Genomic DNA, 55,401 nt, shown 5'->3' with positions numbered 1-55,401 from the left:
TCGCGGCGGCCGCCCTCCACCCTCTTGCACGGGTTTTCGAACCGGCAACCAATGGAGGGCAAAGGACCGCATGGAAAGCGTCATCGGGACTGCCCTCGCCGGCTCCTTGTCGCCCACAGTTCCCTGCCCGATGCCCGATGCCCGATGCCCGGAGACCACCGGAGAGGTGGATCACATGATCCAGCGCAGGGATCCCGCGATCGATGTGCACAGTCGCTCCATGGGACCGACGACGCCGGTGAGGGGTACGACGAACCCGAGAACCAGATATCCCGTTGTTCCCGGCATACGGACGTACAGATCCAGGGTGGTCCGCGTGCGGATCCGGACGGTCTCACCGGCCGGGAGAGCGACGATCGAGACCTCGGCACCGCGCCCGCTCCGCTGCTCCATCTCCTCGAACGAGGCCAAGAGATCCCTGGGCGTCGGAGAGCCGGGACGGGGAATCAGCGACACGATGAGCGAGACGGGCATGATGCTGCCGTCGTCCAACTCCGGCCGCAGAAAGAATTCCAGGGCCCCGTTCGCCACCGCGGATTCAGCAGTGTTGCGCAGACCGGCCCAGGCCTCCTGCTTGGCCTCCGCCGGTACGTTCTTGCCCTCTGCCTGCAGGTCTATGAACGTCTTCAGCTGTCTACGCCAGCGGTCCTGGCCCAGATCGATCCTGAACCATTCCCGCGGTACGAGCAGTCGGTAATCCTTGGGCGGAGCCGACACATCCGGTCCGGTCGTCATCCCGGCATCACGACCGGCTCACCCTCGGTGTCGAACAGGCGCACGCTCTTCACGACGCCGGCGAACATGGACGAGAACACCTCCCACCCCTCGGGGGTGGGGGTGCCCATCTCGAGGACCACAGCAGTCCCGTTCGTCAACGGCACCTGGACCTGGATGAAGGACGTCCGGACCGTCTCGTCCTCCCCCGACGCGGTGAGGCTGCCGTCCAGGCTTCCCTTCCGGTCTCCGATGCAGCAGACAGCCGGGCCGCAGGGCAGCTCGATCTCACTGACCTGCCCGATGCCGAGGTGGCGCAGCGAAGAACCCATGAACCCGACAGGGTTGGGCCCTGCCTGAGGGTCGAGGTCGATCATGCTCACGGTCACCGTGGCCGTGCACCGTGTGCCCTCCACTTCGGTGAGAACGAACCCCGCGTACTGAACTCCGGCTTCCACGAAGGAGTCGTAGTGAGCGGCGCACATGACGGCCCACTGCAGTTGTACGTCGAAGTCGGCTTCCGGCATCGCGCTCCGCGCGAGTTCCATCAACTGCTCGGCGGTCTCGTCCAGATCTTCCGCGTCCAGCGGAATCTCGAAGAAGCCGTCCGGCATGATCCAGCGGACGTCTACGCCGTTCCCGTCGGCCGAACCCCGAAGTTCGCCCTCAACTGATATCGCGGTCATGACCGGTCTTCTCCATCAGGAATTCTCACTTCGCCTGCGTCGGGGCGGTACGTGGCGGCGAAGGGGTACGGACCGTAGTGCGGATAGTGCGCCGGAATGTCCGCTCCCCCTCTACGGGCGGCATGTGCCACGTCACGGTACTTCCGAGCCCTCGCCCGCAGATTCTGCCGGACCGGGTCCCCCCAATGTGCCACCGCGGCTCGAATCCACAGACCCAGCAGAACCACAACGGCCGCTCCGGTCACGGAGAGATAGATCAACTGAGATCTGCTCGACTCCCAGTACTGCGCCACACCGCCCCAGTACACCGCCGATCCGAAACCGACGAGCGCAAGCGGAACCCCGGTCCGGAAGCCGGCGTTGAACATCTCCTGTTCGTCCTGATGCCGAAGCCGCAGCATCCGGAGAACAGCCCCGTCGTCCAGGAAGTCGAAGCCGACTTCCCGGCTCGCGTCCTCGGCCAGCCTCCGCGCGTCGGGAACCGCGGCGATCACCTCGCCGGGCACCAGCCGGACCGGCTCCCCGCCCCTGCGGCCGATGAACTCCCACTCCCCCAGGTCGCTTGACTCACTCATGTGCGCCCTTCTCCTCTCGTACGGTGTCCACCGCGGACACCGGGCTATGCGGCCAACGCGGCGTGGAAGGGCTTCGGCGAGGCACCGGGGGAAGGACTCGGTGTGGGCATCGGCGTCGGTGAGGGCTTCTGGGCGGGTGGCTGATACCCGGTCGTCCCCCCGTTCTCCCCGCTGAACATCCTGTGGAGGGCGCTCGCGAGGCCGGTTCCCTTGATGGCGGCCGTGATCTCCTTGCCGCCCATGGGGACGAATTTTTCCGGAAGGCCGGAAATCCCGAGCTTCTGGCCCAGCTTGAGCCCTCCGGCCAAGGTCTTGTTCGTCAACGTCACGCTCAGGCCATTGAGGAAGTTGTGGCCGATACCGTCCACAGCGGCGATGCCTCTGAACGATCCAAAAGTGCCGAGCTTCCCGAACGCCCGCAATTTCGCGGCGCCCTTGAGGCCCACCAACGCCCGGAAGCCCTTGAGGGACCCCAGCCCAGGAAGAATGCCCAGAGCGTCGGTGCCCAACTTCATCCAGTTGACCTTCCCGCCCCGCACCGACATGTCATATGCGTGACCGGCCAGAGCCGCGGCGCTGGAGAGGACGGCGAGGGTCGCGAAGATGGGTACCAGGAACTCCAGGGGCGGGACGAACGCGCAGACGACCGCCAGCACCGAGAGAATCGCCGAAAGATTGGAGAACGTGTCCGCCCAGTCGGCAAGCCAGTTCATGAATCCGCCGGGGTCCCGGACGGCATCGTGGTGGACGACGTTCCTGATGTGCCGCGCCGCACGGTCTCCGGCATCGTCGAAGATGTCCCGGGCGTCCTTCACCTCCTTGCGCGCCTGGCCGATCCTGCCCAGCGCTTCGTTCTGCTTCTTCTTCCAGCGTTCGTACTCCGGCCTGTCCGCCTCCGAGATCTCGGTGACAAGGTGCTTGTCCGTGAATTTCTTCACCTCCCGCTCCGCCAGGTCGTGGTCGTCCTTGGCTTCGCGGTAGTCGGCCAGCGCCTTGTCGGCCTTCTGCTGCGCCCGGTGCAGTTCTCCGGCGAACTCCGTCGACTCTCCGTCGACGACCTTTTCGCCGAGCGCGTTCGCCGCCTCGTCGTACCGCTCGAACGCCTTCTTCAGCCGGTCACCCGCGCCGTCGGCCACTTCGTTGAAGGCACGCCCGGCATCGCTGTCCCACCCGTCCACGGACGACAACGCCTTGATGACTCTGGCCTGTTCATCGATCATCTCGGCCGTCTTGCGCAACTTGCGTCCAAGTGCCGCCACTTCGTGGGGGTCGCCCGGTGTCGGATCTTCGTCCCACAGGGGCGGCCAGTCGCTGGATCGCCTGCTCACTGCTCGCCCTTCCCCTTCGCTCCCGAAATGGCCTTCGCCAATTCGTGGTCGATCTCCTCATACTTCTGAGCCGCGACCGACGTGGCTTCGGCCAGCTTCTTTATTTCCTTCATGAGTTTCTTGCGTGTCTTCTTCCACGTGCTGCCGAAATCGTCGAAGGCGTCCTTCAAACCACCGTGTCCGAGTGCGTCGTTGTAGCCGTCCGCTGGATTTCCGTGCTGCTCGAACTCGCGGTGGATCTTGCCCAGCGAACGCGAACAGTCCTTGATCAGATCCAGGTCGTAAGCGGTCTTGTCACCCATTGACGAATTCCCTCCATCGTGAACATGAGACACTGCTGCGATACTTCGCCCCGCAGTCAGCGAGGAAGGTGGGACGCGTTGTCCAGGAGCAGCGACCGCACAGCACGCAACCGCCTCGGCGTAGTTCCGGACGCCGGTGCGTGGTGCGCGATAGGCCGGATTCCAGAGCCTCCCCCGGGCGTTCACCAGGCGGCCGGAGCGGGTCCCTTGCGGCCGGCGTTCCTGCCACCGCTCGCCATGCTCGGCGCCGTACTCGTCGCGCCGCTCATGCCCATCGCCATGTTGTTCAGCCTTCTCTCCTCCGGCGAGGAAGCGCTCAAACGCCTCCTGTCGACGAAGGAGGAGCACGACCGTGCCCGCGCCGAGGACCTGGACATCGACAGGCGGGACAAGGCCATCGCCGAGCAGGGCCTCGACGCCACCTTCGACGGCGACTGGAACAAGGCCGCCGGCCAGTTCTTGTTGCACTGGTACGGACATTCCTCCCACCACCAGCGTTTCGTGCTGCTGACGGAGGGCCGCATCGTGCTGGCGGCCCCGCCCAAGCGCGTATCCGTTCGCAGGGAGGACCGCATGCGCGTCGTCGCCGAGATCCCCGCGGGTACGGCGGTCATCGAGGACCCCCTGCCCGCGTACGACAACCGCAAGTTGCGTGTCCGCTTCATGGACGACTCCTGGCTGATGCTGACCACGGAAGACCAGCGCAGCGAACTCCACATGCATTTGATGCGGCAATCGCGGGCCGAGGGTTCCAGCGTCTCCGACGTCTGAAACGGCGGTGCGATGGGACACGGCATGTGCCCCATCGCACTCAAGCGGCACGCGGACCGCCAACTGTCCTAGCCCTTGACACCCTTGGCCAGCTGATCGTCAAGGTCCTCGTACGCCTTCGCGGCGTCCTCGAGGAACTTGGCCATGCCCTTGAGGCCCTCAAGGGTGTCCTTCATGCCCTTGGTGAACTCCTTGAAGGAGTCGTCGAAGGCCTGGGAGCCCTTGGACGTCGTGTAGCCGTCGGCGACGAGGCCGTCGATGTAGGTGTCGAGGCCGTGGAGCTTGTCCTCCATCTTCTCCTTCTCGTGGCCGAGTCGCTTAGCAGCGTGCCGCATCTTCTCGTAAGTGATGTCTGCGTCTTTGCCGCCGGCCATGTGGCGTCCTCCATGCTTCAACTCGCCGCAGGGCCAACCCCCGTGGCTCCTGATGCGGATGGTGCGATCGTCCGCATTGAGCAAGCAGCTTACTTACGACGCTTGCAGCAGCACACCCCGGTTCTGTCACGAGCCCGCACCAAGGGCGGTGTGCGGCCCGGGCCTTCGTGGTTCCCTCACACGGCCCGTTGCCTGCGGGAAGCGGCGAGCGGCTATCGTCGAGAGCACTGTGGCCCGCGTTCCGGAAGCGGCCTTCGGTGTCTGGGGGAGGACGAGCGTGCGGCTGACTCTGACCGTCGTCGACCCGCTCGGCGGCGCCACCGCCGACGTGGTTCTTGATGCGGATCCCGAGTCCTCGGTGGGGGACATCGCCAAGGAGCTTGCGGAGCACGTCGGTTACGGCGGCGGCGCGCAGATCATTCCCTTCGGGCATCACCAGGGGGCCGCGGGCGGCGGTGCGCCGGTCGCGTACGTCGACGGGTATCCCGTCGATCCGGCCGCGACCATCGGTACCTCGCCGCTGCGCGAAGGTGCCGTCGTCAGCCTGCACGACCCCGCCGGATGTCTGCCCGGCGAGCCGACCGGCCTGGTCGAACTGCGGGTGGCCGGCGGTCCGGCCGCCGGTGCCGTGCACCGGCTCGGGATCGGCCGGTACGACATCGGTTCCGGAGCGGGCTCGTACATCCGCATCGACGATCCCGAACTTCCGCAAAGGGCACTGACGTTGTCAGTTGCAACGGACGGAACGTGCCGTGTCGCCGTGCACGGAGAGAAGGCGGCGAAGGCGGAGAACGGGAAGAAGGGGGAAAAGGAGGGCGTCACCCTCGACGGTGAGTCATTTGATGGGCGCGAGGACGACGAGTGGCCGCTCGGCAGTCAGGTCGCGGTCGGCAACACCCTTCTGCAGCTGGACCGTTACACGCCGCCCGACGCCGCGCTCAAGTGGTCGGACGACGGCGCCGGGCTGGACTACAACCGGCCGCCGCGGCTGCATCCGCCGGAGCGTGAGACGAAGTTCCGGCTGCCGAATCCCGTACGGGACTACGAAGCCCGGCCGCTGCCCTGGCTGATGGCGCTGACGCCGCTGGTCAGTGCCGTCGTCATGGCGCTGGTGTTCGGGCGCTGGTACTACATGATCATGGCTCTGCTGAGCCCGCTCATCATGTTCGGCAACTTCTTCATGGACAAGAAGCAGGGGCGCAAGTCCCATGCCAAGCAGGTGAAGGAGTACAACGAGCACAAGGAGCGGATCGAGAAGGACGCCCAGGAGGCGCTGCTCGCCGAGCGGCTCGACCGGCGTCGGGCGATCCCCGATCCGGCGACCGTGCTGTCGCTGGGCACCGGACCGCGCACCCGGCTCTGGGAGCGGCGGCGCACCGACGCGGACCATCTTCTGCTGCGGGTCGGCACGGGACAGCTGCCCTCCGAGGTCGTGCTCGACGACCCGGAGCAGGACGACCACAAGCGCCAGGTCACCTGGACCATCGAGGACGCGCCGGTCGCCCTGCCACTCGGCGAGCGCGGTGTCATCGGCATCGCCGGACCCGGCGACTCGGCCCAGGCGCTGGGCCGTTGGGCCGTCGCACAGACCGCGGTGCTGCACAGCCCGCTGGACGTGCAGTTCTACGTCCTGACGGAGAACAGCGGCGAGGACAGCTGGGACTGGGTGCGCTGGCTGCCGCACAGCAGGCCCGCCGGTGCCCAGGACGCCAACGTCCTCATCGGCACGGACGCCGAGACGGTCGGTGCTCGCATCGGTGAACTGACCCAACTCCTCGAAGCCCGGCAGAAGGCCGCCAAGCAGAACGGCAACAAGGCCTCGTTCAGCGATCCGGACATCATCGTCGTCTGGGACGGTTCGCGGCGGCTGCGGTCCATGCCGGGGGTGGTGCGGCTGCTGCGCGAGGGTCCGGCCATGTCGATGTACGCGATCTGTCTGGACGCCGAGGAGCGGTTCCTGCCCGGCGAGTGCCAGGCCATCGTCATCGCGGAGCCGAAGCCCGAGGAACACGCGACCGAGCAGCGGGCCGCCAGGACCGCGCCGGCCGCCCCGGGCGGCTTCCCCTCCTTCCACGCCTGGCACGCCACCGAGGCCGACGACTCCGCCACCGGTGCGCAGAAGGCGCTCGAACTGCGGCTGCGGGTCCAGCAGACGGGCATCGCACGGGTACGGGACGTACGGCCGGACTTCGTGTCGGCTGCCTGGTGCTCTCGGCTCGCGCGTGCGCTGTCCGCGCTGCGCGACATCAGCGGCGAGACCGAGGACTCGGCCCTCCCGGGTGCCAGCCGGCTGCTCGACGTGCTGCAACTGGAACCGCCGTCCGGCGACGCGATCAGCGCGCGCTGGCGGATGGGCGGGCAGTCGACGACGGCGGTCATCGGTGAGTCGTACGACGGTCCGTTCGGCATCGACATGCGGCGCGACGGCCCGCACGGTCTGATCGCCGGTACGACGGGTTCCGGCAAGTCGGAGCTGCTCCAGACCATCGTGGCGTCGCTGGCCGTGGCCAACACTCCCGAGAACATGACGTTCGTCCTCGTCGACTACAAGGGCGGCTCGGCGTTCAAGGACTGCGTCAAACTCCCGCACACCGTCGGCATGGTGACCGACCTGGACGCCCATCTCGTGGAGCGCGCCCTGGAGTCGCTGGGCGCGGAGCTCAAGCGGCGCGAGCACATCCTCGCCGCCGCCGACGCCAAGGACATCGAGGACTACCAGGACCTCGTACGCCGTGACCCCTCGCACGCTCCCGTGCCCCGACTCCTCATCGTCATCGACGAGTTCGCGTCCATGGTGCGCGACCTGCCCGACTTCGTGACGGGCCTGGTCAACATCGCCCAGCGGGGCCGTTCGCTCGGCATCCATCTGCTGCTCGCCACCCAGCGCCCGAGCGGTGTCGTCTCGCCCGAGATCCGGGCCAACACCAACCTCCGCATAGCGCTGCGGGTGACCGACGGCGGCGAGTCGAGCGATGTCATCGACTCCCCCGAGGCCGGGCACATCTCCAAGAACACGCCGGGTCGCGCGTACGTGCGTCTCGGGCACGCCTCGCTCGTACCGTTCCAGTCGGGTCGCGTCGGTGGCCGCCGGCCCGGTGCCGCCGATCCGGCGGCGCTCGCGCCCTGGGCGGGACCGCTCGGCTGGGCGGACCTCGGGCGGGCCGCGCTGGTCAAGCCGAAGGCCGAGCAGCGCGAGGAGGAGGAGATCACCGACCTCAAGGTGCTGGTCGACGCGGTGCGCGAGGCCAACCAGGCCCTCGGTATCCCACCCCAGCACAGCCCCTGGCTGCCCGCGCTCTCCGAGACGCTGCTGCTCGACGAGATCCGGGTGCCCGCGTTCGCGGGCGGTCCCGGCAAGCTGCCGCCCGCCCCGTACGGCGTCGAGGACCTGCCCGCCGACCAGGCCCGCCGGCCCGTCGTGGTGGACTTCGCCTCCTTCGGGCATCTGCTCATCGGCGGCGCTCCGCGCAGCGGCCGCTCGCAGGTCCTGCGGACGATCGCGGGCTCACTGGCCCGTACCCACTCGGCGGCCGACGTCCATCTGTACGGCATCGACTGCGGCAACGGCGCGCTCAACGCGCTGACCCGGCTGCCGCACTGCGGCGCCGTCGTCGGCCGCAACCAGACCGAGCGCGCGGTCCGCCTCATCGCCCGCCTCAAGGCCGAACTCACGCGCAGACAGGACCTGTTGGCGGACAAGGGCTACGCGGACATCGGCGAGCAGCGGGCCGCGGAGCCGGAGGGCGAGCGGCTCCCGCACATCGTGGTGCTGCTCGACCGGTGGGAAGGCTGGCTGCCGACGCTCGGCGAGTACGACCACGGCGATCTGACCGACCAGCTGACCGCGATGATGCGGGAGGGCGCGAGCGTCGGTCTGCACATGGTGATGACGGGTGACCGGCAGATTCTCTCCACCCGGATCGGCTCGCTCACCGAGGACAAGTACGCTCTGCGGCTCGCCGACCGCTCCGACTTCTCGCTGATCGGCGTCAACGCCCGCAAGATCCCCGAGGAGATCCCGCCGGGCCGCGGCTACCGCAACGAGCACGGCACGGAGACCCAGTTCGCCCTGCTCACCGAGGACTCCACCGGCCAGGGCCAGGCCGCCGCGCTCACCGCGATCGGCGAGACGGCCGCCGTCCGCGACGCCGAACTCCCGCGCGCCCGGCGCCCGTTCCGGGTCGACGTGCTGCCGACCCGGATCGGCTTCACCGACGCCTGGGAGATGCGCGACCCGGACGCCTCCCGCTCCAGGCTGTGGAGCCTGGTGGGCATCGGCGGCGACGACATCATGGGCTTCGGTCCGGACCTCTCCCGGGGCGTGCCGACGTTCGTCGTCGCGGGCCCGGCCAAGTCCGGCCGCAGTACGACGCTGATGAACATGGCCCGGTCGTATCTTGCCCAGGGCGTACGCCTGGTCGTCGCCGCGCCGCGTCCGTCGCCGTTGCGTGAACTGGACGGTCAGGACGGCGTGTTGAAGGTCTTCGACGAGGACGACATCGAGAGCGACGATCTGCGCGAGGCCATCGACTCGGCGACGCCCGAGGAGCCGATCGTGGTGCTGGTCGACGACGGCGAGGTCCTGGAGGACTGCGACGCCGAGACGGTCTTCAAGCGGATCGTGCAGCGCGGCACCGAACGCGGTCTCGGCCTGGTCATCGCCGGCGACGAGGAAGACGTGTGCAGCGGGTTCTCCGGCTGGCAGGTCGAGATGAAGAAGGGCCGCCGCGGCATCCTGCTGTCTCCGCAGGACTCCTCCGCGGGCGAGCTGATCGGCATCCGTACGAACCGGAGCATGGTCGGCGGACCGGTCGCCCCCGGCAAGGGCCTGCTGCACCTCGGCGACGGCGAGCCGCTGACCGTGACGACACCGATGTGACCCGACGAGCCGGGCAACCAAGAGCAGGAGCAACACGAGGCAGAAGAGGGCGGGAAGGGATGAGGGGGCGGCTCCGGTGAGCGGATCGGCGAAGCCGAAGCGGCGGAGGGCCGCGGGGGCCGCGTTGCGCTATGAGCATGTGCGGCGGCGGCCGTCCGCGTGGCAGGAGGCGAAGGAGAAGACGTCCTGGAGGGACGCGGGTTCGGGCTGCCTGATCCTGCTGGTCGGCCTGATGGCGGTCGCCGGTTTCGGCATGACCGCACAGGCGTGGGGGCCGGAGCTCTGGGGCAGGGTCGCCCCCGCCTCACCCGGCGGCGGGTATGGCTTCGCGGCCGTCGTCGGCGCCCTCCTGCCGATCGGGGCGGCCGCCGTGATCGCGACGCTGACACGTATGAAGTGGAAGACGAGCCCGCTCCGTTCGCTCGGCTGGGTGGCCGCCTCCCTGCCCGGCGTGGCCGCTTGTTCCTTCTGTGCGCTGGTCGTGTTCACGACCTCGCGCCCCAAGTACCACCGCGACTGGGACACCGAGTGCTACAGCCGGGGCAACCCCTGCTGGGTCCACGTGGAGTACCCCTGGGTCTGGGCCGTCGGCCTGCTCTCGACCGTGCTCGCCGCCGCCGCGCTGATCACCGTGCTCATCAGGGTCGCGAACGCCCGCGAGAAGACCCCGACCGCCTGAGCCCCGCGCCCCCGCGTCTCCCTTCTCGGCTCTGAGCCCGTCCCCTGCCCGGCGTCCGGTGGCTGGACGACACCTGTGTCGCCTCGTGTGACGCGGATCACGGGAACCCGGGGTGCGCGGATCGTCAGTTAATGAAGGTGAGCACAGACATGCGTACCCGAATACGGGCCGGGGATCCGAGCGCGTTCGCCGAGCTGTACGACAGCTACGCACGCGCCGTGTACAACCACGCCTTCCGCCTCACCGCCGACTGGTCCGCGGCGGAGGACGTGATGGCCGAGACCTTCATGGAAGCGTGGCGGCTGCGTGACCGGGTCGACGCCGAGGGTGGCAGCCTGCGGCCGTGGCTGCTGGGCGTGGCGATCAACGTCGCCCGGGGCCACCATCGCAGCAACCGGCGCTACCGGGCCGCGGCGAACGCCGCCGCGGAGGCCGAGACGGCGCTGCCCGACCACGCCGACGAGGTGGCGGGCCGGCTCGACGACCGACGGCGTATCGCCGCCGCCCTGCGCGCGCTTGCCGCACTGCGCAGACCCGAGCGCGAGGTCCTGACGCTGTGCCTCTGGGAGGGGCTGGAGTACACGGCCGCGGCCGAGGCGCTGGGTATCGCCGTCGGAACGGTGCGCTCTCGCCTCTCCCGCGCACGCGCCAAGCTGCGCAAACTCACCGAGGCCGAACTCGGCGGCCGACCTGCCCCCCGGGCGGCGCCGGTCCCGTACTCGGACTACCGCGCCGAAGAACGCGCGGGAAAACCCGTACGAGGAAATCGGGAACTCGGCCCGCCGGATCGACAGACAAGAGGAGAACACATCCACTCGATCCGGCCCGTATCGGAAGGAAATCGATGAAAGCGACCCAGTCCCGGCAGAGTCCGGCCGAGTGGGAGGAGAGCGCGCCTCTCCTCCCACCGACTGCGCGCGATCTCCCGGCGGGCCGTCACCAGTTCCACAAGGAGCGTTTGATGGCCCACATCCAGCAGGACACCCAGCGGGACACGAGCACCACGACGGCCGCCCCCACCCTTCCGAAGCCCCGAGGGCTCCGCCTGCTGCGTCCGGCGTTCGCGCTGCCCGCGATGGCGCTGACCGTGGCCGGCGCGGTCGTCGCCGGGATGGTGCTGCTCGACAGCGGCGTGCACAACGACGGTCTCGCCACCGGGCCCGCAGCGATCATCCCCGTCGGCGCCACGACCACCAAGGGCCTGCCGCAGCTGATCGACCAGGTCTCACTGGCGGCGGCCGAGGAGACCCACCCCACGGTCAAGCCCGGTCAGTACGTCTACGTCGAGTCCCAGACGTCCGGCACCTTCGTGAAGACCGTCGACGGCGAGGGCAGCCTCGCCAGCTACGTGCTGCACCGGCGCCAGATCTGGCGGTCCGCCGACGGCACCAAGGGCTGGCTGATCGACGCGGCCGTCAACGACAGCTCCGAGGGCGAGACGCTGAGCCTGCCCGACGAGCAGGGCAACACCCCGGAGGCCGGTCTGAACCACCCGTCGTACGACTTCCAGGCCCGGCTGACCACCGACCCCGACGAACTGCTGAAGCTGATCTACAAGGAGACCGCGGGGCACGGCAACACCCCCGACCAGGAGGCGTTCACCACGATCGGTGACCTGCTCGGCGAGAGCTACCCGCCCGCGAAGCTCTACTCGGCCCTGTTCAAGGCCGCCGCGAAGATCCCGGGCGTGGTCGTGGTGAACGACGCCAAGGACGCGCTCGGCCGCTCGGGCGTCGCGGTGGCGCGGCTGGACGAGACCAGCGGCGAGCGCGAGGAGTGGATCTTCGACAAGAAGACCCACGGCTTCCTCGGCGAGCGGACCGTGCAGGTCAAGTCGGTCACCCAGGACGGCGTCGTCATCAAGCCCGGCACCGTCCGCGGCATCAGCGCCATCACCAAGCGCGCGATCGTCGACGGCATGAAGCAGACCCCTGAGCAGAAGGGCTGAGGTCCCGCCGCCACAGGCTGAGGCCCACCGCTGCCACCGCTGCCCGCCGGCCCCGTGGCCCCCGTCCCAGGACGGCGGCCACGGGGCTGTGCGGGCCTCGGCGGTTGTCGTACGCCGCCACCACTCTTGCTCGCGCGGTGCACTGCACCGGAACCGGCGAGGCAGAGCCCTAGCCGACCTTCGTCATCCGGGCCACCGGGTCCCCCGCCTCGGCGTTGTCCGTGTCGTAGGTGAGGTCGCTGCCGACGGGAGTCAGCCGGACCTCGTGCCGGCCTTTGGTGCAGACGTCGCGGTTGGACTCCGCGGCCACGCTCGTGGCGACGAGCTGTTTCTTCGTGACCTTCTTGAGGATGAGGACGTCGTCGCAGATGCCGCCGATCTGGTCGGTCTGCCGGAAGGTGCCCAACTCCTGTCCCACGGCTGCCTGGTGGACCGTGACCCGGAAGGTGCCCATGGGGAGGGTGCCGTTGAGGGCGAGCCCGTCGCCCTCCCAGGTGCCGAAATAGGAGGCCGGGATCCTGGACGGCTGCCCGCCCGGACCGGGGACACTCGCCGACGGCCCCGGTTCAGTGGCGCTCGCGCTCGTCGACGGACGCGTGTCGGGGAAGGTCTGACTCGCCCTGGCGGACGGGCTGTCGCCCGACGCGCTGCTCCGGTCGTCGCCGCCCGGCAGCAGGTCGAACAGGAACGCCGAGCCCACGGTGGCCGCCGCCAGCGCTCCCGCGACCGCCAGCGCGACCGTGCAACTCATCCTGCGGCCACGCCCGTCGGTGCCGGGCGCGGAGGTCGCCGCCACACTGACGGAGACCTTGCCCGGACGGTCGTACGGCTGCTGTTCCGGCGCCCCCTCGCGGTGTACGGCGTCCTGGGGCCCGGCCGACCGGCTCTCGCGCTGTCCGGGTACGTACGGCGGCATCGGGGGCGGTGGCCCGAAGCCCGGCGGGGGCGGCCCGAACTCCCCGCCCGTCCCCGGCACCCGGGCCACCTCGCCGGACGCCACCCCACCGGACGCCACCTCTCCGGACCCGGCGCCGCTCCCGGTCGCCCGGCCGGCCTCCACCGAGGGATTGCTGAACCCCACCGGCCCGGAGGGCGGGGCCTCCCCGGCCCCCGTCGCCTCAAGGTTCAGCAGTTGTACGGCACTTCGACTCACCCGCTCGACCAGGGAGCCCGGCAGCCAGCCCGCCGACACCAGCCGGGCGGCGCCCTGCGGTGCGAGCCGGACGGCCACCTCGCCCGGAGTGGGCCGCGCCGCAGGCGACTTGGCCAGGCAGGCCGCCACCAGCTCGCGCAACTCGCCTTCCAGGGAGTCGAGTCGCGGCTCCTCGTGCACCACCTTGTAGAGGAGGGAGGCGGAGGAGTCGCCGGGGAAGGGGGGTTCGCCGGTGGCGGCGAACGCGAGGACCGCGCCGAGCGAGAAGACGTCCGCGGCTCCTGTGACGCCCTTGCCGAGGATCTGCTCGGGGGACATGTAACCGGGGGAGCCGACGGAGACCCCCGTCGAGGTCAGGGAGGCGGTGCCGTCCGTGGCCCGCGCGATGCCGAAGTCGATCAGGAGCGGGCCGTCGAGGGTGAGCAGCACGTTGGAGGGTTTGACGTCGCGGTGGACGAGGCCCAGCGCGTGGACCGCCGTGAGCGCCTCGGCCAGACCGGCTCCGAGGACGTGCGAGGAGTGGACCGGAAGCGGTCCGCCGTCCGCTACGGCGGCCGTCAGTGAGGGACCGGCCGCGTAGCCGGTGGCGACCCAGGGAACCGGAGCCTCCGGGTCCGCGTCCAGGACGGGGGCCGTCCAGGCGCCGCCCACCCGCCGCGCGGCCTCGACCTCGCGGCGGAACCGGGCGCGGAACTCCTCGTCGAGCGCGAAGTGCGGATGCACGATCTTGACCGCGACCGTACGCCCGCCCGCGCTGCGGCCCAGATACACGCGCCCCATGCCGCCGGAACCCAGCCGGCCGAGCAGCCGGTAGGGCCCCACGACCGTGGGTTCGTCGACTCCGAGCGGCTGCATGGCACTCACGGCTCACCCCTCCCCCGTACACACTGCCCAGCAGCGTAGTGCCGTGCGCGCCCGGAGCCGCGTCACTGTCGCCCGGTATCTGTCGGCTCGTACCCGTCAGCCTCGTGCCGATCGGCGCCTCACGGCTGGAGGAGCCGTACGTTCACGTCCGCCGGGAACCCGGTGGTCGAGCCGACCCGGCGGGCGAACTCCCGTACGGCCGCCAGTTGCGGACCGCCGAAGCGGAAGTCGAGCGTCGTGAAGTACTGCTCCAGGACGGCCTCGTCGAAGGCCTCCCACCGGGCCGCCTGCTCGGCGACCTTGGAGACCTCGTCGAGGGAGAGGTCCCTGGAGGCGAGGAAGGCCTGGTGCACCTTGCGGGTGACGAGCGGTTCGCGCTCCAGGTAGTCGCGGCGGGCCGCCCACACGGCGAAGACGAACGGCAGGCCCGTCCACTCCTTCCACAGAGCGCCGAGGTCGTGCACCTGGAGACCGAACTTCGGCCCGTCGAGCAGGTTGGCGCGCAGCGCCGCGTCACCGATGAGGACGGCGGCGTCCGCCTCCTGCATCATCAGGCTCAGATCGGGCGGGCACGTGTAGTACGAGGGCTGGACCCCGACCTTCTCGGCCAGCAGCAGCTGCGCGAGCCGCACCGAGGTGCGCGAGGTCGAGCCGAGGGCGACGCGGGCGCCGTCCAACTGGTCGAGGGGAACCTGCGAGACGATCACGCAGGACATCACGGGGCCGTCGCAGCCGACCGCGATGTCCGGGAAGGCGACAAGGTCGTCGGCGTGCTTGAGGAACTCGACGAGCGTGATGGGCCCGATGTCGAGATCCCCCCGCACCAGCTGCTCGCTGAGCTTCTCCGGGGTGTCCTTGGTGAGCTCGAAGTCGAGGAGCGTGCCCGTTCTCGCGAGCCCCCAGTACAGGGGCAGGCAGTTCAGGAACTGGATGTGGCCGACGCGCGGCCGGGTGCGAGAATTGTCCACATCGCGAGGCTAGCCCTCAGGCGATACGGAGCAGGCTTCAGGGTCGGCGTGTGCTGGTGGAAACCATCCGGACCCCTCATGTCAACTGTTGTGACACCACGAAGTCAACGCACGTCAGACCCCTCGCCCGCACGGGCCACCCTTCCGGATGACGTGATCTTTGCCTCTATTGCTTTCGGCTGCCTGCGTGCTAGGCTCGCCGCAAGTTGCAGTTTGGTTTCCCTTGCAGTACAGAGCCTGCGGAGCATGTGACCGCGGGCTCTCGTCGTTTTCAGACGTATGCAGTTGTTTACACAATCGCAGGTTCTGGAGCAGGGCAACCCTTTGGGCCCAAGGAGGGCTTATGGCTACCGGAACCGTGAAGTGGTTCAACGCCGAAAAGGGCTTTGGTTTCATTGCCCAGGAAGGCGGCGGCCCGGACGTCTTCGTCCACTACTCCGCGATCAACGCGAGCGGATTCCGCTCTCTCGAAGAGAACCAGTCGGTTTCCTTCGACGTCACGCAGGGTCCGAAGGGCCCGCAGGCGGAGAACGTCACCCCGCTCTAAGCCTTTGGCTCCATGAGCCCAATGCTTTGATCCGGAACGGATAGCAGTACCCAAGGAGCCCCGCGCCAGCCGGTCGCGGGGCTCCTGCCTTTCCCCCGCGCCCGCCCGCCTTCACGCTCCCGCCCCCACCACCGGTGCTTCACACGTGTTGCATCACGAGCACGAACGCCGTCCCCGGTTCCAGCGCCTCGTACGCGTGCGGCACATCGCCCCGGTACGCCATGTAGTCACCCGGGCCGAGCTCGACCGCCTCGCCGCGCGGGCCCGCCTTCAGCCGCCCCGCGCCCACGATCAGATGCTCCACGCTCCCGGGAATGTGCGCGTCGGATTCACGCGCCGCGCCCGGTTCCACCCGCAGGTGGTAGATGTCGCGCCGGGCTCCCGGCGGACTCGCGGAGAGCAGCGTCGCCGCGTAGGCCGCCTGCTCCGAGTGGACCGTCGGCCCCTCTCCCGCGCGGATCACCTGGACGGCCGGGGTCGGCGGCTCGACCAGGGCGCTGAACGGTACGCCCAGCGCGACGCCCAGCGCCCACAGCGTCTCCATGCTCGGATTGCCGCTCGCCGCCTCCAGCTGGGACAGCGTGGACTTCGCGATCCCGGCACGTTTGGCCAGTTCGGACAGGGAGAGGCCGGCCCGCGTGCGTTCGCGGCGCAACGAGGCGGCGATCCAGTCGAGGGGGAGGCGCGCCGGGGGGACACCGGAGCCGTCATCGGTCATGTCGTTCTCTCCATCGGTCCGAACGTTCGGCTTGACGAACAGAGTGCTTGCTGTTCATTGTAGAAAACATGCGTTCGCTGTTCCGAACACCACTCCCGGCCGCTGACACACGTCTGCTGCGGGACGTGGCCCTCGTCTGTCTCGCCGGCGGGGTCGTCGGCGTCTCCTTCGGGGCCATCGCCGTCGCGGGCGGGCTCCCGCTGTGGTTGCCGGTGGTGATGTCGCTGCTGGTGTACGCGGGCTCCGCCCAGTTCAGCGCGGTCGGGATACTCCTGGCCGGGGGCGGACCGTTCGCCGCGGCGGCCACCGGACTGCTGCTCAACACCCGCACGGCGGCCTACAGTCTCGCGGTCGCCGAGGTCATCGGACGGGGCCGCGTCACCCGCTGGTTCGGCGCCCACCTCGTGACCGACGAGACGGTCGCCTTCACCCTCGCCCAACCGGACCCCGCCCGCCGCCGGGCGGCTTTCTGGATCTCGGGGCTCGGCCTCTACGCGTCCTGGAACCTGTGCGTCCTGCTCGGCGCCCTCGCCGGGAGCGCGCTGGGCGACACCGGACGCTACGGACTCGACGCCGCGTTTCCCGCGGTGCTCGTGGCGCTGGTCCTGCCCGCACTGCGCAAGGACGCCGACGTACGACGCGCAGCACTCGCCGGAGCCGCCGCGGCACTGGCGCTGACGCCCTTCGTCCCGGTCGGCGTGCCCGTGCTGATGGCCCTCACCGGACTGCTGCTCCTGGGCGGGAGGACGGCATGAGCGCCACGGCACCGGCCCTGACCGCCGTCCTCGCCCTCGCCGTCGGGACGTACGTCTTCCGGCTGACCGGGCCGCTGCTGCACGGGCGGGTCGAACTCTCCTCCCGGGTGCGGAGGTTGCTGTCCGCGGGAGCGGTGGTCCTGCTCGTCGCGCTGCTCGCCACGGGCGCGCTCACCGAGGCCCACGGATTCGCGGGGTGGGCCCGGCCGACCGGAGTGCTGACGGGCGGAGCACTGGCCTGGCGAAGGGCCCCGTTCGTGGTCGTGGTGCTGGGAGCCGCGGCCACGACGGCGGCACTGCGCATGGCCGGGGTCAGCTAGGACGGGACAAGACACAAGACAGGCCAGGCCAGCTCAGGCCAGCCCAGGTGAGCTCAGGTCAGGCCAGGTCAAAGGTGCCGCCCCTTTCGGCTACGCGTACAGAGCCTCTATCTCCTCGCTGAAGTCCTTCTCGATCGCCGCGCGCCTCAGCTTCATCGAGGGCGTCAGATGACCGGACTCCTCGGTGAAGTCGACGGGCAGGACGGTGAAGCGGCGGATGGATTCGGGGCGCGAGACGAAGCTGTTGGCTTCGTCGACGGCGCGTTGCAGGATGGCCAGCAACTCGGGGTCGTCCATGACGAGTTCGGCGGGAACCGGGTGCTTGCCGTTCATCCGGCGCCAGTGGGTGATGCCCTCGGGGTCGAGGGTGAAGAGGGCGGAGATGAACGGGCGGCCGTCGCCCAGGACCATGCACTGGGCGATCAGCGGATGGGAGCGGAGCCAGTCCTGCAGAGGTGCCGGGGCGACGTTCTTGCCGCCCGCGGTGATCAGGATCTCCTTCTTGCGGCCGGTGATGGCGAGGTAGCCGTCGGCGTCCAGTTCACCGATGTCGCCGGTCGCGAACCAGCCGTCCGGCGCCGCGTCGACGACACCGCCCGCGTGCGGGTCCCAGTAGCCGCGGAAGACCTGCCCACCGCACAGCAGCACCTCTCCGTCGGCGGCGATCCGCACCCGGGTGCCGGGCAGAGGCCGGCCCACCGTGCCGAGGCGCGGTTTCTGCGGGGGCGTGACGGTCGCGGCGGCCGTGGTCTCCGTCAGGCCGTACCCCTCGAAGATCTCGATTCCGGCTCCCGCGTAGAAGGCGGCCAGCCGGCGGCCGAGCGGGGATCCACCGCAGATGGCGTGCCGGACCCTGCCGCCGAGGGCGTTGCGGATACGCCGGTAGACCAGGGGATCGTAGAGGGCGCGGGCCGCGCGCAGGCCCCGGCTCGGACCGGGACCGGTGCCGTGCTGCTTGGCCTCGACCGCCTCGCCGTACTTCTGGGCGATCCGCGCCGCCCGGTCGAAGGACGAACCGCGGCCCATCCGTTCCGCCGTGGCCCGGCCGGTGTTGAAGACCTTCTCCAGGACGTACGGGATGGCGAGCAGGAAGGTCGGTTTGAACGAGGCCAGGTCCGCGAGGAGTTCCTCGGTCTGGAGGCTCGGGGCGTGGCCGAGTTTCACCCGCGCGCGCAGACAGGCCACGGCCACCATGCGGCCGAAGACGTGCGAGAGGGGGAGGAAGAGAAGGGTGGAGGCGGGCTCCCGGGTGCGGGCCTTGAAGATCGGGTAGAGCAGTTCCACGGCGTTGTCGACCTCGGCGAAGAAGTTGCCGTGGGTCAGGACGCAACCCTTGGGACGGCCGGTGGTGCCCGAGGTGTAGATGAGGGTGGCGAGCGTGGCCGGGCCCAGCACTCCGCGCCGTACGGCCACTTCCTGGTCCGGGACATCGCGGCCGAGTTCCGCGAGGCGCTCCACATGACCCTTCTCGAAGACCCACATGTGCCGCAGATCGGGGATGTGCTCGCGCTCGGGGCCGAGCGTCGCGGCCTGCGCCACGGTCTCCACGGCGAGCGCGACGGCCCCCGAGTCCTGGAGGATCCAGCGGGTCTGGAAGACGGACGAGGTCGGATAGACGGGCACGGTGACCAGGCCCGCGGCCCAGGCGGCGAAGTCGAGGAGGGTCCACTCGTACGTCGTCCGGGCCATGATGGCGATCCGGTCGCCCGGCACGAGTCCCTCCGCGATCAGTCCCTTGGCCACCGCCAGGACCTGGTCGGCGAACTCGGCGGCGGTCACGTCGGTCCAGCCGTCGCCGTCCGGGGTCTTCCGGCTGAGGACCGGCTCCAGCGGGGCGACGGCCGCGTTGTCGAACGGGATGTCAGCGAGGGAGCCGTGCGTCACCTGGCCCGCGATCGGCGGCACCGAGACCTCGCGCACGACACCGTCCAGCCGCCTGATCTCGGGCTCCGGGAGCGGAGGGGCGGAGTCGGGGGAGTACGGGCTGGACACGGGGCGGCTCCTTGTCGGCCGGAGGCCGGGGCGGGTGCAAGGCGTGTGCGGGCTCGGAGGAGCGCGGGGGCGCGAATCCTCATACGGCCCTGGGGAGTGGGGGGTTCAGGGTTCTCGGCAACCCGGTGAGACGGGGATCCTACGGCGCCGAAGTGTGGAGTTTGTGTCGCTTTGCGGCAGGCAAGGTGCGGGTTACCCGGGGTAGCTGTGGCTTCTTCCGGACCTTCACCACCCCGCCCCCACGACTTCGACGACCCCGGCACCGGAACGCCCCGGCGCCGGTGCGCCGGAGTCCCACACAGCCCCTCACCGGGGGCCCGCCTTCGGGAGATTGCCGCGACTCATCTCGACCCGCCCCTCACTCCGACGTACCCTTACCCCGGGTAACTTACTCCAGAGTAAATGCGCGTCCGAGCCGAGAGTCGGACAATCCCCCGCCGCGAGACGCACCCTCCCCCCTCCGAGAGCAGCACCTTCCCCACCGCCGAGAGCCGCAGCTTCCCCACCCGCCTGGAGACCTCGATGCGCACTCAGCCTCCCGTCCGCCCCGAGCCCCGGACCCTCACCGCTCCCCCCTCCCTCGTTCCGCTGCTGGCCCGCGGCGCCCTGCTCTCCCCCCTCAAGCGCCCCCGCCCGGACGCCCCCGTCCCTGCAACCCGGCTCGTCCTCTCCGGCGTGCGGGTCGACCTCGCCCACCTCGCCGCCTACGAGCGGGTGTGCGGGTTCGCGACCGGCGCGGACGCCCTGCCGGTCACCTATCCGCATGTGCTCGCCTTTCCGCTGGCGATGCGGATCATGGCGGGGCGCGCGTTCCCGCTGCCGCTGCTCGGGCTGGTGCACACATCGATCGAGATCACCCGGTACCAGGAGTCCGCCGCGACCGCGGAGTACGAACTCGGCGTACTGGTAGAGAAGTTGGCGCCGCACCGACGGGGTACGGAGGCGACCGTGCTGACCGAGGCAAGGGCCGACGGCAGGCTCGTATGGGAGTCGAGAAGCACCTACCTCGCCCGGCACCGGCCTCGGGACCGGGCGCAAGACCGAGACCGGGCGCAAGACCGAGACCGGGCGCAAGACCGAGACCGGGCGCAAGACCGAGACCCGGACCAGAGCCAGGACCCGGACCAGAGCCGGGACCAGAGCCGGGACCAAGGCCGGGACCGCCCCCGCGACCGGACCGCGCGGAACGCCGCGCAAGAGGCCCCGCCAGGAACCCCGCGCCACGCCTCGCGACGGGCCCCTCAGGTCCCCTCGCAGGGAGCCCTGCCGGAAACCCCCCAGGGCGTCACGCCGTTCCCGCCGGCCGAGGGGCCGGAGCCGCTGCCCGTCGTCGCCGAGTGGTGCCTCGCCGAGGACGTCGGCCGCCGCTACGGCGCCGTCTCCGGGGACCGCAACCCCATCCATCTGCACCCCCTCACCGCCCGCCTCTTCGGCTTCCCGCGTGCCATCGCGCACGGCATGTGGACCGTCGCCCGCTGCCTCGCCGCGTACGGGCCGCAGCAAGCGGTGGGAGTGCGGGCCGAGTTCAGGGCGCCGGTGCTGCTGCCCGGGGCGGTGACGTACGCCGCGCGGGGCCCGTCGTTCGAGCTCCGCTCGGGCGACCGGGTCCATCTGACCGGCGCCGTACGGCCGCTCGGCGCGTGAAGCGAGTGAACGCCGCAGGGCGGCTGCCCGCGCTGCGCCCGTACTACTCGCCGCAGCGCGCGGGCGCGTATCTCGGCGGCATCCTGGAGCGCAACGGCCTCGACGAGAAGGGCAGGCCGCTGACTCCCGCGCCGGGCGGGGGCGGAACGGGCCCGCTGCGGGCGGTCGTCCGGCGGGCGGCGCGCGGTGGCGCCAAGTCCCTCTACCGCGTGGGCCGCGAGAAGGTCGCCCCCGCACTGCGCCGCTGGGGCCAGAACTGACCCGGCCGACGCGGACGGAACCCGCGCCGGGCGGGTGTGTCAGACCTCCGCGGCGGCCTGGGGCGGGATCCCCGCGGCGGGCGGGGACCACGGGCGGCCCTGCATCATCGTGCCGAGTCCCGCCCAGGCGAAGTTCATCAGGGTGGCGGCGGCCTGCCGGGCCGAGACGCCCGGGGTGGCGTTGGCCCACGCGGCCAGCGACTCGGCGGCGCCCACCAGTGCCTCCGCGAGCCCGGCGACCTCCCGGGCGGGCAGCGACGGGTCACGGTGCGCCTCGCGCGCGGCGACGACGATCAACTGCGTGACGAACTGGACCAGTTCCTCGCGCATCGCGAAGACCTCGGCCGCGAAGGGCTCACCGTGCGTACGGGCCTGGAGGTGCAGAACCGACCAGCCGTCCGGGTTCTCCGCGGTGTGGGTGAAGAACGCCCGCAGCCCTTCCCAGAGTTGGCGGTCGGCGGGGAGTCCGGGGCGGACACCGGCGCGCACGGCGGCGGTGAGCGCCTTGGCCTCACGCCGGATGCACGCGGTGAACAGGTCTTCCTTCGAGTTCAGGTACAGATACACCAACGGCTTGGACACGCCCGCCAGTTCGGCGATCTCGTCCATCGACGCGGCCCGGTACCCGCGCTGCCCGAAGGTCCGTACGGCCGCGTCCAGCATCTGCTGTTCGCGTACCGCACGCGGCATCCGCTTGTTCTTCACAGCACCCATGCGCCAAGCGTACGATCGGCCGCCGCCGGGCCGGGCGCGCAGGAGTGTCAGGAGGCCTGGTTCGGGGCGCCTTCGGCGGTCTCGTCCAGGACGGCGTCCTCCTGGTTGCGGTTGCGCTCCAGGTTGGCCTTGGCGCGGTCCACGCGGGCGACGACCTGGGCCGAGGCGCGGTCGCGCTCGCCGCGCAGGACGACGAAGCTGATCGGCGCGGAGATCACCAGGGCGAGCAGGACGACCCACATGTAGTTGGAGTCGCCGAGGCCGCGCGGGGCGATGCCCGAGTAGACGAGGCCCCAGACGACCACGAGGCAGCCCACGAAGATACCGAGGCGCATCAGTGTGTAGCGGAACATCTCAATCCACTCTTCCGTTCCGAACGCTCCCAAAGAACTCTGTCCAGTGAAGCACGCCGGGACGGCGATCTTGCAGCGGGTCCTCGGTCCCGGACTGAGGGCACCTCGGTCCCGGACCGAGGGAGTCCTCGGTCGCGGACCGAGGGAGTCCTCGGTCGCGGAGCGCGGGGGCCCTCAGCCGCGGAGCGCCAGGGGCAGCAGCATCGTGATGTCGTCCCGTTCGTCGCCGGGCGTGACACGGATCGCGCCGGGCACCCGTCCGACCTCCTTGTAGCCGCAGGAGGTGTAGAAGCGCTCCAGCCCCTCGCCGCCCCGGCAGGTCAGCCGGATCGCGTCGATGCCGTCGAGGCTGCCCGCGACGTCCTCGACGGCGGCGAGCAGGTCCCGGCCGTACCCCTTGCCCTGGTGCCGGGGGTGCACCATCACGGTGTACAGCCAGACCCAGTGCTTCATCAGCCGGTGGGTGTTGTGCGTGAGGAAGGCCGTCGCGGCGACGTCGCCCGCCTCGTCCCGGCCGACCAGGAGCCGGGTGCGGCCCTCCGCCATGGCGACGAAGTGCTTCACGAGTTCCGGGCGGACGTCGCCGGCGGTCACCGGCGGCACGAAGCCGACGGAGCCGCCCGCGTTCGAGACGTCCACCCAGAGGGCTACGACACCGTCCCGGAGCTCGGGGGTGACGGCCGGGTCCAGTTCGAAGAGCAGCCCCACGTCAGACCCGCATCGGCTGCGGCGACTCGCGACGCGCCGGGTCCGGTCCGTCGTACTCGCGGATGATCTCGTACCGCGTGTTGCGCTCGACGGGGCGGAAACCGGCGTCCCGGATCAGGTCCAGGAGGTCGTCGCGGGTCAGCTTGTTCGGGGTGCCGTAGTTGTCGGCGTCATGCGTGATCTTGTACTCGACGACCGATCCGTCCATGTCGTCGGCGCCGTGCTGGAGCGCGAGCTGGGCGGTCTGGACGCCGTGCATGACCCAGAAGACCTTGACGTGCGGGACGTTGTCGAAGAGCAGCCGGGAGACCGCGAAGGTCTTCAGGGCCTCGGCGCCGGTCGCCATCTGGGTGCGCGCCTGGAGCCGGTTCCTGACCTTGCCGTCCTTCATGTCCACGAAGTCGTGCTGGTAGCGCAGCGGGATGAAGACCTGGAAGCCGCCGGTCTCGTCCTGGAGTTCACGCAGCCGCAGCACGTGGTCGACCCGGTGACGGGGCTCCTCGATGTGCCCGTACAGCATCGTGCACGGGGTCTTGAGACCCTTCTCGTGCGCGAGGCGGTGGATGCGCGACCAGTCCTCCCAGTGGGTGCGGTGGTCGACGATGTGCTGCCGGACCTCCCAGTCGAAGATCTCCGCGCCGCCGCCGGTCAGCGACTCCAGGCCGGCCTCGATCAGCTCGTCGAGGATCTCCGAGGCCGACAGCCCCGAGATGGTCTCGAAGTGATGGATCTCGGTGGCCGTGAACGCCTTGAGCGAGACGTCCGGCAGGGCCTTCTTCAGCTCGCTGAGCGAGCGCGGGTAGTAGCGCCACGGCAGGTTCGGGTGCAGGCCGTTGACGATGTGCAGCTCGGTGAGGTTCTCGCCCTCCATCGTCTTGGCGAGGCGGACGGCCTCCTCGATGCGCATCGTGTACGCGTCCTTCTCGCCCGGCTTGCGCTGGAACGAGCAGTACGCGCAGGACGCGGTGCACACGTTCGTCATGTTGAGGTGACGGTTGACGTTGAAGTGGACGACGTCGCCGTTCTTCCGCGTGCGCACCTCGTGCGCGAGGCCGCCGAGCCACGCCAGGTCGTCCGACTCGTACAGCGCGATGCCGTCCTCGCGGCTGAGCCGCTCACCGGCCCGGACCTTGTCCTCCAGCTCGCGCTTGAGCCCGACATCCATGCGATTACCTCTCCCTGTGACGAAACGCTGCCAACCGTACTCCCCCGACTTCCGGCGGAAGGCCCCCCATCAGGGCCTTCGCGCCAGGGGTGTCCCTAGTCCTCCTCGGGCAGCTCTCCGACCCGGTTCTCCCACTTGGTGGAGAGCACGATCGTCGTACGGGTCCGGGAGACGCCCTTGGTCCCGGACAGACGCCGGATGGTCTTCTCCAGTCCGTCGACGTCGCTCGACCGCACCTTGAGCATGAACGAGTCGTCGCCCGCGATGAACCAGCAGTCCTCGATCTCACTGAGGTCGCGCAGACGCCGGGCCACGTCCTCGTGGTCGGCCGCGTCGGAGAGCGAGATGCCGATCAGGGCGGTGACGCCGAGACCGAGCGAGGCCGAGTCGACCGTCGCGCGGTACCCGGTGATGACACCGGCCGCCTCCAGCCGGTTGATGCGGTCGGTGACACTGGGTCCCGACAGACCGACGAGGCGCCCCAGCTCCGCGTAGGAGGCCCGGCCGTTCTCCCTGAGGGCCTGGATGAGCTGCCTGTCCACCGCGTCCATGCGATCGAAGCCTTCCACTGAAAAGGTCTGAGAAGTCTTGAGGTGTTGAGAGGTCTTGCGAGGCCTTGAGGTCTCGCGAGGTCTTGGAGTGTCTGAAGATCCGAGAAGGTCTGAAGGGTCCTGAACTGCCTGGTGGTGCCCGGTGCGTCCTGCGCGTCCCTCAGGTGGTGTCGCTCCGGGAACCGCTCCCGAGTTCGCCCTTCCACCGGCGGTACAGGCCGTGTTCGACACCCGCCGCGTCGAGGACCCGCCCGGCGACGAAGTCCACCAGGTCCTGGATGTGCGTGGCGCCCGCGTAGAACGCCGGCGAGGCGGGCAGCACGGTCGCGCCGGCGTCGTCCAGGGAGACCAGGTGACGCAGCGTCTGCCCGTTGAGCGGGGTCTCCCGTACGGCGACGACCAGCTTGCGTCCCTCCTTGAGAGTGACGCTCGCGGCCCGCTGCAACAAATCCTTGGAGAGGCCGAGGGCGACTCCGGCCACGCAGGCGGTGGACGCGGGCACGATGAGCATGCCCTTGGCCGGGTACGAGCCCGACGAGGGCCCCGCCGCCAGGTCGCCCGCGCTCCAGTGCCGTACGCCGTCGAGATGCTCCTCGAAGGCGTCGAAGGTGCCGGGCTTGCCGTCGGCGCCCCGCGCCAGCCATTCACGCAGGTCGTCCCGCCAGTGGGCGTCGCGGAACGGGAGGCCGGTCTCGTCGAGCAGCGTCAGCCGTGAGGCCCTGCTGACGACCAGGTCGACGCTCTCCCCCGCTTCCAGCAGCGAACGCAGCACCGCGGCCGCGTACGGCGTACCGGACGCGCCGGACACCCCCACGATCCAAGGCCGGCGCTGCGTCTGTCCTGGCTTCATGATGTCGAGCCTATCCGGCCACCGCCCATGGTCAGACCGTGAGCCCGCGCACCAGCAGATCGAGCAGGGCGCACACGAACAGCGCGATGCCGATGAAACCGTTGACCTGGAAGAACGCCCGGTTCAGACGGGTCAGGTCGTGCGGCTTCACGATGGAGTGCTCGTACAGGAACGCGCCAGAGACGATCACCAGGCCGAGCCAGAAGAAGGCGCCCGCGCCGGTGGCCACCCCGTACCAGACGAAGAGCGCCGTCGTCACCGCGTGGCAGGCCCGCGCACCCCAGATCGCGGCCGGGATGCCGAAGCGCGCCGGTACCGACATCACGCCGATCTCCCGGTCGGTCTCGACGTCCTGGCAGGCGTAGATCAGGTCGAAGCCGCCGATCCACACGCCGACCGCGAGGCCGAGGACGACGGCGTCCCAGGACCAGGTGCCGGTGATGGCGATCCAGGCGCCGATCGGACCCATCGCCTGGGCGAGACCCAGGATGGCCTGCGGGAAGTTCGTGAACCGCTTGCCGTACGGGTAGACGACCATCGGGATGACCGCGATGGGCGCCAGCGCCAGACACAGCGGGTTGAGCAGGGCGGCGGCGGCGAGGAACACGACCAGGGCGACCAGCGCGCCCGTCCAGGCGTGCTTCACGCTCATCGCGCCGGTGACCAGTTCACGATGGGCCGTACGGGGGTTGCGGGCGTCGATCTCGCGGTCGATGATCCGGTTCGCCGCCATGGCGAAGGTGCGCAGGCCCACCATCGCGACGGTGACGAGGAGCAGCTTTCCCCAGTGGATGTTCTTGTCCCACGCGAACATCGCCGTGAGCGCGGCGATGTAGGCGAAGGGGAGCGCGAACACCGAGTGCTCGATCATGACGAGGCGCAGGAACGCCTTGGTGCGGCCCGGCTGCGGAAGCGCCGCGGAAGCTGAACTCACAGCCCGTACTCCTTCCAACGGCGGTCGACCTTCGCCGCCGTTTCCGGGTCGGACAGCACCATCTCGGGCCAGCCGCCGTCCCGGGTGTAGCCCTCCTCGGGCCACTTCTTCGTCGCGTCGATACCCGCCTTGCCGCCCCAGAACTGCTGGTAGGAGGCGTGGTCGAGGTGGTCGACCGGGCCTTCGACGACGGTGAGGTCCCGTCCGTAGTCCGTGTTGCCGAGCGCCCGCCAGGCCACCTCGTGCAGATCGTGGACGTCGCAGTCCGCGTCGACGACGATGATGAGCTTCGTCAGGGACATCATGTGGGCGCCCCAGACGGCGTGCATCACCTTCTGGGCGTGCTTGGGGTACTTCTTGTCGATCGCGACGATCGCACAGTTGTGGAAGCCGCCCGCCTCCGGCAGGTGATAGTCCACGATGTCCGGCACGATGATCTTCAGCAGGGGCAGGAAGAACCGCTCCGTCGCCCGGCCGAGAGGTCCGTCCTCCGTCGGAGGCCGCCCCACCACGATGGACTGGAGCAGCGGCCGCCGGCGCATCGTCACACAGTCGATGGTCAGCGCCGGGAACGGCTCCTGCGGGGTGTAGAACCCGGTGTGGTCGCCGAACGGCCCCTCGGGCAGCATCTCGCCCGGCTCCAGCCAGCCTTCGAGGACGACCTCGGCGTTCGCGGGCACCTGGAGCGGCACGGTCTTGCAGTCGACCATCTCGATCCGCTTGCCCTGGAGGAACCCGGCGAAGAGGTACTCGTCGATGTCACCGGGCAGCGGGGCGGTGGAGGCGTACGTCACGGCGGGCGGGCACCCGAAGGCGATCGCCACGGGCAGCCGCTCGCCCCTGCGGGCGGCGACCTGGTAGTGGTTCCGGCTGTCCTTGTGGATCTGCCAGTGCATGCCGATGGTGCGCTTGTCGTGGCGCTGGAGCCGGTAGAGGCCGAGGTTGCGGATGCCGGACTCGGGGTCCTTGGTGTGGGTGAGCCCGAGGTTGAAGAAGGAGCCGCCGTCCTCGGGCCAGGTGAACAGGGCGGGCAGGGCGTCGAGGTCGACGTCGTCGCCCCGCAGCACCACCTCCTGCACCGGCGCGTCCTTCACCTTCTTCGGCGGGACGTGCGCCATCGCGCCGAGCTTCCCGAAGGCCTCGCGCACTCCGACGAAACCGTGCGGCAGCTCCGGCCGGAGCAGTCCGCCGATCTTCTCGGAGATCTCGGCGTACGACTTCAGGCCGAGGGCCTTCAGCAGTCGCCGGTCGGTGCCGAAGACGTTCATCGCGAGCGGCATCGCCGACCCGCGCACGTTCTCGAAGAGCAGCGCGGGGCCGCCCGCCTTCTGCACCCGGTCGACGATCTCCCCTACTTCCAGGTACGGATCCACCTCGGCCTTGATGCGCTTGAGGTCGCCCTCGCGCTCCAGCGCCCTGAGCAGGGAGCGAAGATCGTCGTAAGCCATGTGTCCAAGTATCGGCCACCCGCTACCCTGTGCCCGTCACCGGGGGGCCCGTGCCGCCCCGCCACCGTTCACTGGGGGAACGTTCGGTCATGCTCAGGTATCTGCCGTTTCTGCTGGTTCTGGCGCTGATGATCTACGCCTTCATCGACTGCCTGAACACGCCGGAGGAGGAGGTCCGAGGCCTGCCCAAGGTGGTCTGGATCATCATCATCCTGCTCTTCGGCGAGATCCTGGTCGGTCCCGTCGTCTGGCTCGTCGCGGGCCGCAACCGCAGGGGTCCGGGCGCCGGCGCCACGCCCTCCGAGTGGCACCGCAACCACCGGACGACGTTCGTCGCTCCCGACGACAACCCCGAGTTCCTCCAGTCCCTCAAGGCCGAGAACCGCAAGGACGAGGCCCTCCTGAAGGACTGGGAGGCCGACCTGCGGCGCCGCGAGGACGAGCTGAAGCGGCGCGAGGAGCAGAGCAGGACCGACGAAGAGTCCTGAGGTGGAACTGCGCCTGCTGGTGACCTTCGAGAAGGTCGCGACCGTACTGAGCTTCACCCGGGCCGCTGCCGAGCTGGCGTACGCGCAGTCCAGTGTGACCAGCCAGATCCGCGCCCTGGAGACCTCGCTCGGCACGGAACTCTTCGACCGGCTGGGCAGCAGGATCCGGCTGACCGAGGCCGGTGAACGACTGCTGCCCTACGCCCGGCAGATCATCGAGCTGACCGACGAGGCGCGGGCCGCGGTCGTCGGCGCCGAGGAGCCCTCCGGCACCCTCACCGTCGGCACGATGGAGTCCCTCACCTCGTACCGGCTGCTGCCGCTCCTGGAGTTCTTCCACCACCGTCACCCCCGGGTCCGGCTGTCGCTGCGCACGACCATCGGCGACGAGACCCGCCGGGCGCTGCTCCAGGGCACGTACGACGTCGGCTTCCTGATGGAGGAGGAGACCGAGCACGCGGGTCTGGAGGTCGCGGTGCTGGCGGTGGAGCCACTGGCGCTGGTCGCCGCGCCCGGCGATCCGCTCGCCGGCACGGCACCGGACACCGCCGATCTCCCGGGCCGGTCGCTGCTCGCCACCGAACCCGGCTGCGCCTACCGGGACTTGTTCGAGCGGGAGCTCAACTCCCGTGTCCCGGAGGGTTCCTCCGTCGACTTCACGGAGTTCGGCACGATCGAGGCGACCAAACGGGCCGCGGCGGCCGGCCTCGGCATCGCGCTGCTGCCGGAGGTGACGGTCGCCGCGGAACTGGCGCGGGGCGAGCTCGTACGACTGCGCTGGGAACCGCCGTTCACGCTTCGGACGCAACTGGCGTGGCGGGCCGGGAAGCGGCTTCCGGCTCATGCGCGGCTGTTCGTGGAGCGGGCACGGCAACTGGTGTCCGAGGAGACCGGTCGGTCCGAGTGATCCGGGCGGCCGGGCCGCTCCCGGCGGCGCGGGGAAGCGTGACCTTCAGGCTGGCCGTCACGATCAGCGGGACGCCGAGGGCCTGGACGAGGCCGATGTGGTGGCCGTACACCGCCCAGTCCATGACCATGGCGACGGCCGGGTAGGTGAAGGCGAGCACCGCGATCTTCGCGGTCGGGAGCTTGGCGTACGCGGCGTACATCAGGACGTACATCAGGCCCGTGTGGACGACTCCGAGCCCGACCAGCCAGCCCCAGTCGGCGCCGGTCCCGCGCATCGCGCCGAAGTCGGCGAAGGGGAGCAGCAGCGGGATGCCGACGAGGACCTGGACGAGCGCGATGAGGTGCGGCCGTACGCCGGTGATGCGCTTGGTGACCAGGGTGGACAGCCCGTACAGGAGTGCGGCGAGGAGGGCCTGCCCGACGCCGGTGAGATACGCCCCGCCGTGCGAGAAGTCGGCCGGGGTGACGCCCGAGACGAGGACCAGACCGGCGAAGGCCAGCGCGATCCAGCCGGCCTTGGCGGCGGTGAGCCGTTCACGGAACAGGAGGGCGCCCAGCAGCACCACGTAGAACGGCTGGGTGTGGTAGACGACGGTGGCGACGGAGATCGAGGTGTTCTCGTACGACTGGAAGAGCAGGACCCAGTTGAAGACGATGAACACCCCGCCGAGCGCGGCGAGTCCGAGCTTGCGCGGGGTGAACCCGTGGCCCCGGAAGTATCCCCGGGCCAGCGCGTAGCCGCCGAGGGCGAGCGCCCCGAACAGGACGCGGAAGAAGACGACGTTGAAGGGCGAGGCGCCGGACTCGACGACGAAGACGCCGAGGGTGCCGGAGAGCATCATGGCGGCGGTCAGCTGGGCGGCGCCCTTGTTCTCAGTGTTCGCGACTGCGGTGGCGGAGGTCATGCCCCGAAGGTAGGAGCGGGGACCGGTGGCGGGCCACGGGCCAGTGGGGCGTCCTGCCGATGGCCCCATCGGCGCCGCCGATGCCTCTACCGGCCGACGGGCGGGGCGGGAGCTAGCGGGCCGGCTCTTCGCGCAGGACGAGGGCGAGGAGGCCCGGGAAGCGGGCGTCGAACTCCGGCCGGCGGAGCCGGTTGACGCGCTTGGGGCCCTCGTCGCGCTGTTCGACGAGTCCGGCTCCGCGCAGTACGGCGAAGTGATGGCTGAGAGCCGCCTTGCCGACGGGCACGTCGAAGCTGCCGCAGCTGCGGCTCCACTCCGCGGACCCCGCCAGCTCCCTGACGAGCTGGATCCGCACGGGATCGGCGAGGGCCGCGAGGGCGGCCGGTACGGGGACCTCGTCGGGGTGGGTGTGCTCGGGCGCCGCCCGATGACTGGTCCGCTCCGCCACGCCGGGCCTCCCTGGTGTTTTCCCGATCCGCTTGCCGAGTGTTCGATGAAAACCATACACTCTCGAGTGTTCGCTTTTCATTGAACAGTGGGCGCGGGGCGCCGGCTGTCCTGCCGAGCATCAACCAGGGGTGTGCCATGCGTTCGGTCGAATTCCAGGAGTACGGCGGTCCCGAGGTCCTGCGGGTCGTGGAGGCGAAGGTCCCCGAGCCGGGCCCCGGGCAGGTGAGCATCGACGTGGCCTACGCGGGCGTGAACTTCGCCGATCTGCTGGCGAGGTCGCAGGGCTACCGCGTACCGCGTCTGCCCTTCGTACCGGGCCTGGAGGTCTCGGGCCGGATCCGGGCGGTCGGCCCGGACGTGACGGGACTGCGGGCCGGCCAGGAGGTCGCGGCGCTGACGGAGGGCGGGGCCTACGCGGACGTCACCGTGGCCGAGGCCGTCACGGTCTTCCCGCTGCCCGACGGTGTCGGTCTGCGCCCCGGCGCCACTCTCCCCACCGTCCTGCCCACGGCGTACGGGCTGCTGCACACCGTGGGCCGGCTCAAGGCCGGCGAGACGGTGCTCGTCCAGAGCGCGGCGGGCGGCGTGGGCACGGTGCTGGGCCAACTGGCGAAGGCGGCCGGGGCCGGCGCGGTGTACGGCGTCGTGTCCGGCGCGCCGAAGGCCGCATACGCCCTCGGCCACGGCTACGACGAGGTATTCGTGGGTCCCTTCCGGGACGAGGTCCGCGCGGCGACCGCCGGCCGCGGAGTGGACCTGGCGCTGGACCCGGTGGGCGGCGAGACCTTCCGGTCCTCCCTCGCCTCCCTCGCCACCTTCGGCCGTCTGGTCGCCTTCGGCAACGCGAGCTCGGAGGAGCCCTGGGCGGTGGGCCAGCCGGAGCTCAACCCGACCGGCCTGTCGGTCGGCGGGTTCTCGATCCTCGGCCTGGCCAGGACGGCCCCGGCCGCCCTCCGCGACATCGCCTCGCGCGCGTTCGAGGCGGTGGCCGACGGCACCGTGACGCTGCCGGTGACGGCGGAGTTCGACCTGGAGGCGGCCGGGGAGGCGCACGCGCTGATGGGGTCGCGGACGAGCACGGGCAAGTTGCTGCTGCGGGTGGCGCATTCGGATCGGTGACGGCCGTGAGTGTCGGACCCCCGGTCTACCCTTCCCCGCCATGACGACTCGCCTCCACGCCACCCGCGCCTCCTACGACACCGTCGCCGCCGACTACGCCGAGCTGCTCAAGGACCAGTTGGGCGGACCGCTGAACCTCGCGATGCTGGCGGCGTTCGCGGAGCGGGTGCGGGCCGGCGGGGGCGGGGCCGTGGCGGATCTCGGGTGCGGGCCTGGGCGGGTGACGGTCCATCTGGAGAAGTTGGGGCTCGACGCGTTCGGGATCGACCTGTCGCCGGGGATGGTGGCGGTGGCCCGCCGGACCCATCCCCATCTGCGGTTCGAGGTGGGCACGATGACCGGCCTCGACCTCGGGGACGGCACGCTCGCCGGAGCCCTCGTCTGGTACTCCACCGTGCACACGCCGATCGACGAACTCCCCGTGATGTTCGCCGAGTTCCACCGTGTCCTGGCCCCCGGCGGCCATCTGCTCATCGCCTTCAAGGTCGGCGCCGAACGCGTCCGCCTGGAGCACGCGTACGGCCATGACGTGGACCTCGACGTCCACCGCTTCCCGCCCGAGCGGGTCGCCGAACTCCTCAGGAACGCGGGCCTGTTCGAGGTTGCCCGCCTAGTCCGCGAGGCCGAGGGCCCGGAGAAGACCCCGCAGGCCTTCATCCTGGCCCGCAGGCCGGAGAGCGGCTGACGACCCCGGGCGACCCCTGCGCGCCCACCGCCGCTGACCTCCCGCCGGACGGCCCCGTCGCGCCGGGAGGGTGCTTACCCGCATTGCCCTCGTGTTCCGGCCACAGGAGACTGGAGTCCCGCAGGAGAGTGGGAACCATGGAGCGCATCGATCAGGCACAGGCCCGCGCATGGCTCGCCACCGCCTTGGAGGAGGCCCGCGCGGGGCTCGCCGAGGGCGGTATCCCCATCGGGGCGGCGCTGTACGGCGCGGACGGCACCCTCCTCGGCCGCGGTCACAACCGCCGCGTCCAGGACGGCGACCCCTCGGCGCACGGCGAGACGGCCGCCTTCCGCGACGCGGGACGGCAGCGGACGTATCGCGGTACGACCATGGTGACCACCCTGTCACCGTGCTGGTACTGCAGCGGTCTGGTCCGGCAGTTCGGCATCTCGCGCGTCGTCGTCGGCGAGGCGGCCACCTTCCACGGCGGTCACGACTGGCTCGCCGAGCACGGCGTACAGATCATGCTGCTCGACGATCCCGAGTGCACGGCTTTGATGCGCGACTTCATCAAGAACAACCCGGCTCTGTGGAACGAGGACATCGGTGAGTGACCCGAGGGCGGGGGCCCTTCCCGCGGATTCGACCGTTCCGGCGGAATCGGCCGCTCCCGCGAAATCGACCGTTCCCGCAGAAGCAGCCGTTCCCGCGGATTCGTCCGGAGGCAGCCCCGGCACGGCGGACGGCGGCACGGCGGACGGCCCGAGCGGTCCCGTCGCCCCGGCGCCGACCCGCATCCCCACCGTCGACCTGGGCCCCTGGCTCTCCGGGGACCCCGGGGCCCGCGCCACCGTCGCCCGCACCGTCGACGACGCCCTGCGGACCGCCGGCTTCCTGCTCGTCACCGGCCATGGCGTGGACCCGGAACTGCGCCGCCGCCTGAGGGAGACCGCCCGTGCCTTCTTCGCACTGCCCGCCGGGACGAAACAGCCGTACGCCGCCCGGGTCGGCGGGCGCGGCTGGCTCGGGCCGGGCGCCGAGGCCAACGGCTACGCGGAGGGCACCGAGACCCCGCCGGACCTCAAGGAGTCACTGACGTTCGCGACAAGCGAGCCGTTCGAGGACCCGGAGACCAACGCGGAGTGGTACGCGCCGAACGTCTGGCCCGCCGAGGCCCCGGAGCTGCGCGAGCTCTGCGAGGAGTACCTGGCGGCGATGGGCGAGCTGGAGAACCACCTGCTGGAGCTGCTCGGCGAGGCGCTCGGCCTCGAACCGGACTTCTTCACCCGGCACATGGACCACCCGACGTACGGCTTCAACATCAACTGGTATCCGGGCACGGAGGCCGTCGGCGAGCCCCTGCCGGGCCAGTTCCGCATCGGGCCGCACACCGACTTCGGCACCGTCACCATCCTCGACCGGCAGGCCGGCAAGGGCGGGCTCCAGGTGTTCACGGACGAGGACGGCTGGCAGGACGCGCCCTTCGACCCGGCGGCGTTCACGATCAACATCGGTGATCTCATGGCCCGTTGGACCGGCGACCGATGGCGCTCGGGACGGCACCGGGTGCTGCCGCCGCCCGCCGACGCGCCCGCCGAGGAGCTGATCTCGCTCGTGTACTTCGGCGAGTGCACACCGGGAACGCGGGTCGAGTCGGTGCCCGCCCCCGTGGGCCGCGTCGCGTACGAACCCGTCGACTCCCATACCTATCTGCGCCAGAAGCTCGATTCGATCACTGTCGGCTGAACGACGGGACACTTTCGAAAGCGAACGAGCGCCGAGCGGGCGCCAAGTCACCTATCCCGAACCAACTGCCCCTTCTTCACCAGTTGTTGATACACCTCACAGCAGCACTTCGGACCGGACCGCTGACCAGGGGGAGATGCGGTGCACACAGAGCTTCACAGTCGGGGGTCGCTGTTCGACACCGATCCGCCCGGACTCGCGTCACGACTGGTCGGTCTGCGTCCGCACCAGCTCGACGCCACACCGTACGAACACCCCGCGGAGCCGCCCTTCGTGGTCTTCGCGGGCGGCCGGGGGCAGGGCAAGACCGCGGTGCTCCTCGCCCTGCGCGACGCCTATCGCGGGCACACCCCCATCGCCCTGATCGACGGCGAGGAACGGCAGTTCACCGTGCCGCCCGCCGAACGTCCGGCGCAGTCCTGGTCGCCGGTCGGGCAGGCGCTCACCACGGCCGCGGAGCAGCTCGCCGAACCGGTCAAGGGCGCCGGAAGGATCGCCTTTCCGCGGCTGTCGTCCGGGCTGCTGGCCGTGGCGGCGGCCGGCTGGGACGACCGCGACGTGCCACGCGTCCGACTGGAGGCGGAGCGGATCCTGCTGCTCAACGAGGCCGACTCCTGGCTGTCGGGGTTCGCGGGGCGCTGGGTGAGCAAGGTGATCTCCAAGCTCGTCGCGTCGATGAGCGGGACGGGTCCGGTGGTGGAGCCGACCATCGAGGCGACCCTGGAGGCGTTCACGGAGGGCGTCTCCCCGGCCCACCGCCGGCTTCGCAGGGCCGCCACCTGGTACCGGGACTACCCGAACGCGGGCGGCAGCCCCAAACTCGCGCTGATCCTGCTCTCCCGGCACTTCCGGGCGGGCGGCGACGCCCGCAGACACGCCGAACGCCATCTCGTACGGGCGCTGCTGGCCGACCTCGACGACGCCTACGCGGGGATGGTGCAGCGCTCGCACCGGCGCGGACGCCCGGTCCTGCTGATCGACAACGTCCAGGAGCCCGCGGGCCTCGGACTCCTGGAGCCGGTCCTGCGCGACCGCGCCGACGGCATCAGGGACCAGGCGGTGTTCTTCGCCGCGCTACGGGGCTACGCGCATCCGGCGCTGCGCAACGCGGGCCGGCTCGCCCTGCCCGAGGCGGCCCGGGAGACCGGCTGGCGACCCGGCATCTCGCCGTCCTCACGGGCCCTGCTCGTCTCGCTGCCGCCGCTGCACCCGACGGCACCCCGCGCGTACGACGAAGGCCGGCCTCCGTGACTCGGGTCACCGGGGCCGGCCTTGGCGCGTCCGGGCGGGTCAGACTCCCGCGTAGGAGTGCTTGCCGCCGACGAAGATGTTGACGCCGTAGTAGTTGAACAGCCAGCAGCCGAAGGCGATCAGGGCGATGTAGGCGGCCTTGCGGCCCTTCCAGCCGGCCGTGGCGCGCGCGTGCAGGTGGCAGGCGTAGGCGACCCATGTGATGAACGCCCAGGTCTCCTTGGGGTCCCAGCCCCAGTAGCGGCCCCAGGCGTCGCCCGCCCAGATCGCGCCCGCGATGATCGTGAACGTCCACAGCGGAAAGACGGCGGCGTTCACGCGGTAGGAGAACTTGTCGAGCGAGGCCGAGGCGGGCAGCCGCTCCATGACGGAGGTGGCGAACCGGCCGGGCTCTCCGCCGTTCACGAGCTTGTTCTCGTAGGAGTCCTTGAAGAGGTACAGCACCGTGCCGACGGCACCCACATAGAAGACGGCGCCGCACAGGATCGCGGTCGAGACGTGGATGTACAGCCAGTACGAGTGCAGCGCGGGAACCAACTGGTCGCTCGCGGTGTACAGGACCGTGACGGCGAGACCGAGATCGAGAAGGACCGTGGTGATCAGGGGGAGGCCGAGCCAGCGGACGTTCTTCTTCAGCGCGAGCAGGACCAGGAACACCGCGACGGCGACGGTGGAGAAGGTGATGTTGAACTCGTACATGTTGCCCCACGGCGCCCTGCCCACGGACATGGCGCGGGCGAGCACGCCGGCCGCCTCGACGGCCCACGCCAGCACGCTGAGGGACACCGCGATACGCCCGTAGAGGTCACCCTGCTCGTCCCCGCCGTGCGCACCGGGCCCGTCGGGTACGTCCCGCGCGCCCGCCGCGGACCGGGTGACGACCTTCGGCCGCTCCAGCACGGCGGTGCCGCCGGCCTTCTGCACGGTGACCTCGGGGGCCGCCGTGGCCGCCTTCGCGCCGTTCGCGGTGAGCGCGTTGGCGGTGCGGGCGACCTTGCTGCGGCTGCCGAAGAGCCACTCGGCGATGTAGGCGAAGAAGGCCAGGGTGTAGACGGCCATCGCGGAGTAGATCAGCGTGTTGCTGATGTTGGCGAGGTGTTCGTTGGTCGCGGTGGCCAGATCGGTCACGGCGCCCAGGTCGTGTGCGGTGGCGAGCGTCACTGCTTCTCAGACCCTTCAGCGGCGGGTACGGGGGGTTCGGCGTCGGCGTCGGTGGGTGCCGCGTCTTCGTCGGGCTTGGTGGGTGCCTGTTCGTGCACGAGCGCGGCCAGGTCGCCGAGCTCCTCGGGAAGCTTCGCGGACTCGCTGCGGCCGAGCCCGGCCATCTCGACGACGGTGACACCGTCGGCGCCGGTGGTCGCCCGCACCCAGACTCGGCGGCGCTGGATGAACAGCGACCCGGCGAGTCCGAAGATCGCGGTGAACGCCCCGGCCAGCGCCCAGTCACTGCCGGGCTGCTGGGTGACCTGGAAGTTCGCCCACTCCTTGATGTCCTTGTCGAAGGTGATCGAACCGGCGCCGTCCGGCAGCGTCATCGTCTCGCCGGGCCGCAGCCGCGACTTGACGATCTCGCCCTTGGCGTCCTTGAACTGCTTCATGTGGGCGGTCTCGAGCTGGTACACGTTCTGCGGCAGGCCCGCGTCGACGCCCAGGCTTCCGTGGAAGCCGCTCAGTGCGAGCACGGGGTAGTCGAGCGCGGGGAACTGGGAGAACATGGTGCCCTTGCCCGCCCCGGCGAAGGTCGGCACGAAGAAGGCGGAGAAGCCGAGCTGTTCGCTGCGGCCCTGCGCGTTCCGATAGCCGTCCATCACCTTGATCGCGCCGACCGAGGTGACGTTCCCGTCCTGCGGCAGCATGGGCACGGCGTCGTGGAAGACGACGTTGCCCTTGCCGTCCCGGACGGTCACGGTGGGCGCGTAGCCGTGGGCGGTCAGATAGACCTTCGTGTCGCCGATCTCGAGCGGTTCGTTGACCTTGACGAGCGTCTTCTTGTCCTTGCCGTAGGCGCCCACGCTGTAGGTGACGGCCGCCTGGTACGTGCGGGGCGTGCCCTTGTTGGGGCCGGTCCGCTCGTAGGTGCCGGTGAAGTTCTTCAGGTCGAAGCTGAACGGCGTCAGGTCGTCGGTGCTGAAGAGGTTGCCGGACTTGAAGTCGTCGTAGGACAGCAGCGTGTTGGAGAAGCCGTCGCCCTCGACGATCAGCTTGTCGCCCTCGGACTTGAAGAGCTGGCCCCAGGCGAAGGCGACGAGCATCACGATCAGCGCGATGTGGAAGAGCAGGTTGCCGGTCTCGCGCAGATAGCCCTTCTCCGCGGCGACGGCGTCCTTCTCGATGTGCGCCCGGAACCGCTTCTGCTTGAGCACCTCGAGCGCGATCTCGCGGACCTGCTCGGGCTCGGCCCCCGTGCGCCAGGTCGCGTACGCGGGCAGCCGGGTCAGCCGCTTGGGGGCGCCCGGCGGACGGCCGCGCAGCTGCCCGACGAACTGCCAGGTGCGGGGCACGATGCAGCCGATGAGCGAGATGAACAGCAGGATGTAGATCGAGGAGAACCACACCGAGCTGTACACATGGAACAGACCGAGCCGGTCGTAGACCGGACCGAGCACGCTGTGCGCGTCCTTGAAGTCCTGCACCTTCGCCGCGTCGGTGCCGGACTGCGGGATCAGCGATCCGGGGATGGCGCCGAGCGACAGCAGGAAGAGCAGGATCAGCGCGACCCGCATCGACGTCAGCTGGCGCCAGAACCAGCGGGCCCAGCCGGTCACCTCGCGGGCGGTCCAGGCGATCCATCCCAGGGCGCCCGGTGTCCGAGCGCCGCCGAAGGAGCCGGGCATCGCCGTCTCCACGGGCGCGGTGGACAGCTGCGAACCGGCCTCGCCGAGTTCGCCGTCGGCGCTCACCCCGATGTGCCGCTTGGTGCTCGCCGGGTCCGGCGCGCCCTCGTCCTGCGGCGTCGCGGCGGACTCGGACGTGTTGCCGGTGTCGGTCGTGCTCATGGATCAGATCCCTACCGTGAAGCCGTCGGACCAGGTCTGCATCTGCTGCACGATGCCGTCCCAGGCACCGGTGAGCAGGAGCAGGCCGGTCACGATCATCATTCCGCCACCGATCCGCATCACCCAGGTGTAGTGCCGCTTCACCCAGCCGAACGCGCCGAGCGCCTTGCGGAAGGCGACCGCGGCGAGGACGAAGGGCACTCCCAGGCCGAGGCAGTAGGCGACGGTCAGTATGGCCCCCCGCCCGGCGCTCGCCTGGTCCATGGAGAGCATGTTGACGGAGGTGAGTGTCGGGCCCAGACACGGCGTCCAGCCGATGCCGAACAGCGCGCCGAGGACCGGCGCCCCCGCGAGCCCTGTCACCGGCCGCCGGTGGAAGCGGAACTCGCGCTGGGTGAGCCAGGGCATCAGCCCCATGAAGAACACGCCGAGCGCGATCATCAGCGCGCCGAGGACCTTGCTGAGCGTGCCGTTGTACTCGTGCAGCGTCGAGCCGAAGTACCCGAACAGCGCCCCGCCGGAGACGAACACGGCGGTGAAGCCGAGCACGAACAGACTGGCCCCCGCGACCATCCGTCCCCGTCGGGCCTCCGCCAGGTCCGTGCCGCTGACTCCGGTGACGTACGACAGATAGCCGGGCACGAGCGGCAGGACGCACGGCGAGAAGAACGAGACGAGCCCGCCGAGCACCGCGATCGGCAGCGCGAGCAGCAGGGCGCCGCTGTAGACCGTGGTGTTCATTCCGGTCGGGGCGGCGAGGTTCGTGGAGGCCAGGAGAAGGGACACGCCGGTCACTTCTCCGCGAGGATGGGGTCGAGCATCTCGTGCAGCTTGTCCTCGCTGAGAGCCTGCAGCGTGCGGGCCGCGATCTTCCCGTCCCGGTCGATGATGAGCGTGGAGGGGATCGTCTGCGGGTTGAGCGTGCCCTTCTTGAACCGGAGCATCAGCTTGCCCGTCGGGTCGTACAGGCTGGGATACGTGACCTTCTGCTCCGTCTCGAAGGCCTTCGCCAGTGAGGTGCTGGCGTCACGGGTGTTGATGCCGACGAACTGCACGCCCTGCCCGGCGGTCTCCTTGGCGACCTTGACGAAGTTCGGCGTCTCGGCGCGGCACGGCGGGCACCAGGAGCCCCACACGTTGAGGACGACGACCTTGCCCTTGTAGTCCGCGACGTCGAGCTGCTTGCCGTCGACGGTCTTGCCGGAGAGGTCCGGGACGGCGTCCCGGGACCCCTTGGCGACGGTGGAGATGCCGTCCTTGCCGGAGACGTAGTTGCTGTTGCCCGCGCCGCCGGAGGTGCCGCCGGATCCGCACGCGGACAGGACGAGCGCGGCGACGGCGGCCCCTGCGGTGAACAGGGCGACGCGGGTGCGGTTCGGGCGCTGGTCTGCGCGGCAGGCGGCACTCATGTGAAAAGTTTCGCATGCCCGTTTCGGGGATCTTCCGCACCCCCCTTGCGGGCGGAAACCCGCATTTCAGGCGGCCTGCCCCCGAAGGAAGGAGTGCCAGCCTCCGTCCGGCTGTTCCGCCACGTCCATCGACTGGAGCTTCGCCAGCACCTCGGGACGCTGGACGTCCAGCCAGTCCACGAACTGCCGGAAGGAGACCATGCGCACGTCGGCGCCCTTCTCCTTCTCCCGGGCGATGTGGGTGAACACGTGCTCGACGGCGTCCATGTAGATGCCGCCGTTCCACTCCTCGAAGTGGTTGCCGATGAAGAAGGGGGCGCGATTCGTCTCGTATGCCCGCTTGAATCCCGCCACGTACGACTCGGACGCCTGGGTGCGCCAGCCCGGGTAGTTGTACGAGGGCGCCCGGGTGGAGTTGACGGACTGGTTGGCGAGGATGTTGTAGTCCATCGAGAGGACCTCGAAGCGGTGCCCGGGGAAGGGCATGGCCTGCAGCGGCAGGTCCCAGAGCCCCTCCTTCTTCTGCGGCCAACGCTGGACACCGCCGGGCGAGGAGGCGTCGTAACGCCAGCCGAGCTCCCTTGCGGCGGGCAGCAGGTTGTTCTGGCCGAGCAGGCAGGGGGTGCGGGCGCCGATGAGTTCCTTCTCGTAGTCGAAGGGCAGCGGGGGAAGATCGGTCCAGCCCGAGTTGGTGCGCCACTCGGTGACGAAGGACTTGGCCTGTTCGATCTCGCTGTGCCACTGCCGGGGCGTCCAGTTGCCGACCGAGCCGGAGCCGCCGCAGAAGTGGCCGTTGAAGTGGGTGCCGATCTCGTGGCCGTCGAGCCAGGCCTGACGGACCAGCTTCAGCGTGGAACGGACGTGCTCGTCGCTGAGATAACCGATGTCCGAGGCGCCGCGGGGGTTGTTCGGCGGGTCGTACGCGCGCTTCTTCGACTCGGGCAGCAGATACAGCCCGGAGAGGAAGAACGTCATGTGCGCGTCGTTCTCCTTGGCGAGCTGGAGGAAACGGTCGAACAGACCGGTGCCGACCTCGCCGGCGCCGTCCCAGGAGAAGACCACGAACTGCGGCGGGGTCTCACCGGGTTCCAGCGGCACGGGGTGCTGCGGCTGGCGCGGCTGCCTGCCGGTGTAGGCGGTGGAGCCGTCGCCGATGAGACGCACGGCCGGCTTCTTCGGGGCGCCGGGCCGCCCGGTGCCGGCCGTGGGGGAGCCGCCGGGATGGCGCGCGGCGTCCTTCCCTGCGGTGGTGCCGCACGCGGCAAGTCCCAGCGCGGCCGCGGCACCCGCGCCGAGGCCGATCATTCCCCTCCGGCTGACGTCCCGCATACGGTCCTCATTTCATCGCACCCTCTCAGCTGACTATCAGCTGGCATCCCATGAGAGGGCACGATGAAGTTGAAGGTTCCGTTTAACGCGCGCAGATTTATATGATTTTGCGAAGATGAGCCCGTTTGGACCGGCTTCTCGGTACCGCCCGTCAGGCCCCGAACGCCTTGTCCTTGCCCTTCACCGGCTTGGCGCCCGCGAGGAGATGGGCCGGAACCAGATCGCGTGCGGGCTCGGTGTAGCCCACGGACACGATCTTGTCGCCTCGGTAGGTGAAGGTGGTCAGAGACGCCAGCGTGCACTGACGTTTGCGCGGGTCGTGCCACAGCCGCCGCTTCTCCACATAGCTGCGGACGATCCAGATCGGCAGCTGATGACTCACCAGCACCGCCTCGTGGCCGCGCGCGGCGTCCTTGGCGGCGTCCAGCGCCCCCATCATCCGGACGACCTGGTCGACGTACGGCTCGCCCCAGGACGGCTTGAAGGGGTTGACGAGATGCTTCCAGTTCTCCGGCCGCCGCAGCGCGCCGTCCCCGACACCGAAGGTCTTGCCCTGGAAGACGTTGTCGGCCTCGATGAGCCGCCCGTCGGTCGCCAGGTCGAGCCCGTGGGCCTTCGCGATCGGCGTGGCGGTCTCCTGCGCCCGCTCCAGCGGCGAGGCCACGACATGCGTGACATCGCGCGAGGTGAGGCGCTCGGCCACCCGGTCGGCCATCTGCCGCCCGAGCTCGGAGAGGTGGTACCCGGGCAGCCGCCCGTAGAGCACCCCGCCCGGGTTGGCGACCTCGCCGTGCCGCATCACGTGGACGACGGTGATGTCGCCGCCGCCGTTCGTACCGATGGTCCCGCTCATGCCGTGGCCTCCGCCGCTGCCCGCGCCGCCGCCGGAAGGGCGTCGGCGATCCGCTGAACCGCCTGCTCGTCATGGGCCGTCGAAACGAACCACGACTCGAACGAGGACGGCGGCAGATACACGCCCTGCGCCAGCATCGAGTGGAAGAACGCGGTGTAGCGGAAGGACTCCTGCGCCTTCGCGCCCTCGTAGTCGCGCACCTCGCGTCCCGTGAAGAAGACGGAGAACATGTTGGAGGCGCTCTGCAGGCGGTGGGTCACACCCTCCTTCGTGAGCGCCTCGGTCACCAGCGTCCGGATCCGCTCCGACACCGCGTCGACCTTGTCGTACGCGGCCTCGTCGAGCAGCCGCAGCTGCGCGAGCCCGGCGGCGGTGGCGACGGGATTGCCCGAGAGCGTGCCCGCCTGGTACACCGGCCCGGCCGGCGCGAGGTGCGCCATGACGTCCTCGCGGCCACCGAACGCGGCGGCCGGGAAGCCGCCGCCCATCACCTTGCCGAAGGTCATCAGGTCGGGACGTACGCCGTCGATCCCGTACCAGCCGGCCCTGCTGGTGCGGAAGCCGGTCATGACCTCGTCGGAGATGAAGAGGGCGCCGTTCTTCGCGCAGGCGTCCTTGAGGCCCTGGTTGAAGCCGGGCGCGGGAGGAACCACACCCATGTTTCCGGGCGAGGCCTCGGTGATCACACAGGCGATCTCACCGGGGTGCGCGTGGAAGGCGGCCTGCACGGCTTCGAGATCGTTGTAGGGCAGGACGATGGTGTCGGCCGCCTGGGCGCCGGTGACACCGGGCGTGTCGGGCAGCGCGAAGGTGGCCAGCCCGCTGCCCGCCGCGGCGAGCAGCGAGTCGACATGCCCGTGGTAGCAGCCGGCGAACTTGATCACCTTCGACCGCCGGGTGAACCCGCGGGCCAGCCGGATGGCCGACATGGTCGCCTCGGTGCCGCTGGAGACGAGCCGGACCTGCTCGACGGGCTCGACGCGGGCGACGATCTCCTCGGCGAGGGCGACCTCTCCCTCACCGGGTGTACCGAAGGACGTACCGCGCGAAACGGCCTCCTGAACGGCGGCGATGACCTCGGGGTGGGAGTGCCCCAGGATCATCGGACCCCAGGAACAGACGAGGTCGACGTACTCACGGCCGTCGGCGTCGGTCAGATACGGACCGGTACCGGACACCATGAACCGGGGCGTACCGCCCACGGCGCGGAAGGCGCGTACCGGAGAATTCACGCCACCTGGCGTGACGGCCGTCGCACGGTCGAACAGCGACTGCGAGGCTGGGGCTGCATAGGGATAAGGCAGTTCGGTCATGACCTGCGACGTCTCCGACTCCGGGGGGCTAGTGACCTCCTCAGGGTAGGCCAGGGGCCCAGGGGAGCCGTGAGGGGAAGAACGGGGGACCGTGAACGGATGAACGCGGCCCGACGTACGGCTCCACAGAGGAATGATCCCGGCCATCGCGGAGCCGGTGTGACGGAGCCCGGTACGACAAACGGGTTCCTTCCCCCGGCCATCTGCGAAACTGGGCTACGAACGGACAGCTCACATGAACGACGGTGTTCAGGGGCCGCGAAGATCCCGCGGACAGGTGTTTCGGCGTACGTTTCGGCGTGCGACCGTGGGGGAGGTCACTGTCACGATGATCGGGTTGCGTGGCGGGGGTCTCGCGACTTAGAAAAGCAGTCGGGTGGAGATATGCATCGCGGTGGCGGACTGGGCGAGGGGACCGATGACCTCAACCCTCGGCGTGCCCGGCGGGGGAAGCACCGGCGCGAGGCGGAGGAAGCTGCCGGGACGAGAGCTGGACAGGCACAGGGATCGCAGGGTGAGCCCGAGCGGATCGAGCGACTGCGAGCGGAGAGCGGGAATGGTGGCCGGGTGGGGGTGACGTACAAATACTTCGGCGCGCCGGACGGCGCGACGGCGGCCCGGGTCCCGATCTCGATGCGCCCCGAGGAACTCGGCGGCGACGAGCTCGGGATGAACGGCATGTTCACCAAGATCAAGCCGGAGACGATGGCCGCGATGGTCCTCACCGGCATAGAAGGCGTTCCCCTGCACAAGGTGCCGCCGCTCGAACTGGTCGTTCTGCACCCCGACTACGCCGTGGTCAAGCTCCCGATGACCGTCGTCGACCCGCTGCGCGGCATAGGCGAGGAGGCCGTCGGCGCGGCCGCCTTCATCTGGTCCACCGTCCCGGACCGGGGCGGCCCACGGGACGCCTTCAACGTCTACCAGCTGCTGCACGAGTGGCAGGACTTCTCGCACCGGCTGCACGAGGCGGGGCATCAGCCCTATTGCCTGGTTTGGCCATGAGCCCGGTGTGCACGGAAAAAGGCGAGGTCTTCGGACCTCGCCCTTTTCCGTGCCGGAGGGAAGCCCTCAGGCAGTAGGCCGGCCGGTCGGAGCCCGAGGCCGGCCTCGTCCGTCAGTCGTCGCCGTGCTGCGTGGCCGTCTTCGAGTAGTTGTCGTGCCAGGCGGCCTTGGCGCCCGAGTCACCGATCCGGTAGACGTCCACCACGGCGCCGACGGCGACGGCGAGGGAAACGATCACGACCGCGCCCCGAACCAGTACCGAGGACGACCAGGAGGCACCCGCCGTGCCGTCCGCGGCGGGCGCCGAGCGGCGGGCGGTCCACCAGATGACGGCCGAGATCACGAAGAGGCCGAGAGCCCACGGCAGCAGGCCGTCGCCGAGTTCGGCGTGCTTGCGCACCAGCGGGTCGCTGCCGACGTGCTGTTCCAGCCACTCACCCGCGTGTGTGGACACCGGCACCGTCGCCAGCGTCACGAGCGCGAGGATGGGCAGCAGCAGGCCGAGCCGCCGGGCCGCGTTGGGCCACACCGCGCACACTATGAGTGCCAGGGCGCTCAGCGGCACGAGCACGATGACGAAGTGCACGAACAGGATGTGTGCGGGCAGTCCGTTGACAATAGTGAGACTCATGTGGGCTTTCTCCATGGGGGGTTGGTCGGACCATAAGCGCGCGGACTGGATCTCTGGAGGAACGTCGGCACTTTTTCATAGGGACTTCTCAGTTGCCTCTGAGTCTCATCCGGATCGTTGACCCCTTGGATCACACGCGGTCCGGCTCAGGGAGCGAGTGAGAAGTAGCTCTCCTCCTCCTGGCTGAAGTGCAGGCGGAGAACGGAATGGAGCCCGTACAGGCAGGCACGCAGGTCGTCGATCTGTTCCGGCCTCAGTCCGCCCGACTCGTCCGCCATGCGGAGATGCGTCGCGATGCGGCGGGACAGACGGGCGATCTCGGTGTGGGCCCGGCTCATGGTCTCGGTCGTTTCCGGCCCGCCGAGTTGTCTGTTCAGCGCGGGGTAGAGCTGGTGCTCCTCGGCGAGTTCGTGGGGGAGCAGCCGTGTGGTGAGCAGGTGGTCGACGTGGCGCACGGCGGCCAGCGATCCCGGACCGTCCTGCATGGAGAGCAGCCCGGCGGCTTCACGGATGGCGTCCAGGGCGTCCCTGAGGTCGTCGTGTTCGGCCGCGAAGCGGTGGATGAGATCCTCGGCGTCCGGTTCGAGAGCGATACGGGCGCCCCGCGCGGGCAGCAACGCGCGCAGGGCGTTGAGGATGACGGCGACGTCGATGGCTTCCTGAAGAAGGGCTCCGACGGCGGGCGGCAGCCATCCCAGGGAGGCCGCGATCATGGCGACCAGCGACAGCGCCATCCCGCCGACGGCGCTCTGGACCGCGATCCGGCGGGCCCTCACGGCGATGTCCATGGCGTCGGCGAGACGGTCCACCCGGTCGGTCGTGAGGATGATGTCGGCGGCTTCGGAGGTCGCGGTGGAACCGCGGGCTCCCATGGCCACGCCGATGTCGGCGGCGGCCAGGGCGGGTGCGTCGTTGACGCCGTCGCCGACCATGACGGTGACGGCCACTGCGCGTTCCGCCCGTACCGCCGCGACCTTGTCGGCGGGAAGCTGACCGGCCCGGACGTCGTCGAGGCCCAGCACGGCTCCCACCTCACGGGCGGGCTCCGCACGGTCGCCGGTGAGCATCAGCAGCCGGGTCAGCCCCGCCGACCGCAGCCTGCGGACGGTGCGTGGGGCGTCGTGGCGCAGCGGGTCCTGGAGCAGGACGGCGCCGGCGAGGGTGCCGTCGACGGTGAGCCAGGCGACGGCGGCCCCGTCGAGAACGGCGCGGTTGTCCACGGCATGGGCCCAGTCGGGAAGTGCCGCCTGGGCGAGGCCGGACCTGCCGACGCCGAGACGGAGGCCGTCCACGGTGCCGGCGGGTCCGCGCCCGGGTTCCTCCGTGACGTCGGCGGGCATGGACAGCGTGAGGTTGCGGGTACGTGCCTCGCGGACGATCGCCTCGGCCAGCACATGCGCCGAGACCTGGTCGAGCGAGGCGGCCAGCCGCAGCACCTCGGACGGAGAGCGCCCGGGGGCGGCGGCGACCGCCAGGACGCGCGGTCGGCCGGCGGTCAGGGTGCCGGTCTTGTCGATCACCAGGGTGCGCGCCCGGCCCAGCCGCTCCAGCGCCCCGCCGTCCCGGACGATGACACCGCGACGGGCCGCCCTCGACAGTCCGGAGACGACGGCGACCGGCGCGGCGAGCAGCAGCGGGCAGGGGGTCGCCACGACGAGGACGGCGACCGCGCGTTCGGCGGATCCGCTCAGCAGCCAGGCGAGGCCGGCCATCCCGAGGGACAGGGGCAGGAACCACGCCGCGTAACGCTCGGCCAGCCGCACGGTCGGTGCCCGCTCCGCGCCCGCGTGCTGAGCCATCCGTACGATCTCCGCGTACGTGCTGTCCTGCGCGGTGGCGGTCGCCCGGAGTTCGAAGACGCCGCCCGCGTTGACGACGCCACTGCGTACGGGTTCGTGCGGGCCGCGCTCGACCTGGGCGGACTCGCCGGTCAGCACGGACTCGTCGAGTTCCGCCGTACCGGCCAGGACGCTGCCGTCGACGGGGACCACGTCTCCGGGGCCGACCACGAGCACGTCGCCGACGACGACGTCGGCGAGCGGGACCACGGAGACCTCCCGGCCGGTGCGGCGGCGGGCCGAGCGGGGGGCGTGCTCCAGCAGGGCCCGCAGGTCGTGGGAGGCGCGGCGCTCGGCCGCGGCGTCCAGCGCCCGGCCGGTCGCGAGCATCAACGCGATCAGTGCCCCCGCCAGGTACTCGCCCACGGCCAGGGTCCCGACCAGCGCCAGCACGGCGATCAGGTCGACGCCGGCCCGTCCCTTGCGCAACGCGGCCACGACCCAGGCCACGGCGGGGACGACGGCCAGGAGGGTGCCGGCCGCCCAGCAGACGTCGGCGACGCCCTGGTTCCCGGCCGCCCAGGCGATTCCCCCGCTCAGCAGGGCGACCGCCGTCGCGGCCAGCAGCGCCGGTTCGAGCAGCCGACGGACATTCCGGGCCCGCGGTGGTGCCTGTCCGTCTCCGGTGTCTCTCGTGTGCGACACGGCAGCGGCCCTCCGGCGTCTCCAGACCTGTCACGCCTGCGGGCGCGACAGGGTCTCCGGGTATCCATGCAACCGCGCGCACCGCGCCGGACGGCAGGGCCGAACGGGCCACAGAGAGGGGCCCACCGGCCAATCCGGGCACGGACGACGGAACCGTACGATGTCGGTGTGCTTGTTCTGGTGGTCGAGGACGACCCGGGGATCGCCGCCTCCCTGGTGCTGGGCCTGGAGCGGGCCGGGTACCGGGCGCGCGGCGTGGGCACCGGGCGGGAGGCGCTGGCGGCGGTCCCGGAACCCGATGTGGTGCTTCTGGACCTGGGACTGCCCGACCTGGACGGCATCGAGGTCTGCCGCCGGCTACGGAGCCGCTCCGACGCGGCGATCATCGTGGTGACGGCGCGCGGCGAGGAAGCCGACCGGGTCGCGGCCCTGGACGAGGGCGCCGACGACTACCTGGTCAAACCGTTCGGCCTGGCCGAGCTGCTGGCACGGATCCGGGCCGTGCTGCGCCGCGTCCAGCCGTCCGGCTCCGAGTTGTTGCGGCACGGCCCCCTCGCGGTGGACCCGCGGACCCGCAAAGTGACCGTCGACGGCCACGAAGTCGCGCTCACACCCAAGGAGTTCGACATCCTGGAGTGTCTGGCCGTCGACCCGGGGCGGGTGGTCACCCGGCAGGAGGTCCTGGAGCGCGCCTGGGACGCCCACTGGTACGGCCCCACCAAGGTGCTGGACGTGCACATCGCGGCGCTGCGCCGCAAGCTCGGCGTCCCCGGGCTGGTGGAGACCGTGTACGGCCGCGGATTCCGCCTCGGCGTACCCGAGCCGGGCCAGGACCCGGACGCCGGTGCGCGATGACCCGGCGTATCGCACTGACCTTCATGGCGCTGATCGTCCTGCTGCTGGTGCTGGCGGTGGTGCCGCTGGGGCTGTCCATGACGCAGCGCGAACACACCTCTTTCCGGGACACGACCGAGGCTGCGAACCGGACGATCGCCGCCGCGGCCGAGGAATACCTGTCGGACCATCGCTCTCCCGCCGACATGCGACGGCTCCTGGAACAGGCCGAGCGGGCAGGCGACTGCGCCGCGGTCTTCGACACGGCGGGACAGCCCGTGGCGGCCACCGGGTGCCCCGGACGAACAGGTGAGGGCGATGAGGACGACCAGGCCGCCGGCAACTGGGGCGACCTGGCGCACCAGGTGCTCGTCCACCCGGGAACAGCGGCGCGCGAGCGGGACGACCGGCTGGTCGTCGCGGAGCCGATCGGCGACACCACGCATCCGGTCGGGGTGTCCGTGCTGTCCCGGTCGGCGGAGAGCATGCACGACCGGATCGCGTCGATGTGGTGGCGACTGGCGCTGATCGGCGCCGGCGCCCTGGCGGCGGGCGTGCTGTTGTCGGTGGCGCTGGCCCGCTGGGTCGGGCGTCCGCTGCGGGCCGTGGACGCCGCCGCGCTGCGGCTCGGCGAGGGCGCGCTGGACGTACGGGCGCCGGGCGGACGGGGCCCGCGGGAGGTGCGCAGACTCGCCTCGACGTTCAACACCATGGCGGCCCGCATGGAGACGCTGATCCACGGGCACCGGGCGGTCGTCGCCGACGTCTCGCACCAACTGCGTACGCCGTTGACGGCGCTGCGGCTGCGGCTCGACCTGCTGGCGGCGGGCGCCGACGACGCCACGGCGGCGGAGTTCGCCGGCGCGCAGGAGGAGATCGCCCGGCTGTCCCGGCTGGTGGACGGGCTGCTGGCGGTGTCCCGGGCGGAGAACGCGGTGCCCAGGCCGGTTGCCGTCCGGGTGGACCGAGTGGTGGACGACCGCGTCGTCGCGTGGGAGCCGGTGGCCCGGGAACGGCGGGTGTCGCTCGCCGGGCGCTGCGGCGCCCGGCTGACGGCGTACCTGGGGGCCGGGGATCTGGAGCAGGTGATCGACAACCTGGTGGCCAACGCCCTGGACGCCGTGGGGGAAGGGGCGGCGGTCCGCATCGAGGGGCAGGCGACGCGTGAGCGGGTGCTGCTGCGCGTGGTGGACGACGGACCCGGGATGAGCGAGGCGGCGCGCGATGCGGCGTTCCGCAGGTTCGGCAATCCGGAGGCGTCCGGCAGCGGCCTGGGGCTGGCCATCGTGCATCGGCTGGTCACCGCCAACGGCGGCACCGTACGGCTTCAGGACACGGCCGGCGGCGGGCTGACCGTGGTGCTGGACCTTCCCGCGCTGCCGCCGCAGGGGCCGTCGCGTGGCCTGCGGGCGGGATCTTAACCGCTTGTGAAGAACTCCTGAACCGGTTCCCGACGGGCCACGAGGCAGCCTGGTGAGTGGGACAACCGGCCTCCTAGCGAGGAGTTCATCCATGCCTCTTCCTGAGCAGCCCGCAGACTCGGACCGATCCGTGAAGGACGCCGTCCGCCGCCGTGAACGAGGGCGGCGGCGCGTGAGCGTCACGACCCGGTGGGCGGCGGCCGCGGCCGTCGCGGGTACCGCGGTGCTGGGCGCCGGTTACGCACACGTGATCCCCGGGATCGCCCAGACCGCCGCACCCGGCGGTCACGGCAGCGGCACCTCCACCGGCACGAGCGGTGGACTGCAGCCCTCCGGGCAGGCGCCCACGCCGACCCCGCAGGCTCCGCAGACGCAGTCGGGTGCGTCGTGAACGCCACACCGGCGGACTCCGTCGGGCGCCCCGGAAGCAACGGGCGCACCACGCTCCCGGCCGGAACCGCCCACCCCGCCGACCCTCGCCCCGCCACCAAACGTCCGGCCCACACGGAACCCGCCACCGCGGTCTTCTCCGCGCTCGGCACCACGGCCGTGCTCCTCACCGCGGACCCGGCCCGCGCCGACGACGCACTGCTGATCCTGCGGGCCGAGCTGGCCGACATCGACGCGGCGTGCAGCCGGTTCCGTCCCGACTCCGAACTGTCCCGCGCCAACATCACCGCGTGCACCGGGCCGGTGCCGGTGAGCGCCCTGCTCGCCGAGGCCCTGGAAACTGCCCTGCGCGCCGCCGAACTCACCGACGGTGCCGTCGACCCCACCGTGGGCCCGGCGGTCGTGGCCCTCGGCTACGACCGCACCTTCACCCAGGTGGCCGCCCAGCGGCCCGAGGCCACCGGGCCGACGGCCGCGCCACGCCCCGCCGCGGGCTGGCGAACCGTCCGCTGGGACCCGGTGCTGCGCCTCCTGCGCCTTCCCGCCGGCACGACGCTGGACCTCGGCGCCACGGCCAAGGCCCTGGCAGCGGACCGCGCGGCCCGGCGGGCCGCCGCGGCGGTGGGCTGCGGGGTCCTGGTCAACCTCGGCGGCGACCTCTCGGCGGCCGGCGATCCGCCGGATGGCGGCTGGCGGGTCGCGATCGCCGACGACCACGCGGCCCCGGACGCCGACGCCGGACACCCGGTCGTCTCGATCCGTGACGGCGGCCTCGCCACCTCCGGCACCTCCGTACGGACCTGGCGGCGCGGCGACCGGACGCTCCACCACATCGTCGACCCGGCCACCGGCGACATCCCGCCGCCCGTCTGGCGCACCGTCAGCGTCGCCGCGGCCAGTTGCGTGGACGCCAACACCGCCACCACCGCCGCCCTCGTCCTCGGCGAACGCGCCCCCGACTGGCTGCGCGGCACCGGCCTTCCGGCCCGTCTCGTCCGCACCGACGGAAGCGTGCTGTACCTGGGGGCCTGGCCCGCCGACGGAGCCGACCGATGAACGGCGCCCTCCTGCTTGCCTCGGGTCCGAGCCCGCTCTGGTACGCCACCCGGGCCGGCGGCACGGTCTCCCTGGTCCTGCTGACCCTGGCGGTCGCGCTCGGCATCGCGGCGGCGGGACGGTACGCGCCGTTGCGCCTGGGCCGGTTCGAGGTGTCCGCGCTGCACCGCAACCTGTCGCTGCTCGCCCTGGCCTTCCTGGGACTGCACATCGTCACCGCCATCGCCGACGGCTACGCCCACCTCACCTGGCCGACGGCCTTCGTACCGTTCATCGCTTCCTACCGTCCGCTGTGGGTGGGGCTGGGCGCGGTGGCCCTCGACCTCCTGCTGGCGGTCGCTCTCACCAGCGCGGTCCGCGGGCGCCTGGGCCGCCGCCGGTGGAAGGCGGTGCACTGGCTGGCGTACGCCGCCTGGCCGGTGGCGCTCTTCCACGCGGCCGGTACCGGCACGGACACCCGTCTGAGCCCGCAACTGGCGCTGTACGCGGCCTGTCTGTTGACCGTCATGGCCGCCGTGTGGTGGCGGCTGGTCCGGGCCGGGGCACAGGCGGACCGGGTCCGCCGGTGGGCGACGGCGGCCTTGCTGCTGGTGCCCGCGACGCTGGTCGCCTTCCTGGCCGCGGGCCCGTTGCGGCCGGGCTGGGCGCACCGCGCGGGCGGCACGACGCCGACACCGGCCACCGCTCCCGCCGTCCCCCATCAGTCGCCTCAGTCGCCGACACCCCAGCAGCACACCCAGCAGGACGAACAAGAGGGAGACGACGCCGAATGAACTCCGACACCGCCACCGTCCTCGTCGGAGAACATCCGGCGGCGCCCCGCGGCCCGTACGGCGAACGCCTGCTGTCCGGCTGGTACGACACCGGCCGGACCGCCGACCTCACGGAACACCTCGCCCGCTACGGCCCTCCCCCGCTGCTCCAGGCACGCGGCCGCGGGAGCGCCATGCCGCTGGTGCGCGCCGTGGAGGAGGCCGGGCTCACCGGCCGGGGCGGCGGGGCCTTTCCGACCGGCCGCAAGCTCCGCTCGGTCGCCGCGGCGAGGGGGCCGGCCGTGCTCGTCGCCAACGGGATGGAGAGCGAGCCGGCCAGCCACAAGGACGAGGTGCTGCTCTCCTTCGCCCCGCATCTCGTTCTGGACGGCGCGGCGCTGGCCGCCGTCGCGGTCGGCGCGAACGCGGTGCATCTGTGTCTGCCCCGCACCCGGGCGGCGCAGGTGGACCAGCTCACGGCGGCGGTCGCCGAGCGGCGCCGTGCCGGGCTCGACCCGGTGCCGGTACAGGTCCACGCGCTGCCCCACCACTTCGTCTCCAGCGAGGAGACGTCCCTGGTGAACTGGCTGAACGGCGGCGACGCCCGCCCCCGGTCCACCCCGCCGCGCCCCTTCGAGAAGGGCGTCGCCAAACGGCCCACCCTGATCGGCAACGTGGAGACCCTGGCCCACCTGGCACTGATCGCCCGCTACGGCCCCGCGTGGTTCCGCGGGAGCGGAAGCTCCGGAGCACCGGGCACCACGCTGGTCACGGTCTCGGGCGCCGTCCCTCGGCCTGGGGTGTACGAGATCCCGGCGGGAAGCCCGGTGACGGCGGCACTGAGCCGGGCCGGCGGACCGCAGGGACGGCTCGGCGCCGTGCTCGCGGGCGGCTTCTTCGGCAGCTGGCTCCCGGTGCCGCTGAGCACCACGGCGCCGGAACGGGGCGCGGGTGTCCTGGTGGCGCTGCCCGAAGAAGCCTGCGGGCTGGCCGAGACGGCGGCCGCGCTGGGCTACCTGGCCGCGCAGAGCGCCCGGCAGTGCGGACCGTGCCGGTTCGGCCTCCCGTCCGTCGCCGAGGACTTCGCCGCGCTCGCCTGGGGCAGGGTCGACACCCAGCTGCTGGACCGGCTGCACCACCGCCTCGGGCTGCTCCCGGGGCGCGGCGCGTGCAGCCATCCCGACGGCGCGGCGCGACTCGCCGCGTCCGCGCTGCGGGTCTTCGCCGACGACGTCCACCGGCACGCGCACGCCGGACCGTGCCGTGCCGCGTTCGCCCCCCTCGTCCTGCCGGTACCCGCAGGCCAGGCCCCCGAGGAGGGGGAATGGCGATGACCCGCACCCAACTCCATGTGCTGGCAGTCGATTTCGCCGCCTGTGACGGCCATGGCCTCTGTGCCGAGCTGCTGCCCGAACTGATCGGCCTGGACGAATGGGGCTACCCCGTGCTCCGGGACTCCGCGGTCCCGCCCGATCTGCTGTCCCACGCCCGCCGCGCGGTCGCCGCGTGCCCGGTGATGGCGCTCCGCCTGAACCGAGTGCCCGCTCCCGCGCCCGACCGGCTTCCGAGCCGCGCCTCCGGGCGGGCAAGCCGCTGACGCCGTGGGCCGTGATCCGGGGTTTCCCCGGGTCCGCCCACGTCACCGGCCCCCGTGACAGGGGTTCCTAGAGCCCGCCCGCCACCCGCAGCACCGCGCCCGTCGTGTACGAGGCGTCGTCCGACAGGAGCCAGGCCACCGCGCCGGAGATCTCCTCCGGCCGGCCCGCGCGGCCCATCGGGATGCCCGCGGCCACCCGGGCCGGACGCTGCGGGTCCTCGTGGAAGTCGGTCCAGACCGTGCCCGGGGCGACGCAGTTCACCCGGATTCCGTCGGCCGCCACCTCCTTGGACAGGCCGATGGTGAGGGCGTCGACGGCCGCCTTCGCGGCGGCGTAGTGGACGTACTGGCCCGGACTGCCGAGGGTCGCCGCCGCGGACGAGATGTTGACGATCGCGCCCCCGCCGGCCGCGGTCATCTCCCGTACGGCGCGGCGCGCGCAGAGCAGATAGCCGAGGACGTTGACCGCGAGGGCGTCCCGCATGCCGTCGGGGTCGGCGTCGGCCAGCGGCCCGTTGGGTCCGCTGACGCCGGCGTTGTTCACCAGCGCGGTGACCGGGCCGAGTTCGGCGGCCGCCGCGTCGAAGAGTCCGTCGACAGCGGCGGGGTCGGAGGTGTCCACGGCCACCGGCAGACAGCGCCGGCCCGCGGCCGCGACGGCGTCCGCCACCGTCTCGGCCGCCGCGCGATCGGACCGGTAGCCGACGACGACGTCATGGCCCTCCAGCGCCAGCCGTCGGCAGACGGCGGCACCGATACCGCGGCTGCCGCCGGTCACCACCGTGATCTTCCGCCCGTTTCGCATGATCGCCTCTCTTGTTCACGCAAACGATCAGTGTGCCAGGAGCCGGCCGAGGACCAGGGGCGGCCGGTCGGAGGGGTCCGCGGCGGCAGGAGGCGGGCGCCCGACTGCAGGCCGCCGGCGCCACAGGCAGACGGGTGGCGGGTGCACCCGCGTTCGGCTCCCGTCTCCCGCTTCCGGGGGACACCTTGAGTCGCCGGAAGACATGACTCGCTCATGAATCACCCAAGGCTCTCCAAAGGCAAGAGCCGCCGGGACACCGGGATCTGACGCCGGGCGACCCCCGCTGCTCATCCGGGCGAAGCAGACGTGTCGCCGCCGATCGGGTCATGCGCGGGGCTCCGCCCAGGGCCGCCGGACACCGAGCACGCACGATGAATCAGCAGGTCAGACAGGTCGGCCCGCCCTCGGACGGTCGTCAGGGAGGCCGACAAGGCGGGCCTCGATGATGGGCCGGGTGAGCTTCCCGGGTGGTGCGCTTCGCACATCGGCTTGACGGTGGATCACGTCGGGCCGGGTTTTTGTCTGCTGACAAGAGGTCAGCTGCCTGGTCCTGACGGAAGGACTCCGACAATGCGATCTGCCCGCATGCTCCTGGCTGCCGCGACGGCCACCGCCGCTCTCGCGATCGCCGCCCCCGGCGCGTACGCCGTCTCGGCCGGCGACTGGGGCCACGACGACTCCTCTTCCTCCTCTTCTTCTTCCTCCTCCTCTTCCTCCTCCTCCAGCAAGGAGCACGAGGACTCCGGATACGGCAAGGAGCACGAAGACTCCGGGTACGGCAAGGAGCACGGT

General features: G+C 70.9%; 56 protein-coding genes (1 of these 56 running past the window's edge). 26 read left to right on the top strand and 30 right to left on the bottom strand.

Annotated features, from left to right (window positions below; all coding sequences use genetic code 11):
* Positions 1-171: 171 nt before the first annotated feature.
* Genes ACZ4N5_RS27285 through ACZ4N5_RS27265 form a run of 5 tightly spaced genes read right to left on the bottom strand, consistent with a single transcriptional unit; the run spans position 172 to position 3,605 of the window.
* Complete coding sequence (locus ACZ4N5_RS27285; protein WP_467759677.1) at positions 172-735, bottom strand: hypothetical protein; 564 nt, start codon at positions 733-735, stop codon at positions 172-174.
* Positions 732-1,400, bottom strand: coding sequence for a hypothetical protein (locus ACZ4N5_RS27280; RefSeq protein ID WP_467759676.1), 669 nt, complete (start codon positions 1,398-1,400; stop codon positions 732-734). Before ACZ4N5_RS27280 ends, ACZ4N5_RS27285 begins: the two co-directional genes overlap by 4 nt.
* Positions 1,397-1,975: a hypothetical protein gene (locus ACZ4N5_RS27275; RefSeq protein ID WP_467759675.1), complete on the bottom strand. Its 579-nt coding sequence runs from the start codon at positions 1,973-1,975 to the stop codon at positions 1,397-1,399. Before ACZ4N5_RS27275 ends, ACZ4N5_RS27280 begins: the two co-directional genes overlap by 4 nt.
* A gap of 44 nt (positions 1,976-2,019) precedes the next feature.
* Complete coding sequence (locus ACZ4N5_RS27270; RefSeq protein ID WP_467759674.1) at positions 2,020-3,303, bottom strand: putative T7SS-secreted protein; 1,284 nt, start codon at positions 3,301-3,303, stop codon at positions 2,020-2,022.
* Entirely contained in the window at positions 3,300-3,605 is a 306-nt protein-coding gene (locus ACZ4N5_RS27265; protein WP_467759673.1) for a WXG100 family type VII secretion target, read from the bottom strand. The genes ACZ4N5_RS27270 and ACZ4N5_RS27265 overlap by 4 nt, the downstream gene beginning before the upstream one ends.
* Positions 3,606-3,812: 207 nt before the next feature.
* On the opposite strand from ACZ4N5_RS27265, the gene ACZ4N5_RS27260 reads away from it, so the two are divergent.
* On the top strand, positions 3,813-4,376 hold the full coding sequence (locus ACZ4N5_RS27260; protein WP_467759672.1) for a hypothetical protein: 564 nt from the start codon (positions 3,813-3,815) through the stop codon (positions 4,374-4,376).
* Positions 4,377-4,444: 68 nt separating this feature from the next.
* Here ACZ4N5_RS27260 and ACZ4N5_RS27255 read toward each other — a convergent pair whose 3' ends face one another.
* Positions 4,445-4,750, bottom strand: a complete 306-nt coding sequence (locus ACZ4N5_RS27255; RefSeq protein ID WP_328554102.1) for a WXG100 family type VII secretion target — start codon at positions 4,748-4,750, stop codon at positions 4,445-4,447.
* A 277-nt stretch (positions 4,751-5,027) separates the two neighbouring features.
* Here ACZ4N5_RS27255 and ACZ4N5_RS27250 point away from each other — a divergent pair, with 277 nt between their 5' ends.
* The 4 genes from ACZ4N5_RS27250 to ACZ4N5_RS27235 all read left to right on the top strand — a co-directional run bounded on the left by ACZ4N5_RS27250 (position 5,028) and on the right by ACZ4N5_RS27235 (position 12,256).
* Complete coding sequence (locus ACZ4N5_RS27250) at positions 5,028-9,629, top strand: FtsK/SpoIIIE domain-containing protein (RefSeq protein WP_467759671.1); 4,602 nt, start codon at positions 5,028-5,030, stop codon at positions 9,627-9,629.
* 76 nt (positions 9,630-9,705) lie between these two features.
* On the top strand, positions 9,706-10,308 hold the full coding sequence (locus tag ACZ4N5_RS27245) for a hypothetical protein (protein WP_467759670.1): 603 nt from the start codon (positions 9,706-9,708) through the stop codon (positions 10,306-10,308).
* 149 nt (positions 10,309-10,457) lie between these two features.
* Positions 10,458-11,156, top strand: a complete 699-nt coding sequence (locus ACZ4N5_RS27240) for an RNA polymerase sigma factor (protein ID WP_467759669.1) — start codon at positions 10,458-10,460, stop codon at positions 11,154-11,156.
* Positions 11,153-12,256, top strand: coding sequence for a CU044_5270 family protein (locus ACZ4N5_RS27235; protein WP_467759668.1), 1,104 nt, complete (start codon positions 11,153-11,155; stop codon positions 12,254-12,256). The genes ACZ4N5_RS27240 and ACZ4N5_RS27235 overlap by 4 nt, the downstream gene beginning before the upstream one ends.
* Positions 12,257-12,425: 169 nt before the next feature.
* On the opposite strand, the gene ACZ4N5_RS27230 is transcribed toward ACZ4N5_RS27235, so the two are convergent.
* Positions 12,426-14,264 (bottom strand): serine/threonine-protein kinase, encoded by a 1,839-nt coding sequence (locus ACZ4N5_RS27230; protein WP_467759781.1) that lies wholly within the window; start codon positions 14,262-14,264, stop codon positions 12,426-12,428.
* Between the two features lie 128 nt (positions 14,265-14,392).
* Positions 14,393-15,241, bottom strand: a complete 849-nt coding sequence (locus ACZ4N5_RS27225) for a menaquinone biosynthetic enzyme MqnA/MqnD family protein (protein ID WP_467759667.1) — start codon at positions 15,239-15,241, stop codon at positions 14,393-14,395.
* Positions 15,242-15,584: 343 nt separating this feature from the next.
* On the opposite strand from ACZ4N5_RS27225, the gene ACZ4N5_RS27220 reads away from it, so the two are divergent.
* Positions 15,585-15,788: a cold-shock protein gene (locus ACZ4N5_RS27220; protein ID WP_010986243.1), complete on the top strand. Its 204-nt coding sequence runs from the start codon at positions 15,585-15,587 to the stop codon at positions 15,786-15,788.
* Between the two features lie 139 nt (positions 15,789-15,927).
* On the opposite strand, the gene ACZ4N5_RS27215 is transcribed toward ACZ4N5_RS27220, so the two are convergent.
* The gene (locus ACZ4N5_RS27215) at positions 15,928-16,506 is read right to left on the bottom strand and encodes a helix-turn-helix domain-containing protein (RefSeq protein ID WP_467759666.1); all 579 of its coding nucleotides are present in this window, start codon (positions 16,504-16,506) and stop codon (positions 15,928-15,930) included.
* A gap of 68 nt (positions 16,507-16,574) precedes the next feature.
* On the opposite strand from ACZ4N5_RS27215, the gene ACZ4N5_RS27210 reads away from it, so the two are divergent.
* The gene (locus tag ACZ4N5_RS27210) at positions 16,575-17,261 is read left to right on the top strand and encodes an AzlC family ABC transporter permease (protein ID WP_467759665.1); all 687 of its coding nucleotides are present in this window, start codon (positions 16,575-16,577) and stop codon (positions 17,259-17,261) included.
* On the top strand, positions 17,258-17,581 hold the full coding sequence (locus tag ACZ4N5_RS27205; protein WP_467759664.1) for an AzlD domain-containing protein: 324 nt from the start codon (positions 17,258-17,260) through the stop codon (positions 17,579-17,581). Before ACZ4N5_RS27210 ends, ACZ4N5_RS27205 begins: the two co-directional genes overlap by 4 nt.
* Positions 17,582-17,671: 90 nt before the next feature.
* On the opposite strand, the gene ACZ4N5_RS27200 is transcribed toward ACZ4N5_RS27205, so the two are convergent.
* Positions 17,672-19,573: an AMP-dependent synthetase/ligase gene (locus tag ACZ4N5_RS27200; protein WP_467759663.1), complete on the bottom strand. Its 1,902-nt coding sequence runs from the start codon at positions 19,571-19,573 to the stop codon at positions 17,672-17,674.
* Positions 19,574-20,095: 522 nt separating this feature from the next.
* Between ACZ4N5_RS27200 and ACZ4N5_RS27195 the strand changes: the two genes are divergently transcribed.
* Both ACZ4N5_RS27195 and ACZ4N5_RS27190 read left to right on the top strand, forming a co-directional pair.
* Positions 20,096-21,217 (top strand): MaoC family dehydratase, encoded by a 1,122-nt coding sequence (locus ACZ4N5_RS27195; protein ID WP_467759662.1) that lies wholly within the window; start codon positions 20,096-20,098, stop codon positions 21,215-21,217.
* Entirely contained in the window at positions 21,214-21,477 is a 264-nt protein-coding gene (locus ACZ4N5_RS27190; RefSeq protein ID WP_467759661.1) for a hypothetical protein, read from the top strand. Before ACZ4N5_RS27195 ends, ACZ4N5_RS27190 begins: the two co-directional genes overlap by 4 nt.
* Before the next feature lie 39 nt (positions 21,478-21,516).
* Here the strand turns inward: ACZ4N5_RS27190 and ACZ4N5_RS27185 are convergent, their stop codons facing one another.
* The 8 genes from ACZ4N5_RS27185 to ACZ4N5_RS27150 all read right to left on the bottom strand — a co-directional run bounded on the left by ACZ4N5_RS27185 (position 21,517) and on the right by ACZ4N5_RS27150 (position 28,200).
* A complete protein-coding gene (locus ACZ4N5_RS27185) occupies positions 21,517-22,191 on the bottom strand; it encodes a TetR/AcrR family transcriptional regulator (RefSeq protein WP_467759660.1) in 675 nt (224 codons plus the stop codon).
* A 47-nt stretch (positions 22,192-22,238) separates the two neighbouring features.
* Entirely contained in the window at positions 22,239-22,544 is a 306-nt protein-coding gene (locus ACZ4N5_RS27180) for a DUF4229 domain-containing protein (protein WP_467759659.1), read from the bottom strand.
* 174 nt (positions 22,545-22,718) lie between these two features.
* A complete protein-coding gene (locus tag ACZ4N5_RS27175; RefSeq protein ID WP_467759658.1) occupies positions 22,719-23,252 on the bottom strand; it encodes a GNAT family N-acetyltransferase in 534 nt (177 codons plus the stop codon).
* Position 23,253: 1 nt separating this feature from the next.
* Positions 23,254-24,417 (bottom strand): aminofutalosine synthase MqnE, encoded by a 1,164-nt coding sequence (gene mqnE / locus ACZ4N5_RS27170; protein ID WP_401338789.1) that lies wholly within the window; start codon positions 24,415-24,417, stop codon positions 23,254-23,256.
* 95 nt (positions 24,418-24,512) lie between these two features.
* On the bottom strand, positions 24,513-24,968 hold the full coding sequence (locus ACZ4N5_RS27165) for an Lrp/AsnC family transcriptional regulator (protein ID WP_037627278.1): 456 nt from the start codon (positions 24,966-24,968) through the stop codon (positions 24,513-24,515).
* 160 nt (positions 24,969-25,128) lie between these two features.
* A complete protein-coding gene (locus tag ACZ4N5_RS27160) occupies positions 25,129-25,818 on the bottom strand; it encodes a UbiX family flavin prenyltransferase (protein ID WP_467759657.1) in 690 nt (229 codons plus the stop codon).
* A 31-nt stretch (positions 25,819-25,849) separates the two neighbouring features.
* Positions 25,850-26,752 carry a menaquinone biosynthesis prenyltransferase MqnP gene (mqnP, locus tag ACZ4N5_RS27155; RefSeq protein WP_467759656.1) on the bottom strand — a complete coding sequence of 301 codons (903 nt, stop codon included), beginning with the start codon at positions 26,750-26,752 and terminating at the stop codon, positions 25,850-25,852.
* The gene (locus ACZ4N5_RS27150; RefSeq protein ID WP_467759655.1) at positions 26,749-28,200 is read right to left on the bottom strand and encodes a menaquinone biosynthesis decarboxylase; all 1,452 of its coding nucleotides are present in this window, start codon (positions 28,198-28,200) and stop codon (positions 26,749-26,751) included. The genes mqnP and ACZ4N5_RS27150 overlap by 4 nt, the downstream gene beginning before the upstream one ends.
* An 89-nt stretch (positions 28,201-28,289) precedes the next feature.
* Between ACZ4N5_RS27150 and ACZ4N5_RS27145 the strand changes: the two genes are divergently transcribed.
* Together ACZ4N5_RS27145 and ACZ4N5_RS27140 are read left to right on the top strand one after the other, a co-directional pair.
* Positions 28,290-28,688, top strand: a complete 399-nt coding sequence (locus ACZ4N5_RS27145) for a PLDc N-terminal domain-containing protein (RefSeq protein ID WP_467759654.1) — start codon at positions 28,290-28,292, stop codon at positions 28,686-28,688.
* Position 28,689: 1 nt separating this feature from the next.
* Positions 28,690-29,595, top strand: a complete 906-nt coding sequence (locus tag ACZ4N5_RS27140) for a LysR family transcriptional regulator (RefSeq protein ID WP_467759653.1) — start codon at positions 28,690-28,692, stop codon at positions 29,593-29,595.
* Here the strand turns inward: ACZ4N5_RS27140 and ACZ4N5_RS27135 are convergent.
* Both ACZ4N5_RS27135 and ACZ4N5_RS27130 read right to left on the bottom strand, forming a co-directional pair.
* Positions 29,480-30,502 carry a DMT family transporter gene (locus tag ACZ4N5_RS27135; protein ID WP_467759652.1) on the bottom strand — a complete coding sequence of 341 codons (1,023 nt, stop codon included), beginning with the start codon at positions 30,500-30,502 and terminating at the stop codon, positions 29,480-29,482. The genes ACZ4N5_RS27140 and ACZ4N5_RS27135 overlap by 116 nt on opposite strands.
* Before the next feature lie 112 nt (positions 30,503-30,614).
* Positions 30,615-30,950, bottom strand: a complete 336-nt coding sequence (locus ACZ4N5_RS27130; protein WP_467759651.1) for an ArsR/SmtB family transcription factor — start codon at positions 30,948-30,950, stop codon at positions 30,615-30,617.
* Between the two features lie 137 nt (positions 30,951-31,087).
* Between ACZ4N5_RS27130 and ACZ4N5_RS27125 the strand changes: the two genes are divergently transcribed.
* The 5 genes from ACZ4N5_RS27125 (at position 31,088) to ACZ4N5_RS27105 (ending at position 35,735) form a co-directional block, all read left to right on the top strand.
* On the top strand, positions 31,088-32,071 hold the full coding sequence (locus ACZ4N5_RS27125; RefSeq protein ID WP_467759650.1) for a quinone oxidoreductase family protein: 984 nt from the start codon (positions 31,088-31,090) through the stop codon (positions 32,069-32,071).
* Between the two features lie 40 nt (positions 32,072-32,111).
* Positions 32,112-32,756 (top strand): class I SAM-dependent DNA methyltransferase, encoded by a 645-nt coding sequence (locus ACZ4N5_RS27120; RefSeq protein ID WP_467759649.1) that lies wholly within the window; start codon positions 32,112-32,114, stop codon positions 32,754-32,756.
* Between the two features lie 137 nt (positions 32,757-32,893).
* On the top strand, positions 32,894-33,352 hold the full coding sequence (locus ACZ4N5_RS27115; RefSeq protein ID WP_467759648.1) for a nucleoside deaminase: 459 nt from the start codon (positions 32,894-32,896) through the stop codon (positions 33,350-33,352).
* A gap of 181 nt (positions 33,353-33,533) precedes the next feature.
* Positions 33,534-34,484 carry an isopenicillin N synthase family dioxygenase gene (locus ACZ4N5_RS27110; protein ID WP_467759780.1) on the top strand — a complete coding sequence of 317 codons (951 nt, stop codon included), beginning with the start codon at positions 33,534-33,536 and terminating at the stop codon, positions 34,482-34,484.
* A gap of 141 nt (positions 34,485-34,625) precedes the next feature.
* On the top strand, positions 34,626-35,735 hold the full coding sequence (locus ACZ4N5_RS27105; RefSeq protein WP_467759647.1) for a hypothetical protein: 1,110 nt from the start codon (positions 34,626-34,628) through the stop codon (positions 35,733-35,735).
* Positions 35,736-35,774: 39 nt separating this feature from the next.
* Here the strand turns inward: ACZ4N5_RS27105 and ccsB are convergent, their stop codons facing one another.
* The 7 genes from ccsB to hemL all read right to left on the bottom strand — a co-directional run bounded on the left by ccsB (position 35,775) and on the right by hemL (position 43,635).
* Positions 35,775-36,896: a c-type cytochrome biogenesis protein CcsB gene (gene ccsB / locus ACZ4N5_RS27100; RefSeq protein WP_467759646.1), complete on the bottom strand. Its 1,122-nt coding sequence runs from the start codon at positions 36,894-36,896 to the stop codon at positions 35,775-35,777.
* Complete coding sequence (gene resB / locus ACZ4N5_RS27095) at positions 36,893-38,731, bottom strand: cytochrome c biogenesis protein ResB (RefSeq protein ID WP_467759645.1); 1,839 nt, start codon at positions 38,729-38,731, stop codon at positions 36,893-36,895. Before resB ends, ccsB begins: the two co-directional genes overlap by 4 nt.
* 3 nt (positions 38,732-38,734) lie before the next feature.
* Positions 38,735-39,472 (bottom strand): cytochrome c biogenesis CcdA family protein, encoded by a 738-nt coding sequence (locus ACZ4N5_RS27090; protein WP_467759779.1) that lies wholly within the window; start codon positions 39,470-39,472, stop codon positions 38,735-38,737.
* Positions 39,473-39,522: 50 nt separating this feature from the next.
* Positions 39,523-40,140, bottom strand: coding sequence for a TlpA family protein disulfide reductase (locus ACZ4N5_RS27085; protein ID WP_467759644.1), 618 nt, complete (start codon positions 40,138-40,140; stop codon positions 39,523-39,525).
* A gap of 66 nt (positions 40,141-40,206) precedes the next feature.
* A complete protein-coding gene (locus ACZ4N5_RS27080) occupies positions 40,207-41,469 on the bottom strand; it encodes a polysaccharide deacetylase family protein (RefSeq protein WP_467759643.1) in 1,263 nt (420 codons plus the stop codon).
* 151 nt (positions 41,470-41,620) lie between these two features.
* Positions 41,621-42,322, bottom strand: a complete 702-nt coding sequence (locus ACZ4N5_RS27075) for a histidine phosphatase family protein (RefSeq protein WP_467759642.1) — start codon at positions 42,320-42,322, stop codon at positions 41,621-41,623.
* Positions 42,319-43,635 (bottom strand): glutamate-1-semialdehyde 2,1-aminomutase, encoded by a 1,317-nt coding sequence (gene hemL / locus ACZ4N5_RS27070; protein ID WP_467759641.1) that lies wholly within the window; start codon positions 43,633-43,635, stop codon positions 42,319-42,321. Before hemL ends, ACZ4N5_RS27075 begins: the two co-directional genes overlap by 4 nt.
* A 384-nt stretch (positions 43,636-44,019) precedes the next feature.
* Here hemL and ACZ4N5_RS27065 point away from each other — a divergent pair, with 384 nt between their 5' ends.
* Positions 44,020-44,640, top strand: coding sequence for a hypothetical protein (locus ACZ4N5_RS27065; RefSeq protein WP_467759640.1), 621 nt, complete (start codon positions 44,020-44,022; stop codon positions 44,638-44,640).
* Positions 44,641-44,752: 112 nt separating this feature from the next.
* Here the strand turns inward: ACZ4N5_RS27065 and ACZ4N5_RS27060 are convergent, their stop codons facing one another.
* Entirely contained in the window at positions 44,753-45,271 is a 519-nt protein-coding gene (locus ACZ4N5_RS27060) for a DUF2231 domain-containing protein (protein WP_467759639.1), read from the bottom strand.
* Between the two features lie 146 nt (positions 45,272-45,417).
* Positions 45,418-47,691, bottom strand: a complete 2,274-nt coding sequence (locus ACZ4N5_RS27055) for a heavy metal translocating P-type ATPase (RefSeq protein WP_467759778.1) — start codon at positions 47,689-47,691, stop codon at positions 45,418-45,420.
* 231 nt (positions 47,692-47,922) lie between these two features.
* Here ACZ4N5_RS27055 and ACZ4N5_RS27050 point away from each other — a divergent pair, with 231 nt between their 5' ends.
* The 7 genes from ACZ4N5_RS27050 to ACZ4N5_RS27020 all read left to right on the top strand — a co-directional run bounded on the left by ACZ4N5_RS27050 (position 47,923) and on the right by ACZ4N5_RS27020 (position 53,804).
* Positions 47,923-48,609, top strand: coding sequence for a response regulator transcription factor (locus tag ACZ4N5_RS27050; protein WP_467759638.1), 687 nt, complete (start codon positions 47,923-47,925; stop codon positions 48,607-48,609).
* On the top strand, positions 48,606-50,009 hold the full coding sequence (locus ACZ4N5_RS27045; RefSeq protein WP_467759637.1) for a sensor histidine kinase: 1,404 nt from the start codon (positions 48,606-48,608) through the stop codon (positions 50,007-50,009). Before ACZ4N5_RS27050 ends, ACZ4N5_RS27045 begins: the two co-directional genes overlap by 4 nt.
* Positions 50,010-50,181: 172 nt before the next feature.
* A complete protein-coding gene (locus ACZ4N5_RS27040) occupies positions 50,182-50,400 on the top strand; it encodes a hypothetical protein (RefSeq protein ID WP_467759636.1) in 219 nt (72 codons plus the stop codon).
* The gene (locus ACZ4N5_RS27035; RefSeq protein WP_467759635.1) at positions 50,397-51,455 is read left to right on the top strand and encodes an FAD:protein FMN transferase; all 1,059 of its coding nucleotides are present in this window, start codon (positions 50,397-50,399) and stop codon (positions 51,453-51,455) included. The genes ACZ4N5_RS27040 and ACZ4N5_RS27035 overlap by 4 nt, the downstream gene beginning before the upstream one ends.
* Entirely contained in the window at positions 51,452-52,228 is a 777-nt protein-coding gene (locus ACZ4N5_RS27030) for a ferric reductase-like transmembrane domain-containing protein (protein ID WP_467759634.1), read from the top strand. The genes ACZ4N5_RS27035 and ACZ4N5_RS27030 overlap by 4 nt, the downstream gene beginning before the upstream one ends.
* Complete coding sequence (locus ACZ4N5_RS27025; RefSeq protein WP_467759633.1) at positions 52,225-53,541, top strand: NADH-ubiquinone oxidoreductase-F iron-sulfur binding region domain-containing protein; 1,317 nt, start codon at positions 52,225-52,227, stop codon at positions 53,539-53,541. Before ACZ4N5_RS27030 ends, ACZ4N5_RS27025 begins: the two co-directional genes overlap by 4 nt.
* Positions 53,532-53,804, top strand: a complete 273-nt coding sequence (locus ACZ4N5_RS27020) for a ferredoxin (protein WP_467759632.1) — start codon at positions 53,532-53,534, stop codon at positions 53,802-53,804. Before ACZ4N5_RS27025 ends, ACZ4N5_RS27020 begins: the two co-directional genes overlap by 10 nt.
* Positions 53,805-53,871: 67 nt before the next feature.
* Here ACZ4N5_RS27020 and ACZ4N5_RS27015 read toward each other — a convergent pair whose 3' ends face one another.
* A complete protein-coding gene (locus ACZ4N5_RS27015; protein ID WP_467759631.1) occupies positions 53,872-54,609 on the bottom strand; it encodes an SDR family NAD(P)-dependent oxidoreductase in 738 nt (245 codons plus the stop codon).
* Between the two features lie 570 nt (positions 54,610-55,179).
* On the opposite strand from ACZ4N5_RS27015, the gene ACZ4N5_RS27010 reads away from it, so the two are divergent.
* On the top strand, positions 55,180-55,401 hold the start of the coding sequence (locus ACZ4N5_RS27010; RefSeq protein ID WP_467759630.1) for a hypothetical protein. 378 nt of this gene lie beyond the right edge of the window; 222 of the gene's 600 nt are visible here — the first part of the coding sequence; it begins with the start codon at positions 55,180-55,182; its stop codon lies off the right edge, out of view.

It is taken from the genome of Streptomyces sp. NPDC026500, from assembly GCF_055567635.1.
Note: the sequence above shows the minus strand (reverse complement) of the source record. Positions and strands in the feature narration are given on the sequence as shown.

Coding starts and splice junctions, on each gene's coding strand:
- ACZ4N5_RS27285 (WP_467759677.1), bottom strand. CDS start 735: ATGACGACCGGACCGGATGTGTCGGCTCCGCCCAAGGATTACCGACTG.
- ACZ4N5_RS27280 (WP_467759676.1), bottom strand. CDS start 1,400: ATGACCGCGATATCAGTTGAGGGCGAACTTCGGGGTTCGGCCGACGGG.
- ACZ4N5_RS27275 (WP_467759675.1), bottom strand. CDS start 1,975: ATGAGTGAGTCAAGCGACCTGGGGGAGTGGGAGTTCATCGGCCGCAGG.
- ACZ4N5_RS27265 (WP_467759673.1), bottom strand. CDS start 3,605: ATGGGTGACAAGACCGCTTACGACCTGGATCTGATCAAGGACTGTTCG.
- ACZ4N5_RS27255 (WP_328554102.1), bottom strand. CDS start 4,750: ATGGCCGGCGGCAAAGACGCAGACATCACTTACGAGAAGATGCGGCAC.
- ACZ4N5_RS27240 (WP_467759669.1), top strand. CDS start 10,458: ATGCGTACCCGAATACGGGCCGGGGATCCGAGCGCGTTCGCCGAGCTG.
- ACZ4N5_RS27235 (WP_467759668.1), top strand. CDS start 11,153: ATGAAAGCGACCCAGTCCCGGCAGAGTCCGGCCGAGTGGGAGGAGAGC.
- ACZ4N5_RS27230 (WP_467759781.1), bottom strand. CDS start 14,264: ATGCAGCCGCTCGGAGTCGACGAACCCACGGTCGTGGGGCCCTACCGG.
- ACZ4N5_RS27220 (WP_010986243.1), top strand. CDS start 15,585: ATGGCTACCGGAACCGTGAAGTGGTTCAACGCCGAAAAGGGCTTTGGT.
- ACZ4N5_RS27215 (WP_467759666.1), bottom strand. CDS start 16,506: ATGACCGATGACGGCTCCGGTGTCCCCCCGGCGCGCCTCCCCCTCGAC.
- ACZ4N5_RS27210 (WP_467759665.1), top strand. CDS start 16,575: ATGCGTTCGCTGTTCCGAACACCACTCCCGGCCGCTGACACACGTCTG.
- ACZ4N5_RS27205 (WP_467759664.1), top strand. CDS start 17,258: ATGAGCGCCACGGCACCGGCCCTGACCGCCGTCCTCGCCCTCGCCGTC.
- ACZ4N5_RS27195 (WP_467759662.1), top strand. CDS start 20,096: ATGCGCACTCAGCCTCCCGTCCGCCCCGAGCCCCGGACCCTCACCGCT.
- ACZ4N5_RS27185 (WP_467759660.1), bottom strand. CDS start 22,191: ATGGGTGCTGTGAAGAACAAGCGGATGCCGCGTGCGGTACGCGAACAG.
- ACZ4N5_RS27180 (WP_467759659.1), bottom strand. CDS start 22,544: ATGTTCCGCTACACACTGATGCGCCTCGGTATCTTCGTGGGCTGCCTC.
- mqnE (WP_401338789.1), bottom strand. CDS start 24,417: ATGGATGTCGGGCTCAAGCGCGAGCTGGAGGACAAGGTCCGGGCCGGT.
- ACZ4N5_RS27165 (WP_037627278.1), bottom strand. CDS start 24,968: ATGGACGCGGTGGACAGGCAGCTCATCCAGGCCCTCAGGGAGAACGGC.
- ACZ4N5_RS27160 (WP_467759657.1), bottom strand. CDS start 25,818: ATGAAGCCAGGACAGACGCAGCGCCGGCCTTGGATCGTGGGGGTGTCC.
- ACZ4N5_RS27150 (WP_467759655.1), bottom strand. CDS start 28,200: ATGGCTTACGACGATCTTCGCTCCCTGCTCAGGGCGCTGGAGCGCGAG.
- ACZ4N5_RS27145 (WP_467759654.1), top strand. CDS start 28,290: ATGCTCAGGTATCTGCCGTTTCTGCTGGTTCTGGCGCTGATGATCTAC.
- ACZ4N5_RS27135 (WP_467759652.1), bottom strand. CDS start 30,502: ATGACCTCCGCCACCGCAGTCGCGAACACTGAGAACAAGGGCGCCGCC.
- ACZ4N5_RS27125 (WP_467759650.1), top strand. CDS start 31,088: ATGCGTTCGGTCGAATTCCAGGAGTACGGCGGTCCCGAGGTCCTGCGG.
- ACZ4N5_RS27120 (WP_467759649.1), top strand. CDS start 32,112: ATGACGACTCGCCTCCACGCCACCCGCGCCTCCTACGACACCGTCGCC.
- ACZ4N5_RS27115 (WP_467759648.1), top strand. CDS start 32,894: ATGGAGCGCATCGATCAGGCACAGGCCCGCGCATGGCTCGCCACCGCC.
- resB (WP_467759645.1), bottom strand. CDS start 38,731: ATGAGCACGACCGACACCGGCAACACGTCCGAGTCCGCCGCGACGCCG.
- ACZ4N5_RS27090 (WP_467759779.1), bottom strand. CDS start 39,472: ATGAACACCACGGTCTACAGCGGCGCCCTGCTGCTCGCGCTGCCGATC.
- ACZ4N5_RS27085 (WP_467759644.1), bottom strand. CDS start 40,140: ATGAGTGCCGCCTGCCGCGCAGACCAGCGCCCGAACCGCACCCGCGTC.
- ACZ4N5_RS27080 (WP_467759643.1), bottom strand. CDS start 41,469: ATGCGGGACGTCAGCCGGAGGGGAATGATCGGCCTCGGCGCGGGTGCC.
- ACZ4N5_RS27075 (WP_467759642.1), bottom strand. CDS start 42,322: ATGAGCGGGACCATCGGTACGAACGGCGGCGGCGACATCACCGTCGTC.
- hemL (WP_467759641.1), bottom strand. CDS start 43,635: ATGACCGAACTGCCTTATCCCTATGCAGCCCCAGCCTCGCAGTCGCTG.
- ACZ4N5_RS27065 (WP_467759640.1), top strand. CDS start 44,020: ATGCATCGCGGTGGCGGACTGGGCGAGGGGACCGATGACCTCAACCCT.
- ACZ4N5_RS27060 (WP_467759639.1), bottom strand. CDS start 45,271: ATGAGTCTCACTATTGTCAACGGACTGCCCGCACACATCCTGTTCGTG.
- ACZ4N5_RS27045 (WP_467759637.1), top strand. CDS start 48,606: ATGACCCGGCGTATCGCACTGACCTTCATGGCGCTGATCGTCCTGCTG.
- ACZ4N5_RS27030 (WP_467759634.1), top strand. CDS start 51,452: ATGAACGGCGCCCTCCTGCTTGCCTCGGGTCCGAGCCCGCTCTGGTAC.
- ACZ4N5_RS27025 (WP_467759633.1), top strand. CDS start 52,225: ATGAACTCCGACACCGCCACCGTCCTCGTCGGAGAACATCCGGCGGCG.
- ACZ4N5_RS27020 (WP_467759632.1), top strand. CDS start 53,532: ATGGCGATGACCCGCACCCAACTCCATGTGCTGGCAGTCGATTTCGCC.
- ACZ4N5_RS27015 (WP_467759631.1), bottom strand. CDS start 54,609: ATGCGAAACGGGCGGAAGATCACGGTGGTGACCGGCGGCAGCCGCGGT.